Source organism: Ralstonia mojiangensis, from assembly GCF_023955645.1.
Taxonomy (GTDB): domain Bacteria; phylum Pseudomonadota; class Gammaproteobacteria; order Burkholderiales; family Burkholderiaceae; genus Ralstonia; species Ralstonia mojiangensis.
Genome location: NZ_JAMXHU010000005.1, coordinates 630,796 through 687,092 on the forward strand (window position 1 = coordinate 630,796; position 56,297 = coordinate 687,092).

The window sequence follows — 56,297 nt, forward strand, 5'->3', positions numbered from 1 at the left end:
AATACGAATTGCGCTGTACGTTGCCACCCAGGGCTGCACCCGCGCCGCCGCCCAGGCCCGCGCCCACGATGCCGCCCGTACGGCCGCCCATGGCATTGCCCGCAGCTGCGCCCACACCGCCGCCCAGCGCACCGCCCACGATGGCGCCCTTGCGCTCGCGGCCGTTGGCCGTCAATGCGCCGCCGGCACCGCCGCCCACAGCACCGCCGATGACGGAGCCGGTCGGACCGCCCAGCGCGCCGCCCACGGCCGCCCCGCCCGCGCCACCCAGCGCGCCACCCAGCGCATTGCGCAAGTCGTCCGCCGCAGCGGGCAAGGCCGTCAGGCCGGCAAGCGTTGCCACAATCAGGGCCGGTGCAATTTTCTTCAACATGGTGTTCTCCTTATGCGCAAATGCAGGATGCGGCACTCAAATCAGCACTGAGGGCCGATCCGGGCTCGATGAGTTCGGGGCGCAGAATACAAGTCGCGCAACGGGACGGGTTAAACACATTCGTCAATCTCGTAACAGAATGTTGCTAGTCCAAGCATCCCCCTAAGCCATTGATAAGCCAGACCGAACAGGAGAACCCATGCCCAGCTACATCGCCTTCCTGCGCGCCGTAAACGTCGGCGGCACCGGCAAACTGCCCATGGCCGAACTGCGCGCGATGTGCGAATCGATCGGCCTGACCGGCGTACGCACCTACATTGCGAGCGGCAATGTGGTCTTTCAGAGCCGGCTGGCGGAAGCAACCGTCAAGGCGAAGCTGGAACGCTGCCTGGAGAACTACGCCGGCAAACCCGTGGGCGTGCTCGTGCGCACGGGCGCGGAGCTGGCAGCGGTGCTGGAAGGCAATCCATTCAAGACGGCTGCGCCCAACCGGACGGTCGCGATTTTCCTGGATACGCCGGCGCCCGCCGATGCCTTGGCCGCCGCCACCGGCTGCCGGACGGAAGAGATGGCCTTGGGCACGCGCGAAATCTACGTGCACTACGGTGAAGGGATGGCCAATTCCAAACTGAAAATTCCCGCCGCCAAAACGGGGACGGCCCGCAACATGAACACCATCGCCACGCTGGTCGACTGGGCGACCGAATAGCGGCGCTAAGCGCAGATCATTGCGCCGCCGACTTGCGCTTGGTCATGTGGTGCAAGTACGCCAGCAGATCGTTGAGTTGCGCATCGGACAGCGTTTTCTCGTCGATGGCCGACATGCGGGCGTTGGGCCACCAGCGCAGGGATTGCGGATCGCGGATCAGGTGGCGCAGTTTCTCGTCGCCCAGGTATTCGACCGGGCTGTACGGCACGTTCAGGTCGGGGCCAAGGTTGGCATCTCCCGCGCGGTTGAGCGTGTGGCACGAAAAGCAGACGCGCTGGAACGTGGCGAAACCGCGCATGACGGGGCCATCAGCCGGCAGCCCCGCCGCAGGGCGGATGGCCGCAAAGCGCTCGCCGGGCAGCGCGGCAATATCGATGCGCACGATGCTGTAAGTCCACAGGCTTTCGTTCACCACCGATGCCTTGGCCGGCGGCGCGGTCCAGATCAGGCGGAACGGGCCAATGTCCTGACCCTTGAGCGTGGGCCACGGTGCGGCGGGGTCTTCCACGGCCAGCCAGGCGCGCGGGCCATCGGCGCGGTCGCCCAGCAGCAGGCGCATCGGCAGGTGTGATACGTAGCCGTCGCTGGCGGCGGTGGTGGCGCTGGCATCCGGGCTGACCGCCTGTCCGCGGAACAGCTCCGTCACCGGGATTGCCTTGAAGGTCAGGCGGCTCTTCAGGTTCTGGTCTTCCACGGTCACGCTCGTCACGTGCGGATCGTGCAGCAATGCATCGCGCGACAACGTGCGGTGCTGCGTGCCGATGTTGACGGTCAGCGTCGTGCCGTCATCCGGGGCGTCAGCCGCATGGGCGCCACTGCTGAACGCTGCGCATGCGCAGAGCGCCCATCCGGCCATCGTTGCAAGCCAGTTCTTCATGAGGTCTCCTGTGGGCAAATTGGGGCATTTCGTTGCGACGAGAGTGTAGGCAAGCGCACGAGGTTTGGCACGGTTTTCGTTACCGATACAACTGTGCTTCCACTCGATGCCTGACGGTCTGCAACGCGGCATCGAGCCGCTCAAGCGCGACGGAGCCCAACGCCAGCCGCAGCGCATGCGGTACCTGCTTTGACGTCGCAAACGGCTCTGCGGTGGACACGGAGATGCCATCCTCCTGCAGCGCCACGGCCACGCGGTCGGCACGCACCTCGGGCGGCAGCGCAAGCCAGACAAAATACGACGCAGGATGCGTGACCAGCGTCAACCCAGCCAGCGCTTTGCGGGCAATCGCCTGGCGTGCTGCCGCATCGCGCCGCTTTTCGGCTTCCAGGCGGTGGACCGTGCCGTCGTCCAGCCATGCGCATGCAAGGCTGGTGATGATGGCCGGCGTATTCCAGGTCGTGGCGCGAATAGCGCGTTCCAGTTGCGGCACCCACGCAGCCGGCGCGGCAACGAAGCCGAAACGCAGGCCGGTGGCAACGCTTTTCGACAGGCCCGAGACGTAGACCGTCGATTCCGGCGCCAGCGCGGCCAGCGGCACGGGCGGATTGTCTTCGAGAAAGGCGTAGGCCGCGTCTTCCATGGCGATGAGGCCGTGGCGGCGCACGATGGCCGCCAGTTGGCGCCGCCAGCCAATGCCACTTACCCAGCCAAGCGGGTTGTGCAGCGTCGGCATGACGTAGACGGCGCGCACACGGCGCCGTGCGCAAAGCCGCTCCAAAGCATCCAGATCCAGGCCGAGCCCGGCTGCGGGCAGCGGCGCCAGTTCCAGATGCAGCATCTCGGCGATGACCTTGAAACCGGGATACGTCAACGCGTCCACCGCAACCACATCGCCGGGCTTGAGCAGTGCCATGGCGGTCACGGCCAGGCCGTGCTGCGCGCCGTCGACCACGAGGACGTTGTCCGGCGCGACGGGCAAGCCACGCTGTGCCAGGTGGCGCGCCACGCAAGCGCGTTCATGCGCGCGGCCTCCATGCGGCGCGTAGCGCAACAGCGCATCCAGATCGCCGCCGCCGGCCAGCTTGCGCAGCGCACGGCTCAGCAGCCGGGCCTGTCCGGGCAGCGACGGATAGTTGAAGTTCAAATCCACCACGCCGGCGGCCACGGCTTGCTGGTCGATACCGAGGCCGCGCGGCAACGTGTTCTCGCGCACGAAGGTGCCGCGCCCCACTTCGCCGCTCACCAAACCCATCGCTTCAAGCTCGGCATACACGCGCGTGGCCGTGACCAGCGCAACGCCGTGGCGCTGGGCCAGTTGCCGGTGCGTGGGCAGGCGTGTGCCGGGCGGCAGACGGCCGCTGCTGATCTGCGCGGCCAGTTCGTCAACGAGCGGCTGGTAGCGGGCTTGGGTCATGTCTGGGTGTACTAAGGACAATTTTTTGATTGTATTGCCCTGTGCCCCTAGCATGCGATCTTTCCCAACGCGACAGCACACGATCATGCACATCGCCATCCTCACCTTCGATGGGTTCAACGAACTGGATTCGCTTATCGCTTTTGGCGTGCTTCACCGCATCAAAAAACCGGACTGGCGCGTGAGCCTGTGTTGCCCGCATACCGAAGTCACTTCGATGAACGGCGTGACGATGCATGCGCAATCGATGCTGGAAGACGCACGCACCGCAGATGCCGTGCTCGTCGGCAGTGGCATCCGCACGCGCGACGTGGTAGCCGATCCGGCTTTGATGGCGCGGCTGGCGCTCGACCCATCACGTCAGTTGATTGGGGCGCAGTGCTCGGGCACGTTGGTATTGGCCAAGCTGGGGCTGCTCGGCAACGTGCCAGCCTGCACAGACCTGACCACCAAGCCCTGGGTGCAGGAAGCCGGCGTGGAAGTGCTGAACCAGCCGTTCTACGCCAACGGCAATGTGGCGACGGCGGGCGGGTGCTTTGCTTCGCCGTACCTGGCGGCATGGGTGATTGCGCGCACAGAAGGCGTGGAGGCCGCTGCCGAAGCGCTGCACTACGTCGCCCCCGTCGGCGAGAAAGAAGCCTACGTGGAAAACGCCCTGCGCAACCTGCAGCCTCACCTGCCTGGCTGATCGCGGGTGCGTTGGCCAGCCGATAGACTGGACGGCCCCTTCACGCATCGCAGACACGCGATCAGGAGTCACTTCTTGAACACGCTGACGACACTGAAGACGCTATCCCTTTCCATTGCCGTTGCGCTGCTGGCACACAGCACCGGGGCGTTCGCAGCCGAAAGCCTGGCCAACGGCGTCAAGCGCCGCGCACCGCAGGGCATTTCCACGAGGCTCTATGCCTGCGTCGACAAGGCACCGGACAATCCGGACGCAATCGGCGCATGTCTCTCCGCAGAAAAGACCGCGCAGGACGAGCGCCTGAACCGCGCTTACCAAACGCTCTCGAGCAAATTGAACGGCAAGGCGAAAGACGCACTGGCAAGCTCAGAGCAGGCGTGGCAGGACTTCCACAGCAGGACTGCAGCCCTTGAGACCGCCATCTACGGCAAGGACAAACTCGACGATCTGCAGCGCCTGGAAAACGAAGTCTTCCGCCTGAGCGAGCGCGCCAACGCACTCGACAAGTACGTGGCCGCGAAGGGCCAGTAAGCCATTCAGGCGTCTGGCGTCGCCGACAGCCATGTGCGCAGGATGGCCACGCCGTAGCGTGAATCCACCTGCGCGATGAACTGGGCGAAGTCCACGCTGGCCGCGTCATCGGCGCGGTCGGAAATCGTGCGGATGGCGGCAAACGGCACGCCCCACTCGTGGCACACCTGCGCCACCGCGGCGCCTTCCATCTCGACGGCCAGAGCATCCGGCAAGGCCGTACGCAGCACCGCGCTTTCTGCCGAAGTGCAGACAAAGCGGTCCCCGCTGACGATGAGGCCGCGATGCACCTGCGGCGCCGCAATCCCGAAGGCCCGCATGACATCCGGCCCCAGCAGCGCGTGCGGGTCGGCCAGCACGGCGCCAGCGCTTTCCAGCAGCCCGCTGGCGAGCGACACATCGGCAGGAAAACGCGCCATGCCGGTCAGCGGAATCTCCCAGCGCGGGAACAGCGGCGAGGCGTCGACATCGTGCTGCAGCAGCTCTTCCGACACCACCACGTCGCCCACGGCCACGCCCGGTGCCAAGGCGCCGGCCACACCGGCAAACACCACGGCGCGTACGTTGAACTGAGTGATCAGCACGGCGGTGGTGGATGCCGCTGCCACCTTGCCAACGCGCGACAGCACCACAACGACCGCATGGCCGTCCAACTCGCCCGTCCAGAAATCACGGCTGCCGATGTGGACGCACTGCGCGCCGGACAGGCACGTCAGCAGTTCGTTGATCTCTTCATGCAGGGCAGCGACGATGCCGATCGGGCCACGGGCGTCGGGCTGGGAAGACGGAGTGTTCATGCAGGATGCGGCGCCGGCTTGGGGCGCAGATACATCGAAAGACGCCATTGTCGCCGCAATCCGGCACCCGCCGGCACCGTCGCTCAGAGACGCTGCGCCGCGCGTTGCACGGCGTCGTGGCGATCGGCTCGCAAACGATCCAGCCGCGAGGTCACCGCTTCGAGAATCTCCGGTGCCGCGCGCTCGGGGCGGCCGCAATCGAACGGCGGCGCGGGCGCGTATTCGATACCGAGCTGCACGGCCTGCGCATGCTCGACACCGGCAATGTCTGCCATGACCGTCAGCGCCATGTCGATGCCGGCGGTCACGCCGCCGCCGGTGATGAGGTTGCCGTCACGCACCACGCGGGCCTCGTCCACCGTGGCGCCAAACGCGGGCAGCAGGTTGCGCCAGGCCCAGTGGCAGCCCGCGCGCTTGCCCTGCAGCAACCCGGCCGCGCCCAGCACGAGCGAGCCGCTGCAGACGGACGTGACATAGCGCGCGCCGTCGGCAAGGCGCCGGACTTCGCGCACGAACTCGGCGTCTTCCATGGCTTCAATCACGCCAAAACCGCCGGGCACGCAGATCAGGTCAGCATGCGGAATATCCGCCAGCCGCTGCACGTTCGAGATAGTGAGGCCGCCATCGGCATGGATCTCTCCACCGCCCGCCGAGGCGACCACGCATTGCGCGCCGGGCAGCCGCCAGAACACTTCGTGCGGGCCAGTGAAATCGAGCTGGGTGACACGGTTGTACAGCGCAAAGACAACGATGAACGGGGAAGTCGTCATGGCTCGGCTCTCCTGAGAGTGATGCGGTGGTGGGTTGACGCTTCACAGGATCGCGCTCTATCGTGTTGGCAGCAATGACCAGTCTCCCACTTTTTCTGCCATGGCCCACTGCATCGCTGTGCTGATCTTTCCGGACTTCCAACTGCTCGACGCCGCCGGGCCGGTGGCGGCATTTGAAGTGGCCAGCCGGTACCGGGACGATCACTACGCGCTGCGCACGATTGCCGCCCAGGCCGGCCTCGTCCGCAGCTCCTCCGGTGCCCGCTGGGATGCCGAGGCCTTGCCCCCGGCCAACCAAGTCGACACGTTGCTCATAGCCGGCGGCGACGGCGTGGATGCCGCCATGGCCGATGCGCGCACGCGCCGCTTTGTGCAGCGCTGCGCAGCGCGCGGCGCACGCGTGACCAGCGTGTGTTCGGGCAGCCTGCTGCTGGCCGCCACGGGCTTGTTGAACGGCCGGCGCGCCACCACCCACTGGAGCCGCAGCGAGCAGTTCGCGCGCACCTTCCCGCAGGTGCAGCTCGAACCCGACCATATCTACGTGAACGACGGCCCGATCTGGACCAGCGCCGGCATCAGCGCCGGCATTGACTTGGCGCTTGCCCTAATCGCAGAAGACCTGGGCGACCGCCTGGCCCGCGCCGTGGCGCGGCAGCTTGTCGTGTACTACCGGCGGCCCGGCGGGCAGTCGCAGTTTTCAGCGCTGAATGAGATGGATTCGGCACGTGGCCGCTTCAAACCGCTGCTGGATCATGTGCGCCGCAACCTGAGTGCACCGCATCGCGTGGGCGATCTGGCCGAGCACGCCTGCATGAGCCCCCGCCATTTCGCACGCGCGTTCCAGGTCGAAACGGGTCTCACGCCTGCAAAGGCCGTGGAAAAATTGCGCGTGGAGGCAGCCCGCGCCGCGCTGGAAAGCGGTGCCGTCTCCATGCAGCGTGTGGCCACCGAGTGCGGTTTTGGCGATACCGAACGCATGCGGCGCAGTTTTCAACGCCTGTTGGGCGTGCCTCCGTCTTCATTGCGCGCACGCTAATTTCATTTAAACCCGCGCCACTGCGCCATTCGCCTTCCTCAGGCCCAAACTTTGCGTCCGAGCTCCGGCGCCGCCCAGCTTCCACAAAAAAGGGGCGCGCAAATCGGACACACGGAACGCAACGAGCGAAGGAGGAGACGCGTATGGACACTCGGGAAATGTTGGCCGTCGTCGGGGTGACGCTGGCCGTCATCACAGCCTATTCGCTTGCCCGCGATCTGACGGACGAGCCGTTGGGCCTGCTGGCACCGCAAACCGGCCTGGTGCACGTGCAAGCGCAGGTGAATGCGCCGCATCAGTGAGGCGCATGGCGCGCAAAGGCCGGCCCGCATCCCTGATCGAATGGCCGCCGCGTCTGGTGGAAGACATCGCCCGGCGCCGTGCGATGCTCTTCTTCGGGTCGGGCATTTCGGCCAACGCCAGTTCGGCCGATGGCACGCGGCACCCGCCCACCTGGGCTGAACTGCTGTGCCTGGCCGCCGACGCCATCGCCCCCAACGCACCTCAACTGTCGGAAGAAGTTCGCGCCTTTGTCGCGCGCGGCGACGTACTGACCGCCGCAGAAATCGTGCGCCGCGTCCTGGGCCAGCGTCGGCTGACCGCGCTGTTGCGCCGTGAGCTGGTCGCGCCGCGCTTTGAAGCGGCACCCATCCACGACGCATTGCTCGCACTCGATTTCCGCATCACGCTCACACCCAACTTCGACACGCTATATGAATCGCGGGCCCATTCACACGGCAGAGCGCCGGTGGAGGTGTGCGACTACAGCAACCCTGCGGTGGCGGCGCGCGTGCGTGAAGACTGCAACCTGATCATCAAGACGCACGGCTCGATGAGCCACCCAGCCTCGCTCATCTTCTCGCGCTGCGACTACGTACAGGCGCGAGCGCGCTACCGCGCCTTCTACGATCTGGTCGAGGCACTGCTGCGCACGCACACCTTTCTCTTTGTCGGCTGCGGCATTGACGACTCCGACATGCGCGCGCTGCTCGAAGCCTATGGCGCCGAACACCCCGGGGCCGAACGCCATTACTTCGTGACCGCCGCCGACACGTTCTCCGACGTCACCACCGCCGTGCTGGAAGACGCGCTCAATCTGCACGTGCTTCGCTATCAGGCGCAGGCGGCAGACCATCCGGCGCTGCTTGCGGCTGTCCGCGCACTCGGCACGGCGGTCGAGGGCGAGCGCAAGACCATCCACGGCCATCGCCGGCACGGGGCCAAGCGATGACGATCCATGTCGGCATCTCCGGTTGGCGCTACGAAGGGTGGCGCGGCGTGTTCTATCCGGAAGACCTCGCGCAGCGCCGCGAGCTGGAATATGCGTCGCGCCAATTCGACACCATCGAGATCAATGGGTCGCACTACTCGCTGCAATCGATCACGAGCTGGCAGGCTTGGCATGACACCGCGCCCGACGGTTTTGTTTTTGCGGTCAAGGGGCCGCGCTACTTGACCCACATGCTGCGGTTTCGTGACGAGACGGCGGTGCCGGCGCTGGCCAACTTCTTTGCTTCGGGAGTGCTGGCCCTGCGGCGCAAGCTCGGGCCGTTCCTGTGGCAGTTTCCATCCAACTTCCGGTTCGATGCAGAGCGGTTCGAGCGCTTCCTGTCTCTGCTGCCGCGCGACACGACAGCTGCGCGTGCGTTGGCCCGTCAGCACGATGCGCGCGTCAAGGCGCCATGGTTTGCCACACGCGACCAAAAGACGCTCCGCCACGCGGTGGAAGTGCGCCACGAGAGCTTCTGCACGCCGGAGTTTGCAGCGCTCCTGCGCAGGCATCGGGCCGCGCTGGTGGTCTCGCATGCCATTGCAGACTGGCCGTACCTTGAAGACGTGACGAGCGATTTCGTCTACCTCCGCCTGCACGGCGCCGATGCGCTCTACAGCGGCGCCTATGCCGATGCCGCGCTCGATCACTGGGCCGATCGCATCCGCCAATGGGCTGCAGGCAGCGAGCCGCCCGATGCACAACGCGCTGGCGCACCCGCCAAACTGCGGCGCAGCGGACGTGACGTCTATTGCTACTTTGATAACGATAAAAAGGTCGAAGCGCCTTCCGATGCGCGGCGCTTGCTCGAACGGCTGCGTCCTGCCAAGTAAGACTGCGGCGCGCCCCTGAGCGCCAATGCGTTCAGCCCGCTTTCGCCCGCTGGCGCTTCGTCTCCTTGACGGCCGTGGGGTGGACGACCGCCGTATCTTCCGGAGCCAGCGCGCGTCCGTCCTGCGCGCGGAGTTCAAGTCGCGGCACCGGCTTACCCGTTGCCTTCTCAACCAGCACAACGTGCGCCTCATCGGGCGCAAAGCAAAACGCTTCGCCCCATTGCCGCAGCGCCACCAGCAGCGGAAACAGCGCGCGCCCTTTCTCGGTCAGCACGTAGTCCTGATACGCACTCCCGTCAGCCGCTGGCACCGTTTCGAGAATGTCGTGCGCAACGAGGTTGCGCAGCCGCACCGCCAGGATGTTCTTCGACAGCCCGAGACTGCGCTGAAACTCGCCAAAGCGGCGCACGCCATCAAACGCATCGCGCACGATCAATAGCGACCACCAGTCGCCAATGGCGTCCAGCGGCCTGGCGACGCCGCAAAGAGAATCCGCGTGGCTCGTACGTTTGACCATCTGTATCGCGCGTTGCGGGCGCGCCCTCACATTCAATGTGGTTGCAATATAAAACCTCAACTGCTACAACGCAACGGTTTCATATTGAAACCACTCAAAACACGGAGGAAACACGGCATGCGCGTTGATACGTTCAATGGGATGTACCCCTATACCCCCCGCTTTACCGATGCACCGGGCTTCTCAATGCATTTCGTGGACGAGGGCCCCGCCGATGGCGCAGTCGTACTGTGTCTGCATGGCGAACCCACATGGGGTTTCCTCTTCCGGCGCCTGATCGCGGCACTGCACGGCGCCCACCGCGTGGTGGTGCCCGACCACATGGGCTTCGGCAGAAGCGAAACACCGCCATCACGCAGCTACTGGCTGCAAGACCACATCGACAACCTTGAGCGCTTCGTGCTTGCGCTGGACCTGCGCGGCATCACGCTTGTCATGCATGACTTTGGCGGGCCCGTCGGGATGGGGCTTGCGTCACGGCATCCGGATCGCATTCGGCGCATCGTGAGCGTCAATGGGCCCACGCCATTCGGGCAAGCGACGCTGGGTGAACGCTTGGCCGCCAATGCGGCGGTGTCGCCGTGGTTTCAGTGGATCGTGCGGGCCGAATCCGAAGGACGTCTTGAAGCCGTACTGGGTGAACTCGGCTTCAATATCCTCAGCACCTTGAAGCTCAACGGCTTTGAAGACCACCGGCTCATCAACGATGCGTGGTTGCAAGCGTACGGCGCGCGCTTTGCGACGCCGGCTGACTGCGCTGGCGCCATCGGCTGGGCCAAAGGCGTGGCGACCGGCGCGCATCGTTTTGAAATACCGGACGGCGCAGCGCACCGTGCCATCGCCACCAAACCCGCCATGGCGATATGGGGCATGTCAGATCGCACCTTGCATGCTGAGCATTTTCTGCCGCTCTTCAGTGAGCTGTTTCCGGATGCGCCGGTGCATCGGTTGCCCAGCATTGGACATTACAGCTTGGAAGATGCGCCCGATGCGATTGCCCACCGTATCGCTACGTTTCTCGCGCAAACGTGAGGGCGTAGCATCCGCCGACTACAACGCCGCATACATGCAAAAAACGCAGCGGACGCGACTGCGTAGTCTGTGCCCAAAAGCAGGCTACGCTTGCTCGCGCTGCCCTGACACAGCCGCCTGACCAAGCCTGACCTCGGCCACCAGCCCCCCGCCCTCGCGGTTGCGCAATGTAAGCCCGCCGCCTGCGGCCACCGCCAGTTGCTGCGCGATTGCCAAGCCCAGCCCCGTGCCCCCCGTCTCTCGGCTGCGCGAATTCTCCAACCGTACAAACGGCTGCAACACGGCATCGAGTTTGTCTTCGGGAATACCGGGCCCTCGGTCGCGCACCTCGATCACCACGGCGTCGCCGTCGCGGCGCACATCCATTTCCGCCGCGCCGCCAAATTTGATGGCGTTATCGGTCAGGTTGGTCAACACGCGGCGCAATGCGTGCGGACGCGTGACGATGGCGCCGGTGGCTTGCTGCTCCAGCGTGACGGGCTTGCCGGTGTCCTGGTAGTCGTACGCAAGGCTTTCGACAAACGACCCGACGTCGATGCGCGACGGCTTTTCACCATCGCCATGCGCACTGCGCGCATAGGCCAGGCCCTCCCGCACCAGCGTTTCGATCTCGGCCAGATCGCTCATCAGCTTGCGCTTCTCTTCAGAGTCTTCCGCCATTTCAGCGCGCAACTTCATGCGTGTGATGGGCGTCTGCAAGTCATGCGAAATGGCGGCCAGAATCTGCACGCGCTCTTCAACAAAGCGGGCAATGCGCTGGCGCATGGCGTTGAACGCGTGTGCGGCGCGCGCCAGTTCGGTCGGGCCATTCTCGTCCAGTGGCGGTGTCTGCGCGTTGGGGTTGAGTGCATCGGCAGCATCGGCCAATGCCACCAGCGGGCGGATCGACAATCGCACCGCAAACCAGCAGCACACGATCAGCAACAGCAATTGCACCACCAGCACATACGGCAGCCACTGCGCGATGGGCGTCATGCGCGGGTGCACGTCAATGGTGAGCGTACTGCCGTCGCTCAGCGTGAGGTGTGCCTGCAGTTGCTTGCCGTCGCCCGGTATCGACTCGACCGTCACGGGAAAGCGGCCGCCGCTGGCCTCGCTGATGCGCGCGGCGATGTCCTTGCCGCGCTGCGTCATCTCGGGCACGCCGGGCGAGCCAGGGCCGAGGATGTACTGATAGTTGCCGCGGTTCAGGCGCGGCAGCCACTGCGGGCGCTCGTCCGCAGGCAGGCGGTCAAGGATGGCGACGGCCGTGGACACATCCGTTTCCAGCGTGCCCAGCATGACTTCGCGCGCGCTCATGTAGCGCTCGGAAAACAGCACCGCAAAGGACAGCGCATACGCCACCACCAAGCCCGCCAGCAGGATCACAAAGAGGCGTGAGCCCAGCGTGCGCGGCCACGCCCAGGCACGCGCGCTCGTCGCCGCGCTCATTGGCGTGCCTCCTTGATCTCCACCGGCTTGGCAAAGACGTAGCCCTCGCTGCGCACGGTCTTGATGTACGCCGGATCGCGCGCGTCGTCATTCAGGCGCTGGCGCAGGCGGCTGACCAGCAGGTCGACGGATCGCTCGAACATCTCGGCCTCGCGGCCCTGCGTGAGGTTGAGCAGTTGATCGCGGTTGAACACGCGCATCGGGTGGTCGACAAACACGCGCAGCAGGCGGTATTCCGCGCCGCTCAGGGCGACGATGGTGCCCTCGGCATCGATCAGGTGGCGCGCCGTGGTATCGAGGTGCCACTCGCCAAAGGCCAGCATCTGCCCAGCCTCGGAAATCTGCAGGTTGGGCGGCAGCATGCGCGTGCGGCGCAGCACGGCCTTGATGCGGGCGAGCAGTTCGCGCGCGGCAAACGGTTTGGCCACGTAATCGTCGGCGCCCATTTCCAGGCCGATGATGCGGTCGGTCTCGTCGTCGCGCGCGGTGAGCATCAATACGGGCGTGGCTTTGTGCTTGCCGGCGCGCAGTTCGCGGCAAAGCACCAAGCCGTCATCGCCGGGCAGCATCAGGTCGAGCACGATCAGGTCGACGGTGTTGGCCTCCAGGAACGCGCGCATGTGGCGCCCGTCGGGCGAGGCGGTCACACGCAGGCCGTTCTTGGTGAGATAGGTCGAAACGAGTTCGCGGATCTCGCGGTCATCATCGACGATCAGGATGTGGTCGACGTGGGCGTCCATGGGGAGGTGACCTCGGCACGATGGAAGGTGGAATGAAGGCGCCATTTTGCGCCTGTCCGTGTGACGCAGCGAGCCCGTGTTGTATCGCAATGCATCTGGCGGATGCGTTTGTACAGTTCGATACAAAGTCGCCCCTGCGGCGATACATGCCAGCTACGCGCGCGGCGTCTGATGGAGGCAATCCCGATCCCTTGCCGAGGAATGTCGATCATGAGCCTGCTGATACTTGCCTACCTGGGCGGCGCGCTGACCATCCTGAGTCCGTGCATCCTGCCCGTCCTGCCGTTTGTATTGAGCCGCACCAGCCAGCCCTTTGTGCGCGGCAAGCTGCCGATGCTCGCCGGCATGGCGCTCACCTTTGCCGGCTTTGCCACGCTGCTCTCGGCCGGCGGTGCGTGGGCGGTGCGCGCCAACGAGGTCGGCCGGTTTGCGGCGCTCGCGCTGCTGGCGGTGTTCGGGCTGTCGTTGCTGTGGCCCAGGCTGGCCGATCTGATGGCACGGCCCGCCGTGGCGCTGGGCAACCGGCTGGCCGGGCAAGCAGCGACGGGGGGCACGGCGGCCGAGCCTTCGGTGGGGGGCTCTCTGCTGCTGGGTGTGGCCACGGGGATGCTGTGGGCGCCATGTGCGGGGCCGATCCTCGGCTTGGTGCTGACCGGCGTGGCGCTCAATGGCGCGAGCGTGTCGAGCGCGTTGGCGCTGACGGCCTACGCTGCAGGCGCAGCCACGTCGCTGGCGGCAGCGCTGGGGCTGGGCGGGCGTGTATTCGCAGCCATGAAGCGCTCCATGGGCCTGGGCGAATGGGCGCGTCGCATCATGGGCGCAGGCGTGCTTGGCGGCGTAGCACTCATCGGGCTGGGGGCGGATACCGGCCTGCTGGCGCGTCTGTCTTCCGGCGGCACCACGCAGCTTGAGCAGGCGCTGGTGAACGGGCTGGGCGGGCTGGGCGGGCTGAACGTGCGCCGCCCCGCACCGCAGGCGAGCCTTAACGTGGTTTCCGAAGCCGACGCCGCGCCCGTGGCGAAATCCAGCGGCTTGCCCGTGGAGGGCCGCGTGGCGTCATTCGACGGCGCGGTGCAGTGGCTCAATTCCGCACCGCTCACAAGCGACCAACTGCGCGGCAAGGTCACGCTGGTCTATTTCTGGACGTACTCCTGCATCAACTGCATCCGCACGCTGCCGTACCTGCGCGCGTGGGCCGACAAGTACAAGGACCAGGGCCTGACCGTGGTGGGCGTGCACACGCCGGAGTTCGCGTTCGAAAAGTCACCCGACAACGTCGCCCGCGCCGTCAGCGGCTTCCGCGTCAACTTTCCGGTGGCCATCGACAGCAACTATCGCATCTGGAACGCCTTCCACAACAGCTACTGGCCGGCCGCGTACTTTGTCGATGCCCAGGGCAACATCCGGCATCACCAGTTTGGCGAGGGCGATTACGCCGCCTCCGAACGCGTCATCCAGGCCTTGCTGGCCGAGGCGGGCAACAGGCAGGTGGCGGGCGGCGTGGTCGCGCCCGATGCCCCGGGGGCCCAGGCCGCGCCGGACCTGGACAACGTCCGCTCGCCGGAAACGTACGTGGGCTATGCGCAAGCCGACCGCTTTGCGTCGCCGGGCGGTGCACAGATCGGCACGTCGCACGCATACAGCGTCGGCAAGCTCGGCCTGAACGAATGGGGCTTGTCTGGCCAATGGACCATCGATGCCGAGCAAGCCACGCTCGACCGCGCTGGCGGGAGCATCGTCTACCGATTCCACGCGCGCGATCTGCACCTCGTGCTCGGGCCTGCCGCCGACGGGCGCGCCGTGCGCTTCACCGTCAAGATCGACGGCAAGGCCCCCGGCGACAGCCACGGCGCCGATACGGATGCCCACGGCAACGGCGCCATCACGCAAACGCGCCTCTACCAGTTGGTCCGCCAGGCTGGCACGGTGGGCGAGCACACGTTCGAGATCCGCTTCCTCGATGAGGGGGCGCATGCCTACGCCTTCACCTTCGGCTGACGCCGCCCTTTTGTACGCGTTTGTATCCAGCCGCCACACAGATACGTACCCAGACAAAACGGCTCTTCCACGCTACTTCAGCGATACGTCGGCCTTCTTTAATACGTCTCGTGGCCCCGGCAACCAGCGAACAACCAGCCGCTGACGCCGGGACGCAAATCCAACCCTCAGTCTTCCCCCTTCATCAAAAAGGAGATCAACATGACCCGCATCGAAAACGTTCTGTACACCGCCAAGGTCAACGTCACCGGGGGCCGCGATGGCCAAGCGCACAGCGATGACGACCGCCTGAACCTGAAGCTGTCGCCCCCGGGCAGCAGCGGCCGCGGCACGAACCCCGAGCAACTGTTTGCCGCGGGCTGGTCGGCTTGCTTTATCGGCGCGATGGGCCGTGCGGCCAGCCAGATGAAGATCAAGCTGCCGGCCGATCTGTCCTTGAACACCGAAGTCGACCTGGGCACCACCGACGATGCGTTCTTCCTGCAGGCACGCCTGAATGTGAGCCTGCCCGGCCTGGACCGCGAAGTGGCGCAAGCCGTGGTGGAAGCGGCCCACCAGATCTGCCCGTATTCGAAGGCCACGCGCGGCAACATCCACGTCGAGCTGAACCTGATCTGACGCATCGCATGGCCCGCCGCACGCTGCCGGCGGCTGGCGGGCCTCACCAGTAACCTTTCACGGATTCCACATCATGCGCACGACCCTCCGCGCCGCGCTTGCGGCACTCGCCATCGGCGCCGTCTACTTTGTCGGGACTGGCGTGCCCGCCTTCAGCCAGACCGCCGCGACCGGCGCGGCGGCACCCGAGTTCACAGGCATCAACCAGTGGCTGAATTCGCAGCCGCTGTCGATGAAGGACCTGCGCGGCAAGGTCGTGCTGGTGGATTTCTGGACGTACTCGTGCATCAACTGCCTCAACACGCTGCCGCACGTGAAGCAGTGGTACGACAAGTACAAGGATCAGGGCCTGGTCGTGGTGGGCGTGCACACGCCGGAATACGCGTTCGAAAAATCGACCGCCAACGTGCAGGAAGCGCTCAAGCGGCTGGACGTGCGCTACCCGGTCGCGCAGGACAACAGCTACGCAACGTGGTCGGCCTTTCACAACCAGTTCTGGCCGGCGCTGTACCTGATTGATACCGAGGGGCGCATCGTCTATCAGCACTTCGGCGAAGGCCGCTACGCCGAGACGGAAGCCGCCATTCAGAAGCTGCTGGCAGACCGCAAGCCACAGAAGCCTGCGTGATCAGGCTGCGTGAGAAGTCCCGCCCCGACGGCGCTTATGAACGCCAGCGGGCGGGGCGCTTTTCCAGGAAGGCGTCGATGCCCTCGCCGGCGTCTTCTTCCATCATGTTGCGGGCCATGACATCGCCCGCGTAAGCATAGGCATCGGCAAGCGGTATCTGCCGTTGCCGATAGAACATCGCCTTGCCATAGCGGATTGCGGTGGGGCTCTTCGACACGATGTCCGCCACCTTGCGAGCCACGGCGGCATCCAGTTCCTCCGCGGGTACGGCCTCGTTGATGAGGCCCCAGTCCGCGGCCGTAGCCGCATCGATAAAGCGGCCCGTCACCAGCATGTCGAATGCGCGCTTCGCAAGCACGTTGCGCGACAGTGCCACCGCAGGCGTCGAGCAGAACAGGCCGACGTTGATACCTGACACCGCAAATCGCGCGGTGTCTGAAGCGATGGCCAGGTCGCAACTGCCGACCAATTGGCAGCCGGCTGCTGTTGCCACGCCATGCACGCGCGCGATGACAGGCACGGGCAGCGCCTGAATCGCCTGCATCACCACGCTGCACCGCGCAAACAGCGCCTGGTAATACGCAAGGTCGGGCGTGCCGCGCATTTCACGCAAGTCGTGTCCGGCGCAGAACGCCTTGCCCTCGGCGCCGAGCACCACGCAGCGCACCGTCGCATCTTGCGCAATGTCGTCCAATGCGCGCTGCAGCGCATCGAGCATGGCTTCTGACAACGCGTTGAACTGCAGAGGCCGATTCAGCCGCAGGGTAACGACGCCCTCGTGGTCGTCACGCAAGACGAGTGCCTCGGTGGCGGCATTGGTGGTGGGGTGAGGTTGCATGCGCACTCCTTTGCAGGCTGGTGCCCGGGTGGGCACCAGTCTATCTCTGCCGCGCGCGCGCCGCACTCAGGCGTTGCCAGTAGCTGCGTGCTGGCTGTCAGCCGCCACGCCGGGCCGGCGCGCGCTGGCCTGATGTAGCTCGACCATGTTGCCCGCCGGGTCCCGCAGGAACAGTTGCTTGAGCCCGGGCGAAGCCACGTTGTCTAGCGAGAAGTAGCGCACGCCACGCGCAATCAGGGCCTGCTCGGCGGCCAGCACATCCTCCACGGCCAGCGCTAGGTGGTTCGATACCGGGTCTTCATCCGGCGCGCGGGCGTAATCCGACACCCCGTCGCAGCCGAGGATGTGGACCTGCGTGCCATTGGGCAGGTCGATCCACGACCCATAAATGCCCCGGATCTTCCAGCGTGTGGCATCCAGCGGCAGCGACAGCACGTCGCGATAAAACTCCAGGGTGGCATCGGCTTGCCCCTGCGGCACCCGAAAACCTACGTGATGCAGCCCCACGACTTTGACTGACATAGCGTCTTCCTTAAGCGTTGTGCGCGGCCAGGCGGCCCCGCGTTGATCAAGTGCGGCATCCGGGCATCCGGTGCCGACTGGCCGCAGTATAGTACGTAAACCGTACTATCTGTAAACCGTATTTTATGTGATGCGTATAATCCGCCTTCACACACGGTCAATACCGCCTGCCCAGGCCTTTCGTCATGAAGCAACGCAACGCCGCATCCGATCGCACCGCCTCCCGCGAAGACGACATCGACCAGGACCTTGCGCTCGCCATGCAGCCGCACCTCGCCCTGATGAAGAGGACTGCGCGGCGCGGCACCCATCAGGGCCGCGCCGGGATTGGCATGCTGTTGCTGTGGCTGTCCGACGACATTGGCCCGCGCGTTGACGCCTCCCTGGCCGCGTTGGGCCTGTCGGAAAACAAGCTTGATGTGCTGATGTTTTTTGGCTTGGCCGAGCGCGGGCTGATCGACAGCAAGGAAGTCACACCGTCGGCCATGGCGGACTACTTCGGCATCACGCGCTCAACCGTCACGGGCGTGCTGGATTGGCTGGAGAAGCGCGGCCTGCTGCAGCGTGCACTGAGCACAGAAGACCGGCGCAGCTTTTCCCTCACCCTGACTGATGCGGGCCGAGCCCTGCTCGCCCAGGCCCTGCCGACGTTCTGGGACACCTGCGAAGCGCTCGTCGCCTGCCTGGACGAAACCGAATGCGCCGCGCTCCAGCGCATCCTCGCCAAGCTGTGGAACCAACTGAGGCGCCAGACCTGAACGGCCTACCCCTTCGCCGCTTTGACATTGGGCGGGCGGCTGACTATCACGCGTCTATAAGACGTCGGTCGCCAGCCCCACCAAAATGCGCGGGGTGCACCACCGCAAGCCGCCGCCGGCAGCACAATCGGATCGCAGTCGCACCGGAAGTCACACCAGAAGCACAAGCGAACGAGTGACACAGTCACCGCAAGGGGGCCAACGTGATATCGGAAACGCTGGACATGCAGCGAGGCCTGTTGCTGAGCCTCTCTCCGGGACGCCGGACGTATTGGATGGCGCAGGCAGTGGCTTTGCTGTCGCTTGTGGTGCTGATGTCGGCCGTGCCGTTCGCCAAGGTGCAGTTGGCGCAACTTCCGTCGTTCGTGCCGATTTACGAGTCGGCCCTCATCCTCAATGACCTGATTACCGCGGCGCTGCTCTTCGGGCAGTTCGCCATCACACGGTCGCGCGCGATGCTGGCGCTCGCCAGCGGCTACCTCTTCACGGCCGCCACGGCGGTGGGGCATCTGCTGTCATTTCCGGGGCTGTTCGCATCCGGCGGCCTGCTGGGCGCCGGGCCGCAGAGCACCGCCTGGATCTACATGTTCTGGCACGCGGGCTTTCCGTTGTTTGTCATTGCTTACGCCGTGCTCAAGGCGCGGGAAGAGCGCGAGCCTGACCGCTTCCCCGCCCACACGCTGACGCGGCAAACGGCACTCGGCACCGTGGCGGCCGTGCTGGGCGCAGCGGCCGCGTGCGTGGCACTGGCCACCGCCGGCGAACACCTGCTGCCCACCATCATGGCGGCCAACCGCTACACGCCCGTCATGGGGTTCGTGGCCGGCAGCACATGGTGCTTTTGCTTGGTCGCGCTGGTCGTGCTCTGGCGCAGCCGCCCGCACCTGACGCTCGACATCTGGCTGATGGTCGTGCTGTGCGTGTGGATCTGCGATGTCGCGCTCAGCACCGTATTCAATGGCGGGCGGTATGACCTCGGCTTCTATGCCGGCCGCGTGTTCGGGCTGCTGGGGGCGAGCTTTGTACTGCTGCTGTTGTTGATCGAGAACACGGTGCTGCATTCCCGGCTGGCCGCGGCGCGGGCCGAACTCAAGCGGCTGGCCGCGAGCAATGTGGGGGATCGCGAAGGTTGATGCGGTGACGCGGTGATGCGGTTGCACCGCGCTACGCCCGCCGCACTTGCGTGGCCCGGCCCGGCATCGACATCGCCGCCACCCCCGCCACCACACACGCAAGCCCGATCCACGCCGAAGAGGGCAACGATTCCCCCAGCAACACCACGCCGATCGCCACGCCAATCGGCACACGCAGATAAGCCTGCGCGGTAGTTCCGAACGCACCCAGCGTCTGGATGAGCCGGAAGTAGATGGCAAAGGCCAGCGCCGTGGAAAACGCCGCCAGCGCCACCAACGCCATCAACGAACGCGCAGAAGGCTCAAGCGCCCAAGGGTGATCAACAAGCAGGCTCGCGGGCGTGAGCACCAACGCCCCCACCAGCAACGAGCCGGTAGCCGGCGCCGCAGGATGCAGCCCCTTGAAAGACCGGCCGTAGATGGCCGCACCTGCATAGCACGCCGTGGCCGCCACGATGGCCAGTTGCGGAACAAGCTGCCCACCCAGCCCATCGAGCGCGCTCGGACCAACCACCAGACACGTGCCGACCAACCCGGCAACCACGCCGATCAGCTTGCGCAACGACACCGGCTCGTGCCGCGTGATGCACGCCGTCACCACAAACACCATCACGGGTGACGTCGAGTTCAGGATGGTCGCCAGACTCGCCCCCACCGAGCGCTCAGCCCACGCGATCAGCGTGAAAGGCACAACGCTGTTGAGCAATGCCTGCACGCCAAAGCGCATCCAGACTCGTTTCTCTCGCGGCATGCGGATGTTGCGGCTGCGCATCCACGCCAACAGCAGCGTTGCCGCGATCAACGTTCTGGCGGCAATGAAGGTGAGCGGCGGAATGGTCTCCACGCCGATCCGGATGAAGGTATAAGACGCGCCCCACAAGGTCGACAGCGTGAGGAGCAGGGCCAGATCGGTGGCGTGGCTGGATGGGGGCGTGTCGGTGTGCGGCACGGAGTGCCCTCCTGTTTGGCGGCTGGGGGCCGCGACTCGATACAGGAGGATCGTAGCGGGGATGGGCTTTGGCCGTGCGGGAAACGGTTTGGTGTGGAGCGAAGTGTGGGTGGCGATGCTCAATCGTGCGTGGATCTTGCGGCACAGCAGCAGGTGCGACATTGGATGCGTGGCTCAGACGCATGGCGCCCACGACGCTCAGCCCACGATGAGGGTACTGACTGACGAGAAGAGGAAAGGCGGGTTTCCTTGGTTCAGCCGAAGGCCCATCCGATTTGTGCTCGCCCCCGAAAAACTGTCCTCATTGGCGAATACACACCGCCGTAACACGCGGCTGAGGGGTGACGCAATCGCAGCGGTTGCCTAAGATGCCGCCCTCCTGGCTGGTCGCTACAAGCGGCCGTGCGGGGCCCGACGGTCATGCGCAACACCACGTGCATGACCGTCAACCTCTGGCCGCCAATCAGTGCAAACCACCCTCGATGTCGAAGATCAGCAGCGCGAACGGTATCCCGCCACGGCATGACAACCCGTCTGACGGCCACCACGCCGGGCGGCTGACGCGCGTTGCGCAACCACCCGCCTGCGCACCCCGGGCGCCCAGTCCCGGGCTCACGCAACTGCCCAAATCCACCGCTGCACGCCCACCCACTGCGCCAACCCGGGTCAAGGCCTTGCGGACGCTGGAAACGCGGCAGCGCCTGCACCGCTTGCGCAAAGAACTCGGCAAGATCGACCCGCCACCCGCCTGTGCCGAAGACGCCCATGCCGACATCCTGGCCGCCATGGGGCGCGCCGGCTTGAGCGGCTGGACGTTACCAGCCCTGTCCGACCCCACCAATGCGCGCCATGCAGATGGGTCGGTGGTGGTGTCGCTGGTGTCTCACGCCATCATCTTCAACGTCAGAGGCGCGTTCCGCATCATCGATCTGCTACCACCCGGCAGCGTGTACTTCGAGTTGGCCGGGAACAACGATGCTGCGTTCGTCCTCCCATGCGGCTGCTCCGTCGCAGCCCATTAGCGCACGACACCACGGCCTGCGGCTGGCGCGTCCGGTATCTCAAGAATTCTCACCTCAGGGTTATCCGCCATTTCGGTCGGCGCTCACCTTTTCGACACTCCTGCCACACCACCAATAAAACAAGGGGCGGAGACAGGTATGGACCGGAGGCAATTCGTTCGGAGTTCAGTAGCACTGGGCGGCGCAATGATGCTGTCGCCCATGGCACGCGCGGCGGAAGCCGGCGTGTTCGCAGACAAGATCGTCTTTGGGCAGACGGTCGGGTTCGACAGCGTATGGGGCGGGTTGTACAAGAACTACACCAATGGCCTGCTGGCCGGCTTCGAACAGGTCAATGCCCAGGGCGGCGTGGCCGGACGCAAGCTGGTCGTCAAGCGGCTGGAAGACAACTACCTGCCGGACAAGGCCGTGGCCAACGTCAAGACGCTGGTGCAGGAAGGCGTGTTTGGGCTGGTGTGCATGGGCGGCACCGGCAACACCATCGCCGCGTTGCCGCTGCTGGAGCAATACCGCCTGCCGATGGTGGGCGCCATGACCGGCGCCACCGCCGCGCGCAAAGCGAGCGCACCGCTGTTCCACACGCGCGCCAGCTACGCCGACGAAGTCACCAAGATGGTCCAGCACGCCACCACCATCGGGCTCAAGCGCGTGGCCGTGGTCTACCAGGACAACCCCTTCGGCTCCGGCAATGCCGACGCCGCCAAGGCTGCCGCCAGCAAGTTCGGCGCGCAGATCGTCGCGCTCATCCCGCACAACGCCAAGGGCGACGACATCGACATGGTGGTCGACAAGATTGCCGCCGCCAACCCGCAGACCACGCTGCTGTTCACCTCGCCCACCTCGGTGGCCGACATGCTGATGCGCTATCAGGCCAAGCACGGCCCCGTGCCGTTGCCGCAGCCGTGGATTCTGTCCGTCACCACGCCCAAGACCGTGTTCGAGAAGGCCGGCACGCTGGCCCATGGCGTGGCTGTCACGCAGGTCATGCCGGGCCCCAACGCGCGGACCCAGCCGCTGGTGCGCGCGTTTCGCGAGGCCAACGACAAGTTTGGCGACCACAGCAACCAGACCTACGAAGCGGTGGAGGGCTTCCTCACCGCCCGCGTCATCGTGGAGGGCCTGAAGGCCTGCGGCAGCAACCCCACGCGCGACGGCTTCATCCAGGCGCTGGAGGGCTTTGGCACACGTGACTTTGGCGGCGTGCGCGTCCATTACGACCGCAGCAACCACGCCGGGCTCGACTACGTGGACGTAACAATGATCGGCAGCAACGGCCACCTGGTCGGTTAAGCCATGCGCAACTTGTGCCCCAACGCACACCGGTGGCAACATGGCGCCATGCAACGCGCGCCAGCCACCACCCTGCAGATGATTCGCACCGCCCCGCCAACGGGACGGTAGTGCGTGGCGCCAAGCCAGCCGAACCCGCCTCCCGAGGCGGGTTTTTTGTTTCTGCCTGCCCATCCCCAGAAGGACGTGAACCCGATGATCGAGATCCGCCCCGCGCAGTTTCCTGCCGACATGGCCGCCGTGCAGGCCATCTTTCGTGAATACGTGGCCAGCCCCAGCGTCAGCCTGGATTTCCAGGACTACGAAGCCGAGTTTGCTGCCCTGCCCGGCAACTATGCCGCGCCGCGCGGGCAATTGCTGCTGGCCTGGAAAGCCGATGCCGTGGTCGGCTGCGCCGCGTTTCGTGAGGTGGATGCAACCACGTGCGAGATGAAGCGCGTCTACGTCCGCCCCGCTGCACGCGGCGAGCAACTCGGCCGCCGCCTTGTCGAGCGCCTGCTGCAAGACGCCAAGGCCGCCGGCTATGCCCGCATGTGTCTGGACGTACTGCCCGAGTTCAAAGCCGCGCAGCAGCTCTACCTGTCGCTGGGCTTTACGCCCGCACCGCCGGTCACGTTCAACCCGGTGCCGGGCACGCTGTTCCTGGGGCGGGCGCTGTAGCGCGCGGTAGCTAGAATCCCGAGCCGCCCTTCCTGAAGACGACCAATACAACGCGATGACGGTATCCCTGAGCCTGGACCCGCAGTTCTTCAACCTCCTCGCCGACAGCCACCAACGGCTGGTTGGCGCACCGCTGGTCAACAGCACCATCGCGCCCGCGGATGCGGCCCGGTGGCTCTACGAAGACGCGCCCTTCTGCGTACTGGCACACAACACCGACGCCGACCCGCGCTTCATCTATGCAAACCGCGCCGCGCAGCGCTGCTTTGAATACGACTGGGACGGCATCACAGCGTTGCGCTCGCGTTTTTCGGCCGAGCAGCCGAACCGCGAAGAACGCGCGCAATTGCTCGAAGCGGTCCGCACGCGTGGGTTCGCCACGGGGTATCGCGGCGTGCGCATCTCGCGCTCCGGCAGGCGGTTCTGGATCGAGGGCGGCACCGTGTGGAATCTCGTCGACAGCGATGGCGTGTATCACGGGCAAGCGGCGACCTTCCACCAGTGGCATGACGTGTGATTTGAGGGGCTAGAGCGCGCGCGCAGACGCGGCGCTGACTTCGCCTGCGCGGCTCTCGTTTCGCACCGGCGCATTTGCGCAACGCGCACCCCGCGCAACACTGTCGGCCTCGTCAAATTCAGCTTGGAGACGCAGTATGGGGCTCTGCATTTCGAAGCCGACCACTGCCTCGGTCAACCGCACGCACGACACGCAGCCCATACCGGCGGCCGCAACTCAGCACACCGGTCATGAGCGGGCGCGCAATGCCCGCCAGGCTGGCGGGCACCTAGGCGAACTGGGCAACCTCAACCGCAATCGCGCGGCTTCGGGCGCCGGCACGTCATCGCTGCAAACGCGGCGCACCGCAGCCCTGCCATCTTTGCAACATGAAGATCCTTCCCCGAGGCAAGCGGCCGTGGCCTCCGTGCTGACCCATGTGCGCGAGACCTACTACAAGCCCAATCTGAAGTCGGGCAACAAGGTGAAGGGCGATACCGAGGCAGAACGCCTTCGGCAGCAGCTCGCGACGGATGAAGTCAACCGGATACGCAGCCAACCCAACGCGTTGCTCGCTGTTCAGGAGGGCAAGGCGCACCAGTGCCAGGAACTGGCGCTTCTGGCGGTGTATCACCTGTGCCAGGAGCACAAGCTGCCCGCAAAGATCCTGGAACTCGGCGGCAATGACGTTGACGTTGCCCACTGCGTTGCCGTCGTCGGCCTGGCACCCCACCAGCTGCACAGCAACATGAAGCTGTGGCATCCGGACACGTATATCTGCGACCCGTGGTGCAACATCGCCTGCCGGGCGAAGGACTATCCCAAGCAATTCATCGACAAGATGGAGAAGTGGGAAAGCCAGGGCAAGCTCGTCGGTTATCCACCCATGGGCTTCGTGCAGCCAATCGAACCGGCATGGATCCGAGATGTGCTGCGCGGCGATAGAACTGTTTCAGACCCGTTGGGAAGCCAATCGCCTTGACCTGCTCAGTATTGATGGCAGCCAAGCCGCTACAACCCGCCCCCAGAGGCGGGTTTTTTGTTGCCGCCCTTCCTTCAGCGGCACGGGCTCGCGATGCGAGGCTCGGCGTAGAATCCGCTTGCCACGCAACCCGCCCAACCATGCCCGCTCGTACCATTGCCATGCTCTGCGCCATGACGTCTCTCACGGCATGCGTGAGCTACCAAGACCCGCGCACGCCCGAACAGCAGAAGCTTGCGCTGCAGCGGGCCGCCAATGAACTCGTCGGCCGCTACACCATCACAGACAGCCGCAACGACGATGGCCGCGGCTACACGCAAGCCGTCGTCACAAAGCAGGACGGCTCAGACCAGCTCAGCCTGCAGTTGATGGGCCCCGCCACCGGCGCCATCACGTTGGCCGGTTCCGACTGCCGGGGCTGGTATGTCGAGAACCATCGCTACACCGCCATGCAATGCGATGCGCTGACCGGCGAGGTCAACTTTTTCTCTCTGCTGCGACAGGCCAACCCAGAGCCGGTGAACTCCGGCACCATACCGGCGTCGTTCGCGACGATGGCCGTTCCGGAAGGCAGCTATCGCTTCGACATTGCAGACAACAGCGGGCGGCATCACTACTACGTGTTGACGAAGACGCCACTGCAGCAGGTACCGGAAGCGCCGGGGGCAATGCGGCGATGGCCAGCACCGCCGGCACCGCGCTCGTCGCAATAGGCAGGCTGGCTTAGCATTCACCACGCAACACAACAACAACGCACGTTTCAAAGGGGTAGGAGTTGTCGAAAAAGATCATCTCTCTGGTCTTGGCCTGCGCTTGCAGCATCGGCCAAGCGGCCTTCGGACAAATCTCGATGGAAGCGCCCCTGACAGACGCGCCGCAAAGCGAAGCGCTCCAGACGGAAGTCCTTCAAGCAGCCACACCTCAAGCGGAAGCGCCCATGCCGGAAGCCCCGCAAGCGGAAGCGCCCACCCCGGAGCCCGCCCCCAGAGCTGCGCCCGTCGTCAAGGTCGAACAAAGCTATTGGGAAGCCGAAGGCCTGAGCGCCCGGATGCGCAAGGCGCGTGCGATCACGTTGTATTTGATGGACCCCGCCATGGCATCGCTCAAGGCAGTGGACGAAGCGCAACTGAAAGACGCCGGCTGCGAATACAGCACCGAAGACGCCGCGCTCATCGCCAACTTTGCGGAATCCATCGAGCGCACCAACGTGCGCAGCAACTCGTTCGTCCTACAGTTCGAGCCTCGCGAGGCCGTCTACCTGGCGCTTGGCGGCAGCAGCGAGATGAAGCTGCTGTTTGAGAAGCCCTATCCGAATCAATCGGAAGTGCTGGGGCAGATCAATGGTCAACCGGTCACGGTCAGCAAGAGCCTGGTGGAAGGCTTATACCGATGGGCCACGAAGGTTGGCCGGGTCCGCCGTTGTGAAAACTTTGTAGGCAAGTACCGGTAAGCCCAGCGCGCCCCCGCCTTCAAATCGCATGTGCCAACGGCCGCAGGTTGGCATCCAGCACAAACTGCTGGCACACGCTCGGCGCCAGCGGGCGGCTGAAGAAATACCCCTGAAAACGGTCGCACCCCAGGGCCGACAGGCGCTTGAGCTGCTGTTCGGTCTCCACACCTTCCACCACCGTCGACAGGTTCAGCGTCCGGCTCAGGCTCGCAATGCTGCGCACGATGTGTTCGTTGATGCCGCCCGCGCTCACGTCGGCCAGAGAACGATCGATCTTCACGGTGTCCAGCGGCAGCTCGCGCAGGTAGTGCAGCGACGTATGCCCCATCCCGAAATCATCCAGCGCGACTTTCACGCCAGCCTCCCGCAACTGTTTCAGGTTGCCGATGGCGTTGATGTCCGGCAGCAGCATCGTGGATTCAGTGATCTCCAGTTCAAGCTGCGTGGGCGACAACCCTTCGCGGTGCAGGATATCGATCACGTTCCGGTGGAACGCACCGTCGAGCAACTGCCGTGGTGACAAATTGACGGCGACCACAAAATCGTCCGGCAATACATCGCGCCAGGCAGCACGCTGGTGACACGCCAGCGACAGGATGCGCAGGCCCAACTGGTCGATCTGGCCAATGTCATCGGCCAGTGCCACGACAATGGGCGGCGCCACGCGCCCCAGCACCGGATGCTGCCAGCGCAGCAGCGCCTCTGCGCCGAACACGCGCCCCGTTGTGCAATCCACCTGCGGCTGAAACTCCAGAAAGATCTGGCCTTCTTTCTTGATGGCGTCTTCCAGATCGCTGGCCAGCGCCACCGCCATGCGGCCCTCGTCGCCGGGCAGGTCCAGACACCGCCGGCCCTTCAGGCTCACCTCCGGCGACTCGGCAATCCGCAGCAGAGACGCCAGTACGTCCTGGCTGCGCCGTGCAGAGAGGACGTCCGCCATGCGCACGAACGGAAGGTAGATTGCCGCCCCCGCCGCCAGGCCAATGACCTGAACCACCACCCCTGATACCGAGCCCGTGGCCGCGTAGCCGCTGAACAGCGCCGGCGTGGTCCACGCCACGGTGTAGCCGGTTTTGGGCATGAGGTCAGCAACGGTGGCTGCATAGGCGATCAGGATCTGCACCAGCGGCGTGAGCAGGAACGGAATGGCATAGACCGGGTTCAGCACCAGCGGCAGCCCAAAGAGCAATGGCTCGTTCACGTTGAACAGCGCCGGCAGCATGACGACGAGCGCCATCTTGCGCCCGCGCAGCGTGCGCCTGGACATCAGCAGCGCCAGGATCAGGCTGAGCGTGCCGCCCGAGCCGCCCATGCGCGCGAACACCGCAAAGAAGTGGTACGTAAAGATGAACTGCGGCTGGCCGCCAGTGGCAACCGCCGCCGCATTGGCCTGCGTGGCGGGCTCCAGGATGTGCTGGTGGACGGCGTACAGCGCATTCGGCCCGTGGATGCCGAACAGCCAGAGCACCTGCGCCGCGGTTTCGTAGCCCAGACCAAACAGCAGACTGTTGGAGACTTCCGAATGCGGCGCCGCCAGCAGCGCATCGAATGCCGCCATGAGCTGCGGCCCGCCCGCCCAGTCCACGACGATCTTGAGCAGCGCAAACGTCAGGATCGTCAGCATGCCGGCCGGCATGACCGACAGCACATCCCCCACCAGCAGATCGTTGCTCAAGTGATGGGACGGAATGCGCATACCGCGGATGCTGCACAGCTTCAGAAACAGGCTGCCGCCCAGCGACGCAACCAGCAAGGCGCCAAACAGCCCCTGCCCCAGCGAGAGCGACGCCATCAAAGACGCATTCGTATCCGGCGCGATGAGCGTAAAGAAGCACGACACCACCACCACCGCCGCCACGGTCGGGTTGACGACGCGATGCCCCGCGCGCTGGTTGTGCAACTGCGCCAATACATCGGCAAACCCAAAGAGCGCGACCAGCGCGCCGATGCCGATCGTGCCGGCCAACACGCTGTCGCAAAGAACCTCCAGCCGCGCGCCAAAGGCATTCACCAGTGCTTGGCGCATGCCGGCGGTGGGAGGGTTGCACAAGAGCAGCGCCAGCGCGCCCACCATGATGAGCGGCAAAGAGAGCGCCAGCCCGCGCCTAACGGCAATGAAATACGGCCCGCGGTCGAAGCGCTCGGCGGCGCTCAACAACCTCAGCCGGGGCGATAGCGCCTGCGTCGTCATAAGACTGGATCTTGTTCGAGGTGGATCGGCAACATCCCGGGCAGCCCGGAGCGTTGCTTGTCGGGCTATGCATCGTAATCGACACAATCCCACGCGCCTGAAGCGGAACCCCTTACGCAATACGCAAAAATGCTCACCAGCACATGGCAAGCTTTGTGCAATACCTAGGGGAAACCCGAAGTCTTGATGCGTCGCCGGCCCCGGCGCGCACCACAACAAGGCATCGGCACCAACGTGGCGCCCAACCTGTGTACGGCACGCCCCAGAATCTGCAACGATCTTGCTTATGTCGATTTCCATTCGTGCGCCCCGCACCGTGAAACTACCTGCACCCTTTCTTTCCCTGCTCCGCCTCGTGCGAGACCCGCACCGGCGCTATCGGCATGCGCGGTACATCCATGCCACGCGCGTCGGCCTGGGCGTGCTGCTATCGATTGCCGTCACGTCGGGCTTCGGCTGGCCACACGGCGAGTGGGCCACCATCTCGCTGCTGATCGTCATTGCCGGCCTGCAGCACCACGGCAACATCCGCAAGCGCGCGGCCGAGCGCGCCTGGGGCACCCTGATCGGCGCGGTGGCGGGGCTGTTGATCATCGTTCAGCAGACGTGGCTCGGGCACCTGCCACTCACGTATGCACTCACGGCCATTGCATGCGGCATCTGCGCGTATCACGCCATCGGCAAGGGCGGCTATATCGCGCTGCTGGCCGCCATCACGCTGGTCATCGTGGTGGGGCATGGCGACAACAACCTGCTCGACGGCGCCTGGCGCACGCTCAACGTGCTGGTGGGAATTGCCATTGCGCTGCTGTTCTCGTTTGCGCTGCCGCTGTATGCCACGTACTCGTGGCGCTACCGGCTGGCCGAGGCGCTGCGTGAATGCGCCCGCGCCTATGCCAACCTCGGCCAGGCTGATGCAGCCTCGGGCGAGCGCAGCAAACACCTCGGCAAGCTCAATACGCTGCTGGTGCAGCTGCGCTCGCTCATGCCGTCGGTGTCCAAAGAGATTGACGTGCCCGTGGAGCGGCTAGAGAACATCCAGCGCAGCCTGCGCATCTGCATCAGCACGCTGGAACTGCTCAATGCAACGCACGGCACGTTGGGTGCGCCGGGTGTGCCGGATGCAAGCACGCAGCCGGCCGTGGCCAGCCGACGCATCCGCGACACGCTGATCGGCATGTCTCGCGCGTTGCGGTTTGGCACGGTGGCCCGCCTGGCCCGGCCACGCGCAGCAGACCCCTCCGAGATGAGCCACGCGCCCGGCGCGCCCACCGTGGAAAGCGCGCTGGCAGATGGTTTTGCCAACGAGATCGAGAACCTCCGGCGGCAACTGCTGGCGATTGCGCCGCAGTGGAATATCGGTTGAATCGAGGCATTCGCCCGACCTCTCGAACATCACGTACGCGATTGACACTAAAGTAGACCGATCTATATCATTTGCCGCAGCCCAACCGGGCACATGTTTCCAGTTGGGGCTTCTATGTCGCGTCAAATGCGGGTTGCGTTTCGAACGGTGGGCGGGCTCGTCGCCGTAGTCGGTGCGTTGTCGGGGTGTGTTGTTCCAGTGGCGCGCGCGCCGGTTCCCGTTCACGCATCGCAAGAGGTGATCGATGCGCAGAAAGACGCCAATGTCCGCTATGCCAACACGCTGACGTCGTTTATCGGCCTTGTATCGAACGCCAAGAACGACAGCCGCAGCCGTGCACAGATCCTGCAGGGCTACCAGGGCGTTCTGTATCAATACTCGCAGGCGGCTTTGAGCTATGTGCGCGTGGTCTATCCCACGCTGCAAACGCTGCCCCCAGCACTGCAGCCACTGCCTGCGCCGTCGGGCACGCCCACGGTGGCTGATGTCAATCGCGACTATGAGCACACGCTCGAGATGCGCGTTGCGATGTGGGACATCGGTGAAGCAGCAACCTGGGGCAAGACCACCAAGATGAAGATCCCCCAATACATCGGGCTTCCGCTCTATCTGCCGGTTGCGCCGCCGCTGCCGCCGTTCCAGGACGCTCGCGACCCGAACTACGCGCGGCTGGTGGCCATGACCCAGCAGATCGAAGCGTCGCAGAGTGCCGCGCTTGCACAAGAGCGGCAGAAGCAGTCCAACTTCGTGGGTGCAACGCTGCATCCGCGCGGTGGCGCAACGCCGCCAGCGCAGCAACCGCAAGAGCAGGTGCAGCGGTGGTGCACGCAGTCGGGCCAGGGCGTGACGAGTCGGGTGCCGTGTTGAGCCTGGCTGCCTGACATCAAGCGACCCGGCCCCGCCGCCCTGAGAGGACGGCAGCGCCGAGCACTGCCGCATCACCTCACTTGGCCAGCGCCGCAACTTCTGCGGCACTCAACGCACCCGCCTGAACACGGAAGTCCTGGATGCGGCCGTTGAATGACGGATGCGACCAGTTGCGGCCGAGGAACGTAACCTGATCGCCAACCTGGCGCGGTGACAGCAGCATGTCGTCGGTCTTCCCCACCTCGGTGCCATCAACGTAGAGGCGGCAAGTGTTGCCTTGCAGGGTGACGGCCACATGGACCCAGCGACGAATCGGCATGGCCCACGGCGCTGCCACAACCTGCGCGTCGTTGCCTCCTGCGCCGAAGATTCCGAAACGCAGCGCGCCACTACTGCCGGACTGTGGGGCGATGAACATGGAGCTGAATCCATCCTGCCCTGAGAAAAACATGCAGCTGTCCCAGTGCAGTCCATTCGCGTAAGCCCAGAAAGACAGGCTGAAGTCGTCGAGGTCACTGAACACCCCTGAGGGCAATTGCAGGCCGGCCTTCTGGCCGTCGAACGCGATGGCCTTGTCGCTGACACGCCCGTCACCCCAGGTCGCGCCGTCCAGCAGCGTGCCCTGCACCAAAGTTCTGGTGCCAGCAGGGGTGAGTAGCGCGCCGACCGTGCCGGTACCGTTCGGATCGTTCAGCAGCAGCGACAGGCGCACCTCGCCAGGAACGGCGATGCGGGCCACGTTGGAGCCGGCGCTGGCGCCACCGGCGCCCTGGGCGGTGATCTGGTAGAACCAGACGCCGTTGGGCGGGATATCGCTGTAGGTCAGCAGCTCGCTGGCCGAAACGGTGCCCAGCAGGTTGAAGGGGCCGCTGGCCTGGCTTGCGCGCTTGACCGCATACGAGGTTGCGCCAACGCTGCCCCACCACGACAGGACGACGCGGTTGCCGCGCAGGTTGGCCGTGAGGCCAGACGGCGGCTTCATAGGGCCCGCATAGTCCACGCGACGATGGATCAGCGTCGGCCACATGACGTCATCGCTGCTGCCGCCGTACTTCGGCTCGACCAACTTCACGATGCGCGAAACGTTGGGCGCCGCCAGCCCCATGCGGTTGACGTAGTGGTTGTAGATCGGCTCCCAGGCGTTGCGGCCGTGCTGGAACGACTGGTTCACCTGCGTCCACAGAGACGTGTGCGGCTGCGACGGATCCTGTTCACGCGCGTAGGGCATGGGATAGGTCTTGCCGTTCTCGTCCAGCAGGTTCGAGCGTGCAACGTATTCGGCGGCGGCGAGGAAGCGGTTGTTGTGCATCCCGTAGAGATCGTCGCCCTGGTTCCACGCCATCTCCAGCAGGTCGCCGCCCAGCGACATGCCCAGCGTCGAGTGCCCCTGGTCGCGGCCGCTCTCTTCCCATTGCCCGAAATGGCCCGGGTGCATGAAATAGACGCTGTGCACGATGGAGCCGTTGCCGAACATCTTCAGCGTGCCGCGGTTGTTGCCCGCGTAGTAGTCGCAGGCCAGGCGATAGAGGTCGGGCCGGTCGCAGAACACGCCGATCGACAGCGCACCGCACAGCGATGCCATGTCCCAGTTGGCGTGAGACCCCAGCGCTGCGTTGTTGAGACGGTTTTGCGAGATGCCGGCGAACACGTTGAGCAGCATGTCCTGAAAGCGCTTCAGGCTCGCCGGCGCCCAGCCGGAGTAGGTGCGCAGGATCTCGCCAATCTGCGCCAACTGGTGGCCTTGTATGCCGGCCAGAATGATGAAGGTGTGGTCGTCATGCGCGGTCGAGCCGGGCGGCACCGTGCCAACCTCCTTCAGCGTGTTCGCCCACGCGTCCAGGAACTCCACCGCCTTATCGGCATAGCGGTTGTCCTGCGGGTCGGACAGCTTCCAGCGCAGTACGAGGGTCCAGGCGTGCCAGATGTCGCCGTACAAAGCGTACTTGGTACTGTCGGCCCGGTAGACCGCGGGCTGCGGATTGGGCTTGGCGGTCAAGGAGGCGTTGGGCTCCGCGCACAGCTTGTTCCACCAGCTCGTCCATGGTTCCTGGCCTGCCTTGATGAGCGCGCGGATGCGGGTGGCGTCGTCTTCGGTGACCAGCAGCCCAGGGTGGCGAAAGACACCGCTCACTGAGGCCGGTTCGGACGCCGGCGACGGCGCGGACGTCGCAGGTGCCGGAGCGGTCGTGGCCTGACCTCCACCTCCCGTTTTCTCCTGCGGCTGCGTCTGCCCCTGCGCAGAGGCGTCGTCGACACCGCCGCACCCCGGCAGCAGCGGCAGCATGGGGAAGAGCCCCAGCCCGAATGTCAACGCGCGACGTACAGGATTAGGTAACTCGTTAAGGTTTGCGTACTCCACCGACTTTTTGGACATCTTGATTGACCCGACTGTTTTTTAGTAGTGGCGCAACCGTAGGTCAGCGTGCGAAGGCGCGTCAACGCAATCGCCAAAACGGTGAGGATTTTTGAGTGTTCGCGCGCAATCCTTTGCGAGCTATGCGGGAAGCCATCACACGACGCGGCCGCAAGCGCCGTGGATGCGGCCGCCAGATGTCTGGGTCGCGTTCACTTTCAAGGGCGGCAGCGCGCCGATTTCCTCAATTATTCTCAGCGGCGCATGCTGGTCTGGGGTCGCGTGGGTAGACTCGCCCGTAGCCATAGTTCACGCACCTACGTGACGAAAGTGGTCGGGGAGCCCCGGGGATTGACCACCTCGGGGCTTTTTTCTTTTCAGGAGGCACTATCCAGCCTCTTCCAGCCGATGCGCCTGTGCCGGAACACCGTCGTTGCGCAAAGGCCGTCGCTGCCCGACATGCTCATGCCTACAACACGATCTGTGCTCGATACCCACGGGGCCAAACGCCTTGGCCTGAAGCTACTCGGCGCGCTCGCGCTTGCGCTGCCACTGGTGTGCCCGCCGCTCGCAAGCGCCGAGCCGCTACACAATCGCGCGGCGCCCTGCCGGATCGGCAATGACGCAGCCATCGAAGCGGATCACGGTGCCCGGTCTGGCGGGCACCCCGTGCAGGCCGGTCAATTCAGCGTCAGCACTGATGGCAACGCCTACACCGTCGACACCGGCGCCGGATTGGTCTTCAAAGTCCGGACGCGAGGCGCCAACGGTGGTGATCGGGGCAAGGGCGACATCGTCTCGATGGTCTGGCATGGCGTGCAGTATCAAGACCCGCGCAAAGGCAGCCAGGTGAACTCCGGTTTTTCCGGCCTGTATGACGGGGATGACCGCGTCAATGTAGACGCGGTACGCGTGGGCAATGACGCCATCAAGATCACCGTCAGCGCGGGGGCATTGACGCACGTCTACATGGCGCGCCGTGGGCAGCCCAACATCTACATGGCGACGTATTTCACTGCCGAGCCCAAGCCCAACCTCGTGCGATTTGTCGTTCGGGTGCCGCACGCGCGCCTGCCCGATGGGCCGCCATGCGCAGACATCACCACCGCCGTGCGCGGTGTGGAAGCCCATGACGTCTTTGGGCTGGCCGACGGCCAAACCCGCTCCAAGCATTACTCCAACATGCGCCTGAAAGACTGGCAGTACTTTGGCGCGACGGGCCCCGGCGTGGGCATGTGGATGGTGCGCGACAACAACGAGGGCGGGTCAGGCGGACCGTTCTACCGCAGCCTGCTCGACCAGGGGGCTGAAGACCAGGAGCTGACCTACATCGTCAACTACGGTGAGAACCAGACCGAGCCCTACCGCATGGGCGTTCTCAACAGCTACGTTCTGGCCTTTACCGACGGCGAGCCACCCACTGAAGTCGACACCCACTGGTTCAAAGACATGGGCCTGCCCGGCTACGTGCCGGAGAGCGATCGCGGCGCACTCGAAGGCCGCTTCACCGGCTTGACTGAAGATGCGCCGTACACGCTGGCGCTCAGCAACGCGCATGCGCAGTACTGGGGCGATGTCGCTGCAAAAGACGGCCACTTCCGTGTGCGCGGCATGCTGCCCGGCCAATATCAGGCGACGCTGTTCCGCAATGAGCTGGAGGTGAAACGCTTCAACGTGGATGTGCAGCCCGGCCGCACGACGCCTTGTGCATGCGGCGGTGTCGACCATGACCCGCAACACGATGCCACGCTGTGGCGCATCGGCACCTGGGACGGCACCCCGCGCGAGTTCCGCAACGGCGACAAGGTCACGGTGATGCATCCATCCGACGTGCGGATGCAGCCGTGGACCGGCCCCGAATACATCGTCGGCCGCTCCACGCCCGCCAACGATTTCCCCGCCTACCAGTGGAAAGCCATCAACGGCACGCTGGTTGTGCGCTTCAACCTCAGCCAGCGCGACGTTGCCGATCACCGGCTGCGCATCGGCATTACCACGGCCTTTGCCCACGCCCGCCCCAGCATCACGGTCAACCAGTGGAGTGCGCCCGCGCCGCAACCTGCTGTTGAGCCGACCACGCGCAGCCTCACAGCCGGCTCCTATCGCGGCAACAACGCCACCTTTGCGTTCGACATTCCAGCGTCGGCCTTTGTGGCGGGCATGAATGAACTCAAGATCAACGTCGTCAGCGGCAATGCCGGAGACGGTTTCCTCAGCCCCGGTTACGCGTTCGACGCCATCGATTTGCTGAAGTAACAGCGCAGACGGGGGCCGCCAAACAAGCGCAGCGGCCCACGTTGCGCGGAGGCCTTACACGACGCTGTCTTCTTCGGCCTGCTCTTCGGGTTGCTGGGGCGGCTCGGGCTGCTCCGTGGCAGAGGCATCCACCGTCGCGCTGTCCTCGCCAACCTCCTGCGAATCATCTTGCCCAGCCGGCGACTGCGAGGGATCTTCCAAGCGCGCCTTCAGGCCGGCCAGATAGTTCTCCGCGTGGTCCTGCGCTTCTGACACGCCCATATTGATGCCCGCGTTGATGGCCTTCTCGGCAACGATCTTGGTGATGCCTTCCTTCATTGCCAGCCGAACCTCGGGGCCGCCAATGTTGCCGATGGCAGCAGCCGCCAGATTCAGGCCCGCCTCTTCCAGCGCCTTCTTCACGTTGCCGCCGCTGACCATGGCATGCAGGACGTTGCAGCCTTGGGACTCGGCTTCCAACGCCGTGGATGCGGCGTCCGCAAGCTCACCAATGCCGGGAATGAAGCTCAGCGCGCCCACCGCCATGGATGCCCAGTCCAGCAACTTGCCTTCCACCTTGAGCGCGGTATCGATGGCGTGCATCAGGAAACCGCCGTTGTGCTTGGGCGACTTGATCTCGGGCTGGTCGGCCGTGCCCATCAACATGCACGCGACGGCCATCTTGTCTGCGTCGGTCTTGGGCGTGTGGGTCTGCGGCTTCTGCACGGTCTGGTTGGCCTGCGACAGGTTGCCGTAGAACTTCTGGAAATCGCGGCCAGCGATATTGCCGGAATCCACCGTATGGCCACCGCCGAAATCGAAGAACCCGTGGTGCGTCTTGTAACCCGTGATGGCGTTGTTCATCAGGCTGAACAGCACCGGGTCTTGCAGCAGATGCGTCGCTGCCTGGCGGACGTTCGGGTCGAGCTGCTTGTTGTTGGCCATGCTCGACAGCTTGTCTCGCGTGAGATCTCCGTCGCCAAAGAACGCAGCCTGGTTGCCGTTCATCGTCTTGAGCGTGTTCAGCTCGGCCTGCGTCAGGCTCATGGATGACGACGCAGCTTGCAGGAAGTCTGCCTTGTTGACCTCGCCCCCGCCGGTCACGCGGTTCCAGGCGTCCTTGTGGTCGAGGAAGTACTGCGCCGCTGCAATGACCTGCGGCGGCGTCTTGCCGGTCTTGGCGTCGCCATCAACGATCTGCTTGAACTCGTCTTCGCCCAGGTTCTTCGTGAGGTTGTCGGAATACTTGTAAAGCTCGCGCAGCGCATCGCTTTCTGTCATGACGGAAGGCTGACCATTCGCATTGCCATCCGACGGGATGTAGTTCTGCTCAAAGCTCTTGGCCTGCTGCTCGTTGAACGCGCTCACCTGCGCATGTTCCGCCGTAAAGGCATCCAGGTCCTTGGCCTTGATCTTGCCGCCGCAACGGCCGTCACCTTGCGAGCCGATGGCGGTGAACAGTTGCTGGTCTTGTGCCAAGCCCTGCAGCGCCGCTTTCAGGTCAGGCGGCGTGGAAGGGTCGTTGATCTTGTCCTGCAGGCCATCCCAGCTGAGCGGGCATTGGTCTTTGTGCCGATCCAGAACCGACACGATCTGCACTTCCTGCTGGCTGAGCGTGCCGCCATTCCACGTCACGGTGGATTGCGCCGACCCAGCCTGCTGTGAAGACCCTGCATTGCCCTGCTGGGGCGCGGCATTGGGCTGCGTCACCGCATGCCGATTGCCGCTGTTTTGCGTGACGTCGTCGTCATCGTCGTCGTCATCGCTGTTTTCAGAAGCGAGCGACGCAGTCAGCTTGGCGCTGATGCCTTGGTAAAGGCTCAACTGCGTCTGGTCGGATGGGCCTTGCTGGCCTGGCGCACCGGCCATGCCGGCAACGGACGTTAGCGTATCGACGGCTGCATCAGCCATATCGCCGCGGTTTGCATGCTTGGCTTCGCGGCCGGCTGCATTGGATGAAGACATATGAACGGACATACCTGCTCCCACTTGAACACTTGAACGTGTCGTTGCGACCTGTGGCATAGCCGGTATTTCGCGATCAAGTACGGATCACGCATGCCGTCATGCCTCGTATGGATCGCGTTTCCCTTCAACCGCCCGCCGACTCAGCACAACACCGCTGGCCGAGCGGGCACGAAATGGCGCCCCGCATTGCAATGCGGATGCCTGGAAACCCAGCGTAAGAGTGGGAAAGGTCAGCAGCGGCTGCCCGGCCGAAAACGTGGCGCGGCATCCGAAGTGGTTGGAACCTGAAGCTGCAGCTGCCCGGTGCGGCCTCAAGCCGCCAGCATCGTTTTAGGGTCGACGCTGCGCGACTGCCCGCCTGCCGGCTCGACGGCCAACTGATAGCCGCGCGAGTAGACCGTCTTGAGCTCGACGCCGGTGTCGGGGCCGAAGCCCAGCTTCTTGCGCAGCTTGTAGATGTGCTGTTCGATCGAGCGCTCTGCCACGCTCGCATCTGTGCCCCACACGGCAGAGGCGATCTGCTGGCGTGACAGAAACGACCCCGACGACGAGAACAGCAGCCAGGCCGTGGCAAATTCGCGTGCGGTGAGCCGAACCGGTACGTCGTGCAATGTGACGGTGCGCGTCAGCCGACACAGACGGTAGGGCCCGACCACCACCTGCGTATCGAGGGCGTCCTGAGTCGACTTGCGGGCCCCGCGCAGGATGCGGCGAATGCGGGCGCACAACTCCTCGGCAGTGAAGTGGCCGGAAATGACGTCGTCGACGCCGGCGTCAAACGCGCCGCGTATCTCGTGGCCCTCGGCAAAGTGGCCAAACACCAGCGTTGGCCAGGGCATGTTGGCGTTGCGTTCGCGCCCGGAGAACAACAGTCGTGCGGCCTTGCTGAACTGCTGCGCATCGATCATCAGCAACGCGAAGGCATCGGTGTGCCCGGAGCGCACAAAGGCTACTGCGTCGTCAAACCGGACGCACGTCACGTCATGCGCTGACAGGCAAGTCGCTACATAAGTAAAACTGGCTGGATTGGTGGTGAGTACGGCGAACTTCATGGCAGACCCCGACGGTGCGAGGCCGATCAATACGTCCACCCCGCTTTTATGTTTTGCGACAGCATAACGTTCACAATGTGTTCATCCATCGCTATGACTAGCGATGCGGCGGCGGGGTATCCGCCAGAACATGTCGGTTCGTGAGGGGGGAAGTCGGCCGGGCAATTGCCGATTGTCTGAGGTCTAAGGCGGGCCGATATGCAAGCTGCACTGGCGCAGCGCCCCCGAGATCAACGTCGTTTTAAAAAACGATTTGAGAATGATTGAATTTCCGGCAACCAAAATGTTGCCGACGCGGCACACATGTATGCCCGCCAATACATTATTTCGGTAGTCCGCCAGCTGTGATTGCTGCAAGCCCGATGGCGCTGCGTGAGTCCACGCCCACCTTTCTCATGATGTGGCCTACGTGCGTGCGCACCGTCCAGTAACTGATGTTCAGGGCCAGTGCGATCTGTTTGTCTGACATGCCCTTGAGCATCAGGTGGCAGACCTCGCCTTCGCGCGCGGTTACGCCAAACCGCTGCTGGAACCACGCGGACGACCCCACCACCCGCGCGATCAGGTGAACCCGATACACCGGCGCAGCGCTGCTGTCTTCACTCGGTCGCTCCACGCAAAACCCGAAGCCGTTCCACTGCCTGTCGCTCAACCCGTCGGCCACCGCGGCCAATTCGTTATAGAGCGCGTCACGCTCTTCACTGCTGACGCCGGCCATGATGGCGCGTGCCTTGGCGTTCGGCTGGGGTGGCGACGTGCCGTCGAGCACAAACGTGGGCATGTGCATCTCGGTATCGGCGTCGACTTCCTGCCCCTCCTGAATCACGCGAAGGTGCTGGGCATTCAGCAGATGCGGCTTCAGGAGGTTGAGCAGCAATACCTCGCGATCGCCAAACCGTTTTTTGGGGTCACTGGTGCTGAATCGATAGTCCAGCAGCATCCCGTTGGCGTCGGGCACGCGCAGGCTGATGCCCGGATACGCCTGATGCCGACAGAGATAGTCGGTGAAGTACTCCGACTGGCCCCACTCCGCGCGGGCGATCTTCCGCTCGATCACCACGGGTTCAAAGCTGCCTTGGAGCAGCTCCGAGATCGGATCGAACGCATGGAAATAGTGTCGATACTCCACGCGCATGCCCTGATCTCTGCCCCACAAGGCGCTGGAATGCGGATGGTGCGCGCCGCCCGGCCACCAGAACAACTGCGCCATGAGATCCACATGCAGCAGCGACCCGAGCTTTTGGGTCAGCTCGGGGCGTTCGGCAAGGCTGCGGCTCGAGGGCTCATGAAGACGCCCCGTGATATCGAGCAGCGCGCGCAATTCTGCTGTGGAAAGATCCATCAATGGCTTAGCCGGCTTGCTACCGGCTGTTGAGTCTGGGGATTCGTTGTGGTGATCGGGTCACACGTGTCAGTACCAATACAAACAGGACTATCGGCATAACGGCGCAGGGCTATAGGTGGTGCACTTAAGTGGTGCCACGCGCTGCCGGGTCCAGGCCAAAGCAGGATTTGGCCCACCCCGTAACGCACCTGCCCCGCACTGACTATCGCTATTCATAGCGATGGTTGCCGGCCGGCCGATTTTGCGATAGTGCGCCTGCGGAGGACTGCATTGTGGCTATGAACCAGCACCCCGCCAGCCTTAACCGAAGTTGCATCATGCTTTTTTTGGGGGGACCCGCATGCCAGCGCCACTACTATCGTCGACCAGCCTGCCGGACTTATACAGCACCGGCCTTACATCGACCGCCATGGTTGCGCGCTGGGACGCCGCTCCCTCATCGCTGGCCGTCATATTCGTAGACAGCTCGCTCCTGAACGACTCCACCTGGCTGCCCTCGCAGCCCACGCTGCAGCCGATGGCCCTGGAAGACGTGCAGCAGATGCTGAGCGGCGCATTGCAGCCGCAAGGGCCGGCCGCCAGCAGAGGCGCCGACACGCTGATTGCCCATGCGGAGCCCAAGCCACTCACCCGCCGCCAATGCGAGATTCTTCAAGAAGTGGTCTGCGGCCGCTCGAACTCTGAGATTGCGGAACGGCTGCACATCAGCATCGAAACCGTCAAAACCCATATGCGCCAACTGCTCGCCCGGCTGGGTGCGCGCAACCGCACAGAGCTGGCGACGATTTACCAGCGCAGCCGGCAAGTGAGTTAAGCGGCGCATGGAGGGGGCGCGACATTCCGCGCCCATAAGCGACGGAGAGGCCCAAGAGCCAGACCGTGGCGTGAGTCAGCCCAATAAAGGGCTAGGCCACCTCCTTTCAGCTAACCCCTCTTTTTGGGGATTTCGGATGGAAGACCTGTGCACCAGTCTCATGAAAGCGGCGCCCAAGCCGCACATATCAGGGACAGGGGCGGGACATGACACTCAGGAAATTGGCGCTCTGGGGCGTGTGCGCGCTTGCGCCGCTTGCGGGCCATGCACAGAACGGTGAATTTACGAAGCCGTGGGATGACGGCAATCGGGCAATTGTCATTGACCCATATGAAGGAAATGACAAGCTCGACTGGGACGAAATTGCCAAAGACAAGCGCGTTGTCGCGATCATCCACCGCGCAACCCAAGGGCTGGAGACCGACGCCAAGTACCAGGAGCGCAAGGCTGAAGCGCTGAAGCGCGGCTATCTCTGGGGCTCGTATCACCTTGGCAGACCCGGCGACCCCATCGCTCAAGCCAAGTTCTATCTGGGTTTCACGGGCCCGACAGACAACGAGGTGATTGCGCTGGACATTGAAGGCACCTCGTCGCGCGACATGTCGCTCGCCGATGCGAAGGCCTTTATCGACTACGTCGCGCAGCAGACCGGCCGCTATCCGGTCTTCTACACCAACCACAGCACCACCCGGCTCATCACAGAGCAAGCACGCGGCAAAGCGACGGTTTTCTCAAAAACACCGCTCTGGTATGCGCGCTACCTCAGCAAGGTCACCGACTTCCCCAAAGGGGTCTGGACGACATATGCGCTCTGGCAGTTTTCCAGCGAGCAGAACTGCAAGCAGACCGGCAAGTGCCTGTACAACGTGCCCGGCACGGATCGCTACATGGACATCAACGTCTTCTACGGCAGCCCAGAAGAACTGAAGGCCCGCTGGCCCTTCCGCTCACCCACGGTCGAGGCGCAAAACTGAGTGCGATACACCAGGCGCCTGTATGGCGGCATCACGTCTTACGCAGTGCACATAGGTACAGAAACGTACAGAAAACATTGGGAGGGATCGCACCATGAAGACCAAGCATAGGTTCTATACCGGGGCTGGCGCGCTGTTGTTGGCCGGCGCACCCGTACTGACGTGGGCCGCAAACGCAGCGCCCGCACAGCAGTGCACGACGCAAGCCGCGCTGCAGAATAAATCCATGAAGGTGGATGAAGCCAAAGCGCTATTCGTGCCCAAAGCGCAAAACCTGACGTCAACGTCCACCACCAAAGACCTCCTGATCAGCGGTGACCAACTCAACGAGTTTGAGGCCACGCTCACGACATACGAAGTCAAGGCAGACGGCACACTGAAGGTGCTGACCAACAGCGCTAGCGCCGAGGGCCAGGATTTTTTGACGATCTATTCGTTCAAGCAGTACCGCAGCGATGGCAGTAACAAATACGGCATCTCCATCCGGCTGGACATCACCTACCACTCCAGCAGCGGAGCGATCTCGCTGCCCAACCTGTTTGGCTTTCTCTCGGCCGGCGGCAACACCAGCAAGTTCCAGGGCACCCTGAGCCTGTCGGCGCACGGGCTCGTCAATTCCAAGATTGCCGCCTTGCTGCCCGTGCCGGCCAAACTGGATGACAGCGCCGCTGCGCAGTACTTCTCGTACATGGGCGCACTGAAGGGGCTGATCACAGATAAGGACACGACCATCGACCCGGTGTTGTTATCGCCCTGCGCGTGAGGTGGGCAAGCAGACGTAGAAACGTCCGACCTTAAACACAGAAATTTGGCACTCCCCACTCCCCGCCAGGGCTCGACGTTCCGAGCTCCGAGCTCGGTATGTCGAGCTCTGAACCCCACCTTCCGAGTTCTGAGCTCGGCATGTCGAGCTCTGAACCCCACCTTCCGAGTTCTGAGCTCGGCGTGTCGAGTTCTGAACTCCACCTTCCGAGCTCCGAGCTCGGCGTGTCGAGTTCTGAACTCCACGTTCCGAGCTCTGAGCTCGGCGTGTCGAGCTCTGAACCCCTTCTTCCGAGCTCTGAGCTCGGCGTGTCGAGCTCTGAACTCCATCTTCCGGGCTCCGAGCTCGGCGCTCGGCTCTCAAAGCTCCGATGTATCGGACCTTGGACAGTGGCGCTCCGCCCTCTGCGCTCGGCATTCGACAGTTTTAGCTCGGCAGTCGCCCCTCTAACCTCGGCACGCGAGTGTTTGAGCTCGAAATTTTGAATGTCTGAGAGCGGCGCTTGGGTGTTGGCGCTCGGCGTATGGGCCTCGGACCGTGGCGGTCGGGCCTTTGAGTGTCGTGCTCGGCCTGCTGGGCTCGGCACGTAAAGGGTTGGGCGTTGCGCCCGACGCTAGCGCCCCCGCCCGTCGCGGGTTCGCTTTTACTGCTGTTTTAGTTATTTCTTCTTGCGGTTCACGCGGTCCAGCACTTGCAGCACTTCCCACCGGTACAGGTCAACTGTCACGCCATCGAGCGTGGTCAGCATGTAGGCCCCAATCGCGTCCATGAACCCGGCCTGGTAATCGAGGGCCTTGTCCTTGACGTGGAACTGAAGTTGAAAGCGCAGCGCATGCGGCTCGAACTGCCGGTGCATCTTCATGTTCATCTGCGTGCGCCGCAGATAATCCCGCGCGCTCAGGGCGCCTTGTGCATACAGGATGTTGGTCTCAAGGCTCATCGGGCACCTCCGGACGGAGGACGTTGCGCGATGCTGGCGAAGCTGCCATTTGCGGGGCGATGCCCGCGTGGGATGGGTACGGCTTGGGTCGGTTGATCCATTGTCTTGCCTCTGGTTGAGTGAGGAGCCACCCACCTGGGAGGGTGGGCGGGCACACGACAAGGTCTGCAATACCGACAAGTGTTTCCAAGAACCGGCAGGGCCGAGGCCCTCCCCGCCGAGGCCCGCCCGTAGGGCGAACGACGACACGCGAGGGCTATATCGGCACTCACGGGAAATACTTGTTCGGGATTGCAGTCCCGGCTGCGGTTGTTGCCGCAGCGGGGGGAGTTTAGCGGGTTGGATCGTTGATTCGCAAGACTACGATTTCAGGAAGAGGATTTGGCGCCTCAGCCAGATGCCTTCCTTCTTGCTAACGACATTCTGTAGCCGATTGGGACTGGTTTAAATAACGCTCCTCCACTTCTTCGACGCTGTGCTTTACGAAGTGCCCGATGCTCGATGCTACCCAGAACATAGTAATCACTTATACCTCCCTTGACCTGGACAACATCCCTAGCGTAGTCCTTGGTAGCAGGGGAGCGAATCCTACTATCACCGTAGAGTCTATTGTTGGCCTGGACCACATACGCATGGAGATCGCTTGCGGTTGCCTCTACAAGAGAGGAAAAAGTCTTGGTATCTTGGTTCCATTCCAAAGCGAAAAGGGCATCAATTTCCCCCCTCAAAGAGTTCCTATGATTTATATTGGTCAAATCACTGCAAACCAATATCGAAAAAAAGAAATCTCCATGTTGAAATACCGTGGGAATACTGTGAACACCGGTGGGCTCAAAAAGCGCATTCTTCATACCTAGGATTCTACTCAACTCCTTTCGCTCTGCATGAGCTGGCACAAATTTGGGTTGCAAGACAACAATATTGGAAGAATAACCCGGCCATCTTGTAGTTAGGGAAACAAGACAATCATTCCTCAATTTTTTAGCCACTTTATCCCTATAGTATTCAACCCCGGTCAGCAGCGACACTCCGTTTGAAGCCAGCTTGCGAGCTGCCCGAAGCGCCCATCGCAGTGGCACGCTCAATTCAGGCATAACAATATAGTCCGGGCGCTTATTCTCGCGCAGAATTCTATTTACAAGATCATTAAATTCTTCGTATCGCTGGATAGATTGATCATGCCTATTTTTTGCAGCAGATACCCATTGTTCGTGCGTCGTCTCACGACTGGTTACAGCAATGCGAATAATTTCTCGTTTTCGGCGGGGAACAACAAAAGTGGACACGCCCGATCCCGGAGGCGGCAATCGGAAACCTAACTCGTCCCCCGACCCCACTTTCGCACCACGAAGAAAGCCTATCGCCTCTCTAAATAGATCCGGCTCTTTTAAAACCTGTGGCGATATTAACGGTATTTCATCGGCTCTTAATGGGCGAGTTGGAAAAGCAAGGGCGGGCCAAAATGGTGTTTTTAAGGAAGAAACCTGCTTTCTAAATTTTCGAATAGCACCCAACCTAATCTGTCTACGTATTGCCCACTGGGCAGGCACCGGAGGACCCGGCTCATCTCTATCCTGCTCGGCAATCCAATAATCTTTGTAGGGCCTGCGTCCCCAGTCGGCCAAAAGGACCTGCTTTACCAATCGACGCAAGGTCTCTACCGAGCCGGGCAGCACAACATCCGCGCTAATTTTCTTCAATCGCCGTATGACGCCAAGATAGCTTGAATTGACAACCGAATCTCGCGCACTTGCTGCGGCCAACCCTGCCTCCAGCAATGCATGACAATACTGTTCAAGGCATAGTTGGAATGATTTTTCATTTTTCTTATTTCCAAGGGTGGTGGTCTTCTTAAGCAAATCCGAAACCTTAACCAACCCATCGATCAACTCCCTTGCTGCGCTGAAATCGTCGCATGCCAGCATCAATCCAAATATTCTTGGTATGTACGAAAAATAATCAAAAAATCCTACTGGAGTAACAATATGCCGTTGCGCAAGTGCGTAGAATTGCTCGCGCAAACCTCGCCAAGAAGCAGGTGCCAAATCTAAGGAATATGTTTCGATATCACTTAGAAGCAGTGCAAATCCAAGTCTACGTACCGAGACGACATCCGCTTTGCGGAGGGCATCAACTTGGAGAGACGCATTTGGCGTAGCCAGTAAAGCCCGAGACGCCATCTCACTAGCTGTCGATGGCACCGCTGGCAGTAAGCGATACTCGCTAGACTGCGCCCGAATCTGGGCGCGAATGTAATGGATAAGATCAGCGCCGTGTCGAGACGACAAAGAGAATATCTTTTGCTTGTTTCCTGTAAATACTAGGTCAGAATCCTTGGCGTATGGCAAATTCAACCTCAACGACGGTGGACCGTTGCTCTCATTCTGAACTTTAAGGAGGGGCGTAAGGATTCGCGACAATCTCTGCCCTACGCTTATAGCCCCATCGTCCTCTTCTGCCGCATCTAAAACAAGAAAGAGATCATCCACATATCTACCATAGTAAAGCGGATTGACCTTTTCCATTACTGCCCTATCAAATTGGGCCAACAATACATTCGCAATTATTTTCGATGCAGACAAACCTACCGGAATAGCCCCCTCTGGTCGATCTTTGTAATCCGGTGTACCCGAATACCAAGTATTTATTGCCTTCAGCAGGTGGCCGGTGAATCTTTTCTGCCCAACCGTCAAATTGACGCCTATGGTTTTTAGAAAAGCGGGGCGGAGTATAAATTCCGGTGAAACACGATGATAGAACTTGGCGATGTCCATCGTTACTGCCAAGACACTGCGCTCCTGCTCAAGCGCCTGCTCCATCGTTCTGAGTCCTCGTTCGCGCCACTCTTGATACGCCGAGAAATATGGCGAAAACAACGCAGGCGTGTTCATGTTCAAAACAGGCTCGCTCTTTTGGCTCGTGTTCTTTCGTGAGGCCGTGCGCCGAAGCCGATTTCCGAACGAAGTATTTCTATCAAGAACGGCATCAAATAGATGCCCCACCTGCATAATCCAAAGAGCCGATATAATTTGTAAATCCACACTAGGACGCATCACCAAGCGCAAGCTTGCGGGCGCCATGCGATTGCGACTGCTAACAAACCTCTGGAGCCAATCATCATATGGATCCAATGCACGAAAATGCCCATCGTGCGCATTTTCCCAGCAAGCCGTATCTACGGATTTAGGGAGGTATGCGTAATCACCTATAAATTGATTTTCTTCAGCCCACTCACCGCCGTCATATTTTAATATTTCCTGCAATCGCACCAAGTTCTCGTGAAGTTCTTGCTCATACTTGGTGAAAGCAACGGCATGGAAATGAGTGTTCTCATAGAATGCCTCCGCCTTTGCTTTTCTATAAGCCAAATACAAATCAGAAAGAGTAATCATTTTTTATATGGCAAACCAATTACATTTCACCATCTCTCCCCCTTTTAGGTGCGCCAGGCCTCAAGATGATTTGCAAAGAAATACCCTACGCTTCAACACCGTGTTCGCCACGTATCCGTAACCAATACCGGCATCCCGTCGAAGGATTAATACACCTCCAAAACGCCCCACCCTTCCCATTCCGCGCCACCAGCTTCACCCCGCAAGCCGGGCACGAAGGCGTCCGGTAATCCCCCTCAAACACCTTCGCCAGCAGCGCGGCCTGCTTGTCTTCGGCCAGCGCGCGGATGCGCTCCAGCACCGCCGGCCCGTCCAATAGCTGGATACCGGCAAGCTCTGAAAACTCCTGCACCGGGTTGCCGACATAACCGGACAAAGACCAGAACACGCCCCGCTTGACCTTGTGCGCCAGCATGGAGCCGCCCAGCGCCCGCACCTGTTCCACCTTTACGGGCTTGGACCACGCCTTGCACTGGACCACCGCCACGGGCGCATCCAGGCCGGCCTTGTACAGCGTGGCGTCAATGCCGCCGTCCGGGCCGTGCGGCACGGTCTTCACGGCAAACCCCATCTGCTCGTAGTACTGCACGCACAGCAGCTCGAACCGCTTCCACTCAAGGGACTGGATGGCCTCCAGCGTCCAGCTCTGGGGCGTGGCGGGTTCTGCCGGCGTGGGGGCTTGCGTGGGTGTGGTGGTGTTGCGAGTGGTGTTAGGCGGATTAGGCGGGTTGGGCGTGTTGCTGCCCGCTGCGTTGCGGGCGGGCTGGGGCGGTGCCTTCGGCGGGCGGGCTCGCCCAGTCGGTTCCGTGCGCGGGGGCCCTAGCCGGGCATCGGCCTGCCGGCTGCGCTCCCGCAGGTACGACAGCACGGCAAAGAAGCCGAGCAGCAGCGCGGGCATCCAAGCCAGCCCGCGCGCCAGCATGCCGACGGCGCTCAATAGCGGGTTGGCGCCAAACGCCGCAGGGAGGATGTTGTGAAGAATCAGGTAACTGGCCGCCGAGCCAATGGCCAGCATCCACCATGGCAGCGACAGCAGCATGTCGCTGGTGGATGCTTGTTTCTTTCTCCTACGCCCCATTGCCTGACCCTTGAAGGTTTTCTTTCTTGGGACCGCCTTTTTAGATATTTAGGACTAGGCGGTTTTTAATAATCCGAATTGGGTAATGAGGTTCGGATTTTGTTGGGAAATAGCATAGCCCACAGAATGCCGCTTGGCAGCCCCAAATCAAGCGATTTATTCCGATTGAGATTACCCCTCTGGAGGGAGGCGAGATGTCGCATCTGTGCAGTAGGATGCCCAAACCACTCAGAACAACATAACGCGGCCGACAGTCCATATATTGCGCGGCAATGTCGCCGGCCCATTACCTACCGCCATCCGTATGCCCTTGCGAATACTGGCGTTTTCGGCTGCTGCGGTTGTGAGCTTGACGGTTTGCGGCTGCACGGTTGTACAGGTGTCCGGCCCAGCGCAAACAGCGGTGTCGTATCACGCCGGCGCGGTGCGCATTGAGCCCGGCGACGCACGCGGGACGTTGGTTATCAAAACAGCGGGCATTGGCGTCGTTCCGCTACAGGACGGTGTGGCGATCGGCTTGGCAAAAGAAGAGCGGATCGTCATTGCGGGCGACGCGCCTTGCAAGATCGTGTTGGTTATCCGAAACCAACCCGACCTGCAGAAAGCGAAAGAACTACTAGAAACCATTTCTGCGGGCAAAAACATCTGCACCGCAGATTGATAGGGCGACCAAGGGAGGGGTTATGTACGCGAAAACCGCAACGGCGGCAGCCATTGCCTATGCGCTGTCCGGATGCACCGCGCTTCCGCAATCGGCGCTGATTTACTCATCGCGCAGTACGGTAGGGATTTCGTTGACGTCAAACCCGGCGAGTTCTTCGGGGATTACGGTCAGCGCGGGGGTGGATATCGTGGACGCGGCGTACGTACCGGTTGCTGTTACGGCCAAGGCGCCGGACGGCAGTTCCGGCAACTCAAAGGTGATCCCCATTGAGGCCACGTATGGCTCGCTGGACGGCAAGAAAGACCCATCCACCGCGGTGAACGAGGTCAACGCGCAAAAGATCGATGATTACGTGAAGGCACTGAACAACGTGGCGATCCTGTCCGCTCAGGTCGACGCGCTGAAGGAAAAGGATCGACTGAACAATGCCTATAACAGTGCAAAGAACGCCAGCGCTGCACTGCGCCAGAAGAACCCGCCGCCCAATCCAGCAGACCAGCAAAAAGCTGACACGGACGAGGCGACGGCCAAGCAGGCGTTTGACACGTTCTCTTCACTGCATCCCGTCAACGGCGATTTGCAAACCGCAACCAACCAGCTCCAGGCAGCACAAGCGGAGGCCAACCAAAAACGTACGACAGCGGCAGAAGCAGCCGGCCTCCTGAAACAAGAGAAGCGGGATGCGTTCTCTGTGTACGGCCGGTTTGATGGCAACGTGTCAGGCGGTGGAACCGTCGCCGCTACGGATGGGAAGGCCGCTCCGTCTACATCGGTCGCCTTGCTGGCAGGCAAGGTGTTTTCAACTGGGGTGGCCTCACAAAATCTGACCGAAGCGGCGAAGGTCAGCGCATCCAAAGAGGCCATCGCGCAGTGCATGTCTACGGTGAATGCTGCAGTGGCAAACATGACCACGGAGAAAGAGGACTACAGGAAGAAGTTGCTGGATGCTTGCGCGCGTTAGCCGCGCCACATTTCGACTGCACACGGCGCCCAATCTCCAACACGATGCCCGAGCACATGAATATCGCGATCATGCTGGAGCGCACGACATCGCCGGCAGATCGACTGACGACCATTTCCGCCCTGGCCACGGCGTTTTCCCGATTCTTTGGCGAGCCGCAGGAGGTCTGCCGCATCAACTACGTGACCGGGGCGTCGGAATGCGAAGCGTGGTCAGCCGCCCCACGTCTGCTTGAAGAGCAGCCCGGCAAACACGAACTGCTCTTCGTGTATGGCAACCGCGTGGCGCTACTCGATGGCACGCGCAGCAGCATCCATACGGAAAGCAACGGCATGCGGGCGAGCTTTGTGGTGTCTTTGCCTGTGCCGCTGAGTTTGGCGCTCGCCAAACTGGAGCCGCACCTTCTGGACGCGGCTGAAGCCATCAGCCGTGTGGCAGACACGTTTGTGATTGCTGGAGGCTGGGAGCTTGAACTGGGCGTGGACTTGCAGTTGCAAGACATATTGCGAGGCGGCTTCACAGACTTCCCGTTGGCCCGGTGGCTGGCGGGTCCGACGCCGTTGTTCTCAAGAGGGCGGTCGGGCTTTGCAGCGGTGAACAGATGTGACGACATCACGCTGCTCAGACGTGTCTGAGTTATGTGGGCGACTTTCAACGCTACTGGCCGCGCTAAGTACGCCGAAACAGTTGCCGAAGCGTATTCGTCGTTGCGTCCGCAACTCGGGATCGCGGACGCACCGATAGCAACTCTCTGGCTACGAGACAGGACAACCGTTCGTGGATGCCCGGGTGCCCAACACGTCCGGCACCTGGGCGATTGACTCAATCAACGACGTCTTTAGCCACGCAAATGGCGCATGATGAATTCGTCGTGCGAAGGGTAAGCGTCATCCTCGGAATCGGACTGCACCTCTCTTAACAGTTGCCCGGCCTGCTTTGTTGAGACGTCGTGACCGGCCTTCTGCATTTCATCGCGAAAGACCTTTGCATTGGCGCCTGCGGGGCTCCGCTTCGAACCCAGCACATGCGCCGGGGGAATCGAGTCCCTGGTGCGCAGCGCAGGCCCCTCGGAGTAGGGGTCCTGCTCCAGATGAACGTTGTTTGCAACACCAATCGTGCGCACGAGCGCGGGCCGATCCGGGTCGGCATACATGGCGAAGTCTTTCGCCATCTGACGGCTGCTTGATAGGTAGTGGTGTTCGCTGGAAGCGGTGACGCCGCCACTACTGAATCGCATCATGAAGTTGCCACCGCCGCCCTCCGTCGCTCCGTCGCTTTTGCGTTCCTTCTGGAAGCCGTTTTTGCGGATCGATGGCACGTGCTCGCGCTTGGTGCCGTGGTAAAGCGTGCTGTCTTCGTACACACGTCTCGCGAAGGGGACCAGGCCGCTCAGCGCTGCATCAGGACGCGAGCCCTGTGACGACGTGGCGCGGTTGTTTCGTGTTTCGACGTCCGATTCATATCCATCGGAACCGTATGTGACGGGACCGTGCGCCCCGCCCGTTTTAGAGATGCAGCCGCCCATAGTGATCGGAGTGTTTGGTTAGCAATGAACTCCATTGTTGTCGCCGGCTGGGGCAGGCATGGCAACCGTAGCGAAGGTATGGGCACGATCCCGAAGCGATTCGTCAAGCCGCCCATTCTCGATCTCTTATAAAAAAACCCGAAAGCCGGCAACCAGCTTTCGGGTGACGTAATGACTGATCGACGGATCGTTGATCGATCAGTCCTCCCCACATCAGTTGCTATAGATCAGCCCACGCGCGGCGCCATTGACGTAGATGCGGCCGTACGTGTTCCAGTCGCCCGCCATCACGCCGGAGCCGCCAAATTGGTGTGCGTCGTCGTTGAAGCGCGACCACGTTGCGCCGCCGTCGTCAGAGTGGTAGATGCCCCAGACGCCGTTGAGCGTGCCTTCTACGTAGATGGCAGCGGAGTACGGCGCGCCCGCTTGTGCCTTGCCCAGGGTGAGCACGGTGGCGCCCATCGTGCCGTTGGCGGATGCAAAGGCGTTGAGCTTTGTCCACGTGGCGCCGGAATCCACCGAGTGGTACACGGCAGCGCCGTCAGCCAGCCAGATATCGCCCTCGGCGTTGGGGTTGACCACCATGGATGTATCCCACCACGAGTTCCAGGCCATGTTTGCGTTGACGGAGCCCTGGCTGAGCGTGAAGGTGTGGCCGCCATCGTTCGAGACGTAGACCTTGCCGCGCTGCCAGCTCCACGGTGCGCCGCCGGAGTCGTAGGCGTAGACCTTGTTGGGGTTCTTGCGGTCTGCGGCCAGGCGGTAGCCACGGGCGTAGCCGTTCCAGGTGGCGCTGAACGCCGGCAGGTTGGTGGCCGTCCAGCTCGCGCCATTGTTGGTGCTGTACGACGGCACCGAATCGGGCGGTGCCCAGGTCACGTTGTTGCGTGACGGCACGACCAGGTTGCCTACGTTGCTCTGGCTTGCGGCGGCGCCATTGGGCAGCGATGCAAACGTCGACCAGCTATTGCCGCTATCGCCAGACCAGAAGCCCTTGGTGACATGGCCGTTGGCGTTATCCACACCTGCGGCGGCAATGTACGACGGGTCGGCCCACGACATGTCGGCAGAATTGCCGCTGCTCCACGTGTTCAACGGGCCTTTGGTGGGCCGCGTCGTGAGGTCTGTATTGACCCACGTGCCGATGTCGCCTGCGCTGTTGATGAAGTTGTACGAGGCACCGGGCGGCGCCGTCACGAGCGCCAGGGTGACGGTCTCTTCAAGGTTGTCGACCTTGGCGCTCCAGGTGGGCGCGGGCGACGAGGCGTTCATGGTTTCGCAAATGCCGCCGCCATGCACGTGCATGATGTGGTCGCGGTTGGCGGGGTCGATTGCGACGCTTTCCACCCAGCCGGCGCAGCCACCTGCGGCGGTTCCGGTATGCGGCATGCCAGCCGCGATTTCGTGCCAATTGAGGCCGCCGTCGTCAGATAGCTGGATGCTCTTGCTGGTGTCGCTCCAGCCCGTCATGCCCAGCGCGATGCGCGCAGACGCGCCGAGGCCGAAGACAGACAAGCCGCCAAAGCCGTTGCTGGTGGAGCTCTTGAGCTGCGTCCAGTCGCTGTTGTTACTGCCGCCAAATTTGTAGAGATAGCTCGGGCCGCCAATGCCCTGGCCCACGCCCGCGTTGAACACCATGTAGAAAGTGCCGTCAGACGTGCGCACCACGTGCGGGATGTAGTAGCCCGACACGGTGGACGGAACCGGCACCGGCGCCCACGAGTAGCCACCGTTGGTGGACTTGTACAGCGTCGACGTCAGGCCCGCCGCCTTGGCGTAGTCCGGCGCGACGGTGGCCCACATGATCCACGTCGGCTGGCCGGCGCCCTTGCCCGACGTATCGAAAATCACCTGCTCAACGCCAATGGGTGAGCTGCCGCCGTTGATGGTGGTGGAAGACAGGCCCGTGACCTGCGTCCACGTGCGGCCCGAATCGGCGCTCTTCCAAAGGCCCGCCGTGCGCGAGCCGTAGAACAGCGTCGACGGGTTGTTCGGGTCCACCTGCAGGCGCTCGCCGGTGCCACGGCCGTTGTCGTTGCCGCCCACGGGGAATGGCAGGTCGTAGTGCGTCCAGGTGTTGCCGCGGTCGCTGGAGATGTAGATGCGGCCGTTGTGACCCTGCGTGACGGTAATGCCCGTCATCATGTAGACGAGCTGGTCGTTGTTCGGGTCGAGCGCGATGCTTTCAACGCCGTGGAAATCGCCCTCGCCTGCGCCAAAACCGATGCCATCGGTGATGGGCGTCCAGGTGGAGCTGGCCGTGTCCCAGCGGTAAGCGCCGCCAACGTCGGTGCGTGCATACAGCAGGCCCGCGTTGCTCGGGTGGTAGATGAGGCCGGTGACATACCCGCCGCCGCCCCATTTGACGCTGGTCCAGGTGGTTCCCGACTGGCCGCCGCTGGGCGAGACGACGGTGCCTGTGGTTGCGGTTGTGGCCGGTGTAGCCGTGCCGCCGCTACCGGCGACGCTGCTTCCGTCGCCGCCGCAGCCAGCCAGAAGAGCGGCCAGCAGGGCCGGGATGAGGACGTTGCAATTTCTATTCATCAGGGGTCTCTAGACTTCGATTGTTCGATTGATCGATAGGCCAGACGGACGGGCGAACCCTGCAGCGCTGCGGTAGCTCGTGCGTTTGGCTGAGAGCGCGGCGGCTGCCGGTGGATGCCACCCCCTACTAAAGTGGGGTGTCGCGCACCGGGTGCGATAAGACACCGCGCGCGTGCGTGGGTCAACGCAATGTGAGTTTTGTTGAGACTTGGGGCTGAACCGCCTGATGGCGCTGGCTTTGCGTGGCGGTGGAGCGCCGTGTTGGTGCGCGCAGAATGGGTGCACGCCGCGGGTGACGTGTCACCAGACAAACTTATAATGTCGCCCGGCCACCCGCCTACGCCGCCACCGCCTGCCGCGCACAAAACTTGCGCTGCATACGCAGTGGCGCCGCCGCCGCACCATCACCCGGCCGAGCCCTTTTGCCCAACGCCATGCCCTACCGCTTCCGTCCGTTGTCTGTTTTGTGCGCTGCTGCCAGCATCGCTGCCGCTTTGGCTGCGTGCAGCTCTGCGCCCACGCCGCTTTATCAGCAGGAGCAGTTCGATGCGGCGGCAAGCCCGTATGCGCGCACCTTCCACGCCAAGTCCGACGCCACGTGCGAGGCCGCGCGCCGGGCGCTGCTGAGCCAGGGGTATGTGTCGAGTTCGCCGCGCGCAGACACGATCGACGGCAGCAAGAATTTCCAGCCGAGCAACGATTCGCACGTGGTGATCTCGTTCCATGTGGTGTGCGCGGAGGCCAATACGGAGGGCACGTCGAGCACGGCCTATGTGAACGCGGTGCAAGACCGCTACACGCTCAAGAAGACGAGCACGTCGGCAAGCGTGGGGTTGAGCATCCTGGGCTCGGTGTCGCTGCCCATCGGCTCGGGTGACGATTCGATGGTGAAGGTGGCAAGCGAGACGATTCCGGCCGGGGTGTTCTACGAGCGCTACTTCAACCTGGTCGACCATTTCCTGAAGATCGACCCCGCCCGCCAAGATCGCAAGATCGCCAAGGCGGCAGAGAGGGAACACGTGGCCCCGCTGCCCGAGCCCGCCCCCACGCCGCAGGGCGAGCCGATGAAGATGACCACGCCGGTGGTACCCACACCCGCCGCGCCGCCTGTGCCGGTGGCGGCGCCGGCATCGGCTCCGGCTGCTGCACCGGCGTCTGCGCCTGCAGCGGCGCCTGTGGTTGCGCCGGCCTCGAAGGCGCCGGCTGAAGCTGCACCGGCATCAGCCCCTGCAGTGACGACCCCGGCACCAGCGCCGAATACCGCGCCCGCATCTGAACCGGCGAGTTCGACAACGGGCGGCGCGAGCTGAGCGCGATGCACGCGTCGATTGCCGCTACATAAGAGGAAAGCCGCCTTCGGGGCGGCTTTTTTGTTGGGGCGCGTATTGGAGCGCTTCTGGCTTCTGCGGGCGTCAGTCAGGCAAGCACGTGCGCAACGTTCGTGCGAGACGGGCCGCTTCACTCGCATCCGCAATGTTGGCGAAGCCGATCACAAGGCCGCGTGGCGCGTGCAACATTCGGGCATTTGCATACCAGATCGAAAGTGGCAGCACGGCGAGCCCCGCCTCACGGGCACGCGCGGCAACGGCAACATCGTCGACAGGGCCGTCTGCCCCTTCGGTGAACTGCACGGCGAACTGGACGCCACCGGGCGGCAACTCGACATGCAATCGGTCGCCAAACGCACGCTCCAGCGCGTGCGCGATCAACATGCGCCGCTGGCCGTACAACGCGCGCATGCGCTTTACGTGGCGCGCGAAATGTCCTTCGTCCATGAAGTCTGCAACCGCCGCCTGCAACAGCGTTGGGGAGCCGGCGTTCATGCTGCATGCCACCCGCGTGACGCGCTCGATGGCGCGCTCGGGCACGACCGCATACGCGAGCCGCAAACCCGGGAACATCATCTTGCTGAACGTGCCGCAATAGATGACGTGATCATGCCGGTCGAGGCTCTTCAACGCGGGCAACGGCCGCCCCTGATAGCGGAACTCGCTGTCGTAGTCGTCTTCGACGATCCAGCGAGACCCCTTCTCTGCCCAATCCAGAAGCGCCATGCGTCTTGCGAGCGAAAGTGTGTGCCCCAACGGGCTCTGATGAGACGGCGTGACCAAGGCAAAGCGTGCTTGCGTATCCAGTTCGATACCGCGCTCGACGTTGAGCCCTTCTTCATCCACCGGCACCGGTACGAGCTGCATGCCGGTCTCGGCCAGAAAGCTGCGCGCGAGCAGGTAGCCCGGGTCTTCAAACCATACGTGGTCGTTCGGCTGGGCGAGGCTGCGCAAGACGAGTTCCAGCGTTGCGCGATAGCCGCCGGTTACGAACACCTGCTCGGGCAAGCAGGTGACACCGCGCGACAGCCCGAGATAGGTGGCGATGTGTTCGCGCAGCGGCCGGTAGCCGGCCGGATCGGGGTACGCAAGCACCGCGCGTTCAGCACTGCGCGCATGACGAGAAACCAGCCGGTTCCATACCTTGCGCGGAAACGCGTCGAGGGCGGGCAGGCCCGGCTGCAGCGGGCGTGGCTCGCCGCTCATGGCCACGGCAATCGTCAACGGGCGCGCGGGGGTTGGAGGCAGTCGAAGTGATGCGTCCGGCGTCTTGTGGTCGCGCCGTCTTCCTGCGCCCCGCCTGCCCTCCGCCACCGGAGGCGCTTCCCGCCTTGCCGAACGCACCACCGACGCCGGCAGCGATGGCGACACGAATGTGCCTGCCGCCCCGCGCATCTGCAGGTAGCCCTCATCCACCAGGATCGTGTAGGCCAGCTCCACGGTGCCGCGCGCTGTGTTCAGTTGTGCCGCGAGGCCCCGCAATGCAGGTACCCGATCGCCGGGGCGCAGATGCCCGGCCGCGATGGCCGTCCGGAAACGCTCGCAAATCTGCAGGTAGATCGGCACTGACTC

52 protein-coding genes (2 of these 52 only partly in view) are annotated in these 56,297 nt (G+C 63.3%); 30 read left to right on the forward strand and 22 right to left on the reverse strand.

Annotated features, from left to right (window positions below; genetic code table 11):
* Positions 1–373: the 5' portion of a hypothetical protein gene (locus NG898_RS23225; protein WP_045205440.1), read on the reverse strand. It extends 62 nt beyond the left edge of the window; only the first 373 of its 435 coding nucleotides appear in the window; the start codon lies at positions 371–373; the stop codon falls past the left edge of the window.
* A 199-nt stretch (positions 374–572) separates the two neighbouring features.
* Between NG898_RS23225 and NG898_RS23230 the strand changes: the two genes are divergently transcribed.
* Complete coding sequence (locus tag NG898_RS23230) at positions 573–1,082, forward strand: DUF1697 domain-containing protein (RefSeq protein ID WP_252694626.1); 510 nt, start codon at positions 573–575, stop codon at positions 1,080–1,082.
* Positions 1,083–1,098: 16 nt separating this feature from the next.
* Here NG898_RS23230 and NG898_RS23235 read toward each other — a convergent pair whose 3' ends face one another.
* Together NG898_RS23235 and NG898_RS23240 are read right to left on the reverse strand one after the other, a co-directional pair.
* The gene (locus NG898_RS23235; protein ID WP_252694627.1) at positions 1,099–1,959 is read right to left on the reverse strand and encodes a c-type cytochrome; all 861 of its coding nucleotides are present in this window, start codon (positions 1,957–1,959) and stop codon (positions 1,099–1,101) included.
* Positions 1,960–2,038: 79 nt separating this feature from the next.
* Positions 2,039–3,376, reverse strand: coding sequence for an aminotransferase-like domain-containing protein (locus NG898_RS23240; protein ID WP_252694628.1), 1,338 nt, complete (start codon positions 3,374–3,376; stop codon positions 2,039–2,041).
* Between the two features lie 85 nt (positions 3,377–3,461).
* Between NG898_RS23240 and NG898_RS23245 the strand changes: the two genes are divergently transcribed.
* The gene (locus NG898_RS23245) at positions 3,462–4,064 is read left to right on the forward strand and encodes a DJ-1/PfpI family protein (RefSeq protein ID WP_252694629.1); all 603 of its coding nucleotides are present in this window, start codon (positions 3,462–3,464) and stop codon (positions 4,062–4,064) included.
* A gap of 75 nt (positions 4,065–4,139) precedes the next feature.
* Positions 4,140–4,595 (forward strand): lysozyme inhibitor LprI family protein, encoded by a 456-nt coding sequence (locus tag NG898_RS23250; protein ID WP_252694630.1) that lies wholly within the window; start codon positions 4,140–4,142, stop codon positions 4,593–4,595.
* A gap of 5 nt (positions 4,596–4,600) precedes the next feature.
* Here the strand turns inward: NG898_RS23250 and NG898_RS23255 are convergent, their stop codons facing one another.
* Positions 4,601–5,392, reverse strand: a complete 792-nt coding sequence (locus NG898_RS23255; protein ID WP_252694631.1) for a 5'-methylthioadenosine/adenosylhomocysteine nucleosidase — start codon at positions 5,390–5,392, stop codon at positions 4,601–4,603.
* An 83-nt stretch (positions 5,393–5,475) separates the two neighbouring features.
* Positions 5,476–6,162 carry a DJ-1/PfpI family protein gene (locus NG898_RS23260; RefSeq protein ID WP_252694632.1) on the reverse strand — a complete coding sequence of 229 codons (687 nt, stop codon included), beginning with the start codon at positions 6,160–6,162 and terminating at the stop codon, positions 5,476–5,478.
* 100 nt (positions 6,163–6,262) lie between these two features.
* Here NG898_RS23260 and NG898_RS23265 point away from each other — a divergent pair, with 100 nt between their 5' ends.
* From NG898_RS23265 to NG898_RS23280, 4 genes are all read left to right on the forward strand, one after another.
* On the forward strand, positions 6,263–7,198 hold the full coding sequence (locus NG898_RS23265) for a GlxA family transcriptional regulator (protein WP_252694633.1): 936 nt from the start codon (positions 6,263–6,265) through the stop codon (positions 7,196–7,198).
* Positions 7,199–7,341: 143 nt separating this feature from the next.
* Entirely contained in the window at positions 7,342–7,500 is a 159-nt protein-coding gene (locus NG898_RS23270; RefSeq protein WP_252694634.1) for a hypothetical protein, read from the forward strand.
* A 5-nt stretch (positions 7,501–7,505) separates the two neighbouring features.
* Positions 7,506–8,429 (forward strand): SIR2 family protein, encoded by a 924-nt coding sequence (locus NG898_RS23275; RefSeq protein WP_252694635.1) that lies wholly within the window; start codon positions 7,506–7,508, stop codon positions 8,427–8,429.
* The gene (locus NG898_RS23280; RefSeq protein WP_252694636.1) at positions 8,426–9,301 is read left to right on the forward strand and encodes a DUF72 domain-containing protein; all 876 of its coding nucleotides are present in this window, start codon (positions 8,426–8,428) and stop codon (positions 9,299–9,301) included. Before NG898_RS23275 ends, NG898_RS23280 begins: the two co-directional genes overlap by 4 nt.
* 31 nt (positions 9,302–9,332) lie before the next feature.
* Here the strand turns inward: NG898_RS23280 and NG898_RS23285 are convergent, their stop codons facing one another.
* Positions 9,333–9,818, reverse strand: a complete 486-nt coding sequence (locus NG898_RS23285) for a winged helix-turn-helix transcriptional regulator (RefSeq protein ID WP_252694637.1) — start codon at positions 9,816–9,818, stop codon at positions 9,333–9,335.
* Between the two features lie 117 nt (positions 9,819–9,935).
* Between NG898_RS23285 and NG898_RS23290 the strand changes: the two genes are divergently transcribed.
* The gene (locus NG898_RS23290) at positions 9,936–10,850 is read left to right on the forward strand and encodes an alpha/beta fold hydrolase (RefSeq protein WP_252694638.1); all 915 of its coding nucleotides are present in this window, start codon (positions 9,936–9,938) and stop codon (positions 10,848–10,850) included.
* An 84-nt stretch (positions 10,851–10,934) separates the two neighbouring features.
* Here the strand turns inward: NG898_RS23290 and NG898_RS23295 are convergent, their stop codons facing one another.
* Complete coding sequence (locus NG898_RS23295) at positions 10,935–12,281, reverse strand: sensor histidine kinase (RefSeq protein ID WP_252694639.1); 1,347 nt, start codon at positions 12,279–12,281, stop codon at positions 10,935–10,937.
* The gene (locus NG898_RS23300; protein WP_045205459.1) at positions 12,278–13,021 is read right to left on the reverse strand and encodes a response regulator; all 744 of its coding nucleotides are present in this window, start codon (positions 13,019–13,021) and stop codon (positions 12,278–12,280) included. Before NG898_RS23300 ends, NG898_RS23295 begins: the two co-directional genes overlap by 4 nt.
* 210 nt (positions 13,022–13,231) lie before the next feature.
* Here NG898_RS23300 and NG898_RS23305 point away from each other — a divergent pair, with 210 nt between their 5' ends.
* The 3 genes from NG898_RS23305 to NG898_RS23315 all read left to right on the forward strand — a co-directional run bounded on the left by NG898_RS23305 (position 13,232) and on the right by NG898_RS23315 (position 16,265).
* Positions 13,232–15,019 (forward strand): cytochrome c biogenesis protein DipZ, encoded by a 1,788-nt coding sequence (locus tag NG898_RS23305; protein ID WP_252694640.1) that lies wholly within the window; start codon positions 13,232–13,234, stop codon positions 15,017–15,019.
* A gap of 201 nt (positions 15,020–15,220) precedes the next feature.
* Positions 15,221–15,637: an organic hydroperoxide resistance protein gene (locus NG898_RS23310; RefSeq protein ID WP_252694641.1), complete on the forward strand. Its 417-nt coding sequence runs from the start codon at positions 15,221–15,223 to the stop codon at positions 15,635–15,637.
* Positions 15,638–15,710: 73 nt separating this feature from the next.
* Complete coding sequence (locus NG898_RS23315; protein WP_232040153.1) at positions 15,711–16,265, forward strand: thioredoxin family protein; 555 nt, start codon at positions 15,711–15,713, stop codon at positions 16,263–16,265.
* A gap of 34 nt (positions 16,266–16,299) precedes the next feature.
* Here NG898_RS23315 and NG898_RS23320 read toward each other — a convergent pair whose 3' ends face one another.
* Both NG898_RS23320 and NG898_RS23325 read right to left on the reverse strand, forming a co-directional pair.
* On the reverse strand, positions 16,300–17,103 hold the full coding sequence (locus NG898_RS23320; RefSeq protein ID WP_252694642.1) for an enoyl-CoA hydratase: 804 nt from the start codon (positions 17,101–17,103) through the stop codon (positions 16,300–16,302).
* A gap of 66 nt (positions 17,104–17,169) precedes the next feature.
* Positions 17,170–17,625, reverse strand: coding sequence for a VOC family protein (locus NG898_RS23325; protein ID WP_092974817.1), 456 nt, complete (start codon positions 17,623–17,625; stop codon positions 17,170–17,172).
* Between the two features lie 260 nt (positions 17,626–17,885).
* Here NG898_RS23325 and NG898_RS23330 point away from each other — a divergent pair, with 260 nt between their 5' ends.
* Complete coding sequence (locus NG898_RS23330) at positions 17,886–18,383, forward strand: MarR family winged helix-turn-helix transcriptional regulator (RefSeq protein WP_313903635.1); 498 nt, start codon at positions 17,886–17,888, stop codon at positions 18,381–18,383.
* Positions 18,384–18,607: 224 nt separating this feature from the next.
* Complete coding sequence (locus NG898_RS23335) at positions 18,608–19,516, forward strand: MASE4 domain-containing protein (protein WP_252694644.1); 909 nt, start codon at positions 18,608–18,610, stop codon at positions 19,514–19,516.
* Positions 19,517–19,547: 31 nt separating this feature from the next.
* Here the strand turns inward: NG898_RS23335 and NG898_RS23340 are convergent, their stop codons facing one another.
* Complete coding sequence (locus NG898_RS23340; protein ID WP_252694645.1) at positions 19,548–20,465, reverse strand: DMT family transporter; 918 nt, start codon at positions 20,463–20,465, stop codon at positions 19,548–19,550.
* Positions 20,466–20,947: 482 nt separating this feature from the next.
* Between NG898_RS23340 and NG898_RS23345 the strand changes: the two genes are divergently transcribed.
* The 7 genes from NG898_RS23345 to NG898_RS23375 all read left to right on the forward strand — a co-directional run bounded on the left by NG898_RS23345 (position 20,948) and on the right by NG898_RS23375 (position 26,365).
* On the forward strand, positions 20,948–21,487 hold the full coding sequence (locus NG898_RS23345; protein ID WP_252694646.1) for a hypothetical protein: 540 nt from the start codon (positions 20,948–20,950) through the stop codon (positions 21,485–21,487).
* A 138-nt stretch (positions 21,488–21,625) separates the two neighbouring features.
* On the forward strand, positions 21,626–22,777 hold the full coding sequence (locus NG898_RS23350; protein WP_252694647.1) for an ABC transporter substrate-binding protein: 1,152 nt from the start codon (positions 21,626–21,628) through the stop codon (positions 22,775–22,777).
* Between the two features lie 195 nt (positions 22,778–22,972).
* Positions 22,973–23,437, forward strand: a complete 465-nt coding sequence (locus NG898_RS23355) for a GNAT family N-acetyltransferase (protein ID WP_252694776.1) — start codon at positions 22,973–22,975, stop codon at positions 23,435–23,437.
* A gap of 55 nt (positions 23,438–23,492) precedes the next feature.
* On the forward strand, positions 23,493–23,954 hold the full coding sequence (locus NG898_RS23360) for an MEKHLA domain-containing protein (protein ID WP_252694648.1): 462 nt from the start codon (positions 23,493–23,495) through the stop codon (positions 23,952–23,954).
* Between the two features lie 136 nt (positions 23,955–24,090).
* Positions 24,091–24,915, forward strand: a complete 825-nt coding sequence (locus NG898_RS23365) for a hypothetical protein (protein WP_252694649.1) — start codon at positions 24,091–24,093, stop codon at positions 24,913–24,915.
* Positions 24,916–25,055: 140 nt separating this feature from the next.
* Positions 25,056–25,628, forward strand: coding sequence for a hypothetical protein (locus NG898_RS23370; protein ID WP_252694650.1), 573 nt, complete (start codon positions 25,056–25,058; stop codon positions 25,626–25,628).
* A gap of 137 nt (positions 25,629–25,765) precedes the next feature.
* Positions 25,766–26,365: a hypothetical protein gene (locus NG898_RS23375; RefSeq protein ID WP_252694651.1), complete on the forward strand. Its 600-nt coding sequence runs from the start codon at positions 25,766–25,768 to the stop codon at positions 26,363–26,365.
* A 19-nt stretch (positions 26,366–26,384) separates the two neighbouring features.
* Here the strand turns inward: NG898_RS23375 and NG898_RS23380 are convergent, their stop codons facing one another.
* Positions 26,385–28,556 carry a PTS sugar transporter subunit IIC/EAL domain-containing protein gene (locus NG898_RS23380; RefSeq protein ID WP_252694652.1) on the reverse strand — a complete coding sequence of 724 codons (2,172 nt, stop codon included), beginning with the start codon at positions 28,554–28,556 and terminating at the stop codon, positions 26,385–26,387.
* 286 nt (positions 28,557–28,842) lie between these two features.
* On the opposite strand from NG898_RS23380, the gene NG898_RS23385 reads away from it, so the two are divergent.
* Positions 28,843–29,922, forward strand: coding sequence for an FUSC family protein (locus tag NG898_RS23385; RefSeq protein ID WP_252694653.1), 1,080 nt, complete (start codon positions 28,843–28,845; stop codon positions 29,920–29,922).
* A gap of 114 nt (positions 29,923–30,036) precedes the next feature.
* Positions 30,037–30,789, forward strand: a complete 753-nt coding sequence (locus tag NG898_RS23390) for a hypothetical protein (protein ID WP_252694654.1) — start codon at positions 30,037–30,039, stop codon at positions 30,787–30,789.
* 76 nt (positions 30,790–30,865) lie between these two features.
* On the opposite strand, the gene NG898_RS23395 is transcribed toward NG898_RS23390, so the two are convergent.
* The gene (locus tag NG898_RS23395) at positions 30,866–33,073 is read right to left on the reverse strand and encodes a LamG-like jellyroll fold domain-containing protein (protein WP_252694655.1); all 2,208 of its coding nucleotides are present in this window, start codon (positions 33,071–33,073) and stop codon (positions 30,866–30,868) included.
* Positions 33,074–33,607: 534 nt separating this feature from the next.
* Here NG898_RS23395 and NG898_RS23400 point away from each other — a divergent pair.
* Complete coding sequence (locus tag NG898_RS23400) at positions 33,608–35,398, forward strand: rhamnogalacturonan lyase B N-terminal domain-containing protein (RefSeq protein WP_252694656.1); 1,791 nt, start codon at positions 33,608–33,610, stop codon at positions 35,396–35,398.
* A gap of 54 nt (positions 35,399–35,452) precedes the next feature.
* Here NG898_RS23400 and NG898_RS23405 read toward each other — a convergent pair whose 3' ends face one another.
* The 3 genes from NG898_RS23405 to NG898_RS23415 all read right to left on the reverse strand — a co-directional run bounded on the left by NG898_RS23405 (position 35,453) and on the right by NG898_RS23415 (position 39,718).
* Positions 35,453–37,342: an HrpF/NolX family T3SS translocon protein gene (locus tag NG898_RS23405; RefSeq protein ID WP_289813096.1), complete on the reverse strand. Its 1,890-nt coding sequence runs from the start codon at positions 37,340–37,342 to the stop codon at positions 35,453–35,455.
* 314 nt (positions 37,343–37,656) lie between these two features.
* Positions 37,657–38,397 (reverse strand): response regulator transcription factor, encoded by a 741-nt coding sequence (locus tag NG898_RS23410; RefSeq protein WP_252694657.1) that lies wholly within the window; start codon positions 38,395–38,397, stop codon positions 37,657–37,659.
* A gap of 322 nt (positions 38,398–38,719) precedes the next feature.
* Positions 38,720–39,718 carry a response regulator transcription factor gene (locus NG898_RS23415; RefSeq protein WP_315862504.1) on the reverse strand — a complete coding sequence of 333 codons (999 nt, stop codon included), beginning with the start codon at positions 39,716–39,718 and terminating at the stop codon, positions 38,720–38,722.
* Positions 39,719–40,082: 364 nt separating this feature from the next.
* Between NG898_RS23415 and NG898_RS23420 the strand changes: the two genes are divergently transcribed.
* The 3 genes from NG898_RS23420 to NG898_RS23430 all read left to right on the forward strand — a co-directional run bounded on the left by NG898_RS23420 (position 40,083) and on the right by NG898_RS23430 (position 42,293).
* Complete coding sequence (locus tag NG898_RS23420) at positions 40,083–40,556, forward strand: helix-turn-helix domain-containing protein (protein ID WP_252694659.1); 474 nt, start codon at positions 40,083–40,085, stop codon at positions 40,554–40,556.
* A gap of 206 nt (positions 40,557–40,762) precedes the next feature.
* Positions 40,763–41,530, forward strand: a complete 768-nt coding sequence (locus tag NG898_RS23425; RefSeq protein WP_252694660.1) for a glycoside hydrolase family 25 protein — start codon at positions 40,763–40,765, stop codon at positions 41,528–41,530.
* 94 nt (positions 41,531–41,624) lie between these two features.
* On the forward strand, positions 41,625–42,293 hold the full coding sequence (locus NG898_RS23430) for a hypothetical protein (protein WP_252694661.1): 669 nt from the start codon (positions 41,625–41,627) through the stop codon (positions 42,291–42,293).
* A gap of 658 nt (positions 42,294–42,951) precedes the next feature.
* Here NG898_RS23430 and NG898_RS23435 read toward each other — a convergent pair.
* From NG898_RS23435 to NG898_RS23445, 3 genes are all read right to left on the reverse strand, one after another.
* On the reverse strand, positions 42,952–43,233 hold the full coding sequence (locus tag NG898_RS23435) for a hypothetical protein (protein WP_252694662.1): 282 nt from the start codon (positions 43,231–43,233) through the stop codon (positions 42,952–42,954).
* A 389-nt stretch (positions 43,234–43,622) separates the two neighbouring features.
* Positions 43,623–46,625: an RNA-directed DNA polymerase gene (locus tag NG898_RS23440; RefSeq protein ID WP_252694663.1), complete on the reverse strand. Its 3,003-nt coding sequence runs from the start codon at positions 46,623–46,625 to the stop codon at positions 43,623–43,625.
* An 85-nt stretch (positions 46,626–46,710) separates the two neighbouring features.
* Positions 46,711–47,703 (reverse strand): restriction endonuclease, encoded by a 993-nt coding sequence (locus tag NG898_RS23445; RefSeq protein WP_252694664.1) that lies wholly within the window; start codon positions 47,701–47,703, stop codon positions 46,711–46,713.
* A 403-nt stretch (positions 47,704–48,106) separates the two neighbouring features.
* On the opposite strand from NG898_RS23445, the gene NG898_RS23450 reads away from it, so the two are divergent.
* From NG898_RS23450 to NG898_RS23460, 3 genes are read left to right on the forward strand one after another with little or no spacing between them, the layout of a single operon-like run.
* On the forward strand, positions 48,107–48,364 hold the full coding sequence (locus NG898_RS23450; protein WP_252694665.1) for a hypothetical protein: 258 nt from the start codon (positions 48,107–48,109) through the stop codon (positions 48,362–48,364).
* Between the two features lie 22 nt (positions 48,365–48,386).
* Positions 48,387–49,328, forward strand: coding sequence for a hypothetical protein (locus NG898_RS23455; protein WP_252694666.1), 942 nt, complete (start codon positions 48,387–48,389; stop codon positions 49,326–49,328).
* 56 nt (positions 49,329–49,384) lie between these two features.
* The gene (locus NG898_RS23460; protein ID WP_252694667.1) at positions 49,385–49,963 is read left to right on the forward strand and encodes a hypothetical protein; all 579 of its coding nucleotides are present in this window, start codon (positions 49,385–49,387) and stop codon (positions 49,961–49,963) included.
* 203 nt (positions 49,964–50,166) lie between these two features.
* On the opposite strand, the gene NG898_RS23465 is transcribed toward NG898_RS23460, so the two are convergent.
* Positions 50,167–50,691 carry a hypothetical protein gene (locus NG898_RS23465; RefSeq protein WP_252694668.1) on the reverse strand — a complete coding sequence of 175 codons (525 nt, stop codon included), beginning with the start codon at positions 50,689–50,691 and terminating at the stop codon, positions 50,167–50,169.
* Positions 50,692–51,066: 375 nt separating this feature from the next.
* Positions 51,067–53,397 carry a sialidase family protein gene (locus NG898_RS23470; protein WP_252694669.1) on the reverse strand — a complete coding sequence of 777 codons (2,331 nt, stop codon included), beginning with the start codon at positions 53,395–53,397 and terminating at the stop codon, positions 51,067–51,069.
* Positions 53,398–53,831: 434 nt separating this feature from the next.
* Between NG898_RS23470 and NG898_RS23475 the strand changes: the two genes are divergently transcribed.
* Entirely contained in the window at positions 53,832–54,707 is an 876-nt protein-coding gene (locus tag NG898_RS23475; RefSeq protein ID WP_252694670.1) for a DUF2242 domain-containing protein, read from the forward strand.
* A gap of 102 nt (positions 54,708–54,809) precedes the next feature.
* Here NG898_RS23475 and pdxR read toward each other — a convergent pair whose 3' ends face one another.
* On the reverse strand, positions 54,810–56,297 hold the 3' portion of the coding sequence (pdxR, locus tag NG898_RS23480; RefSeq protein ID WP_252694671.1) for a MocR-like pyridoxine biosynthesis transcription factor PdxR. The gene runs 45 nt beyond the window's last position; the window shows 1,488 of its 1,533 coding nt (coding positions 46–1,533); the start codon falls outside the window, past its right edge; the stop codon is at positions 54,810–54,812.

Excerpts from the sequence above, each read along its gene's own strand:
- NG898_RS23475 (WP_252694670.1), top strand. The coding sequence starts at position 53,832 with ATGCCCTACCGCTTCCGTCCGTTGTCTGTTTTGTGCGCTGCTGCCAGC.
- NG898_RS23365 (WP_252694649.1), top strand. The coding sequence starts at position 24,091 with ATGGGGCTCTGCATTTCGAAGCCGACCACTGCCTCGGTCAACCGCACG.
- NG898_RS23375 (WP_252694651.1), top strand. The coding sequence starts at position 25,766 with ATGGAAGCGCCCCTGACAGACGCGCCGCAAAGCGAAGCGCTCCAGACG.
- NG898_RS23395 (WP_252694655.1), bottom strand. The coding sequence starts at position 33,073 with ATGCTGCCGCTGCTGCCGGGGTGCGGCGGTGTCGACGACGCCTCTGCG.
- NG898_RS23260 (WP_252694632.1), bottom strand. The coding sequence starts at position 6,162 with ATGACGACTTCCCCGTTCATCGTTGTCTTTGCGCTGTACAACCGTGTC.
- NG898_RS23325 (WP_092974817.1), bottom strand. The coding sequence starts at position 17,625 with ATGTCAGTCAAAGTCGTGGGGCTGCATCACGTAGGTTTTCGGGTGCCG.
- NG898_RS23300 (WP_045205459.1), bottom strand. The coding sequence starts at position 13,021 with ATGGACGCCCACGTCGACCACATCCTGATCGTCGATGATGACCGCGAG.
- NG898_RS23470 (WP_252694669.1), bottom strand. The coding sequence starts at position 53,397 with ATGAATAGAAATTGCAACGTCCTCATCCCGGCCCTGCTGGCCGCTCTT.
- NG898_RS23405 (WP_289813096.1), bottom strand. The coding sequence starts at position 37,342 with ATGTCTTCATCCAATGCAGCCGGCCGCGAAGCCAAGCATGCAAACCGC.
- NG898_RS23240 (WP_252694628.1), bottom strand. The coding sequence starts at position 3,376 with ATGACCCAAGCCCGCTACCAGCCGCTCGTTGACGAACTGGCCGCGCAG.
- NG898_RS23355 (WP_252694776.1), top strand. The coding sequence starts at position 22,973 with ATGATCGAGATCCGCCCCGCGCAGTTTCCTGCCGACATGGCCGCCGTG.
- NG898_RS23320 (WP_252694642.1), bottom strand. The coding sequence starts at position 17,103 with ATGCAACCTCACCCCACCACCAATGCCGCCACCGAGGCACTCGTCTTG.
- NG898_RS23435 (WP_252694662.1), bottom strand. The coding sequence starts at position 43,233 with ATGAGCCTTGAGACCAACATCCTGTATGCACAAGGCGCCCTGAGCGCG.
- NG898_RS23330 (WP_313903635.1), top strand. The coding sequence starts at position 17,886 with ATGCAGCCGCACCTCGCCCTGATGAAGAGGACTGCGCGGCGCGGCACC.
- NG898_RS23440 (WP_252694663.1), bottom strand. The coding sequence starts at position 46,625 with ATGATTACTCTTTCTGATTTGTATTTGGCTTATAGAAAAGCAAAGGCG.
- NG898_RS23285 (WP_252694637.1), bottom strand. The coding sequence starts at position 9,818 with ATGGTCAAACGTACGAGCCACGCGGATTCTCTTTGCGGCGTCGCCAGG.
- NG898_RS23445 (WP_252694664.1), bottom strand. The coding sequence starts at position 47,703 with ATGGGGCGTAGGAGAAAGAAACAAGCATCCACCAGCGACATGCTGCTG.
- NG898_RS23370 (WP_252694650.1), top strand. The coding sequence starts at position 25,056 with ATGCCCGCTCGTACCATTGCCATGCTCTGCGCCATGACGTCTCTCACG.
- NG898_RS23290 (WP_252694638.1), top strand. The coding sequence starts at position 9,936 with ATGCGCGTTGATACGTTCAATGGGATGTACCCCTATACCCCCCGCTTT.
- NG898_RS23265 (WP_252694633.1), top strand. The coding sequence starts at position 6,263 with ATGGCCCACTGCATCGCTGTGCTGATCTTTCCGGACTTCCAACTGCTC.
- NG898_RS23335 (WP_252694644.1), top strand. The coding sequence starts at position 18,608 with ATGCAGCGAGGCCTGTTGCTGAGCCTCTCTCCGGGACGCCGGACGTAT.
- NG898_RS23255 (WP_252694631.1), bottom strand. The coding sequence starts at position 5,392 with ATGAACACTCCGTCTTCCCAGCCCGACGCCCGTGGCCCGATCGGCATC.
- NG898_RS23295 (WP_252694639.1), bottom strand. The coding sequence starts at position 12,281 with ATGAGCGCGGCGACGAGCGCGCGTGCCTGGGCGTGGCCGCGCACGCTG.
- NG898_RS23230 (WP_252694626.1), top strand. The coding sequence starts at position 573 with ATGCCCAGCTACATCGCCTTCCTGCGCGCCGTAAACGTCGGCGGCACC.
- NG898_RS23455 (WP_252694666.1), top strand. The coding sequence starts at position 48,387 with ATGTACGCGAAAACCGCAACGGCGGCAGCCATTGCCTATGCGCTGTCC.
- NG898_RS23430 (WP_252694661.1), top strand. The coding sequence starts at position 41,625 with ATGAAGACCAAGCATAGGTTCTATACCGGGGCTGGCGCGCTGTTGTTG.
- NG898_RS23270 (WP_252694634.1), top strand. The coding sequence starts at position 7,342 with ATGGACACTCGGGAAATGTTGGCCGTCGTCGGGGTGACGCTGGCCGTC.
- NG898_RS23460 (WP_252694667.1), top strand. The coding sequence starts at position 49,385 with ATGAATATCGCGATCATGCTGGAGCGCACGACATCGCCGGCAGATCGA.
- NG898_RS23385 (WP_252694653.1), top strand. The coding sequence starts at position 28,843 with ATGTCGATTTCCATTCGTGCGCCCCGCACCGTGAAACTACCTGCACCC.
- NG898_RS23315 (WP_232040153.1), top strand. The coding sequence starts at position 15,711 with ATGCGCACGACCCTCCGCGCCGCGCTTGCGGCACTCGCCATCGGCGCC.
- NG898_RS23280 (WP_252694636.1), top strand. The coding sequence starts at position 8,426 with ATGACGATCCATGTCGGCATCTCCGGTTGGCGCTACGAAGGGTGGCGC.
- NG898_RS23380 (WP_252694652.1), bottom strand. The coding sequence starts at position 28,556 with ATGACGACGCAGGCGCTATCGCCCCGGCTGAGGTTGTTGAGCGCCGCC.
- NG898_RS23245 (WP_252694629.1), top strand. The coding sequence starts at position 3,462 with ATGCACATCGCCATCCTCACCTTCGATGGGTTCAACGAACTGGATTCG.
- NG898_RS23420 (WP_252694659.1), top strand. The coding sequence starts at position 40,083 with ATGCCAGCGCCACTACTATCGTCGACCAGCCTGCCGGACTTATACAGC.
- NG898_RS23360 (WP_252694648.1), top strand. The coding sequence starts at position 23,493 with ATGACGGTATCCCTGAGCCTGGACCCGCAGTTCTTCAACCTCCTCGCC.
- NG898_RS23410 (WP_252694657.1), bottom strand. The coding sequence starts at position 38,397 with ATGAAGTTCGCCGTACTCACCACCAATCCAGCCAGTTTTACTTATGTA.
- NG898_RS23235 (WP_252694627.1), bottom strand. The coding sequence starts at position 1,959 with ATGAAGAACTGGCTTGCAACGATGGCCGGATGGGCGCTCTGCGCATGC.
- NG898_RS23425 (WP_252694660.1), top strand. The coding sequence starts at position 40,763 with ATGACACTCAGGAAATTGGCGCTCTGGGGCGTGTGCGCGCTTGCGCCG.
- NG898_RS23275 (WP_252694635.1), top strand. The coding sequence starts at position 7,506 with ATGGCGCGCAAAGGCCGGCCCGCATCCCTGATCGAATGGCCGCCGCGT.
- NG898_RS23400 (WP_252694656.1), top strand. The coding sequence starts at position 33,608 with ATGCCTACAACACGATCTGTGCTCGATACCCACGGGGCCAAACGCCTT.
- NG898_RS23390 (WP_252694654.1), top strand. The coding sequence starts at position 30,037 with ATGTCGCGTCAAATGCGGGTTGCGTTTCGAACGGTGGGCGGGCTCGTC.
- NG898_RS23350 (WP_252694647.1), top strand. The coding sequence starts at position 21,626 with ATGGACCGGAGGCAATTCGTTCGGAGTTCAGTAGCACTGGGCGGCGCA.
- NG898_RS23305 (WP_252694640.1), top strand. The coding sequence starts at position 13,232 with ATGAGCCTGCTGATACTTGCCTACCTGGGCGGCGCGCTGACCATCCTG.
- NG898_RS23345 (WP_252694646.1), top strand. The coding sequence starts at position 20,948 with ATGTCGAAGATCAGCAGCGCGAACGGTATCCCGCCACGGCATGACAAC.
- NG898_RS23310 (WP_252694641.1), top strand. The coding sequence starts at position 15,221 with ATGACCCGCATCGAAAACGTTCTGTACACCGCCAAGGTCAACGTCACC.